Raw genomic sequence first — 54965 nt, forward strand, 5'->3', positions numbered from 1 at the left:
ATAGCGCTGGAAGCTGCGGGTCAGATGCCCTCGGACCTCGGCCGTGTTTTGGCTGGAGCAGGCCTGCAGGACCAGGTTGTAGCGCGAGTGATCGTCGAGCACGGTGAGTGGATGGCAGCGGCGATTGCCGGCCACAAAGTCGCCCTTGAAATCCATCTGCCAGAGGTCGTTGGGGGCGGCATGCTCGAAGCGTTGCCAGGGCATGGCCTCAGCGCTCTGCTCGGCACCGATCAGGCCGTTACGGCGCAGGATGTGGGTGATCGTGCTGGGAGCCGGCACGTCTTCATGCCCCAGCCGCATCAAGCGGTGGGCCAGCTTGCGTCCACCCCAGGCCGGATGCTGCCGGCGCAGGGATAGGACCTGCTCTGNGACAAGCAAAGAAAAAGTAACTCGCCCTTAGGCGAAATAAACCCTCAGGGATCCACGGCACCTGACCGGCGTCGTCGCCGGCATCCCGCTGAGGTTGATACCTGAACGCTTCGCCCCTCACCCTCGCCCTCTACCCTCGCGCGGGGAGAGGGAGAAGAGTGCGGGCGCAAGCTCCCTGCCGACTATCTTAGTTCGCGCAGGCATCAGGACCTAACGGAACTCCGTATTTCCGAAGCGCCCATAAAAAAAGCGCCGGGGGTTCCGGCGCCAAGTACACCCCACTCTTGGACAGTGGATTCTTCAGAAGAGCTCGATGGCGCCCGCCTGCATTGACTGCTGCGCCACCGGCTTGTGCACCGGCTGGCGCCAGTTCTCGCTGGCGGCGGCCGCCGGGGCCGGCTGGCCGGAGCCCTCGGCCTGGATCGACTCGATGCGGCGCAGATGGCGCTCGGCCGAGCCCAGTGCCTGGGTGACGATGTCCTCGAACTGCAGGCAGCGCACGGCCTGGCCCACCGACTGGGCAATGTGCTCGCGGGACGCCGACACCTCGCGGATGCCCGCGGTCAGGCTGCCGTTGACCTCCTCCACCTGGCGCAGCAGGCGTCCCGCCTCGTCGCGTGCCTCGGCACTGGCGCTCATGTCGCGCGAGGCCATCTCGCCGACCGTCTCGCGCACCTTGGCCACCGCATCGCGCGAGCCGGTGACCAGCTTGCGGATCTGTTCGTTGAAGCTGGTGGAACGCTCGGAGAGGTTGCGCACCTCCTCGGCGACCACCGCAAAGCCGCGGCCCGCCTCGCCGGCGCGCGCCGCCTCGATGGCGGCGTTCAGCGCCAGCAGGTTGGTCTGGTCGGCGATGGTCTTGACGTCGCCCAGCAGATCGAAGATCGCGTCGAGCTGCTTGACCATCTCGTCGATCTGGCCGGCGCTGGCGGCGCTCTGCCGGCTGGCCTGCGCCAGCGATTCGACCAGGTTGTTCATCAGGGCACCGGCGGTGCCGGTGAAATGACGCACGCCGCCGCCCTCCTGCTCGCCGTTGCGGCTGAGAATGCGGGCTACGGCGGACTGCTGCACCTGCGCCTGGCGGTTCATGTCCTCGAAGCTGCCGCCGAGCTGGCGGGTGGCCTCGGTCACCAGCTGCCGCACGCGGGCGATCTCCTGCTGCGCGCCCTGCATCTCCGCGCTCATGCCGCGGCGCAGTTCGGACAACAGCTGCCGCTGAGATTCGCCCGACTCGCGCAGGCCCTTCAGCTCGGCTTGCGCCGCCTGGCGCTCGCGCCAGAATTCGCGGCCAGCCCAGGCCCAGCCGGCGGCCATCAGCAGCAGGCTGGCGGCGTCCACCGCGGCCGGCAGCGAGGCCAGCAGCACCGCAAGATGCACGGCGGTCAGCGCCAGCGCGGGGAAGAGCATTTTGTTCAGGTTCATGGGGCGATCCTGTCGGTTCATTGGGTCCAGGCAAGCAATTGCCCGGCTATGCGGTCCAGAGGCAAGACCTGTTCCGGGGCCTGCAGGCGCACGGCGGAGCCGGGCATCCCCCAGACCACGCTGCTGGCCTCGTCCTGCACCAGGGTATGGGCTCCGGCCTTGCGCAGTTCCAGCAGGCCGCGGGCGCCGTCGTCACCCATCCCGGTGAGGATGGCGGCCACGGCGTTGCTGCCGGCATTCTTCGCCACCGAGCGGAACAGCACGTCCACGCTCGGCCGGTGTCGGTTCTCCGGCGCCGCGTCGGTCAGCCGGCAGACATAGCGGGCACCGTCGCGCACCACCGTCAGGTGCAGCCCGCCGGGGGCGATGTAGGCATGGCCCGGCACGATCAGCTGGCCGTCGGCGGCCTCGCAGACCGACATGGCGGAGCTGCGGTTCATGCGCTCCGCGAAGGGGGCGCTGAACGCGGCCGGGATATGCTGCGTGATGACGATGGCCGGGGCGTCCGGCGGCATCTGCTCCAGCACCACCTTGATCGCCTCGGTGCCGCCGGTGGAAGCGCCGATGGCGATCAACCGCTCGGTGGTGCGGAACGGCGTGCTGCGGCGCGCCGGGACGGCGGCGGCGGGGCGCGCGCCGGCCGGTCCTCGCGGACGGGCCCGCGCCACCGCCTTGAGCTTGGCGCGCAGTTCCTCGGCGTATTCGTGCAGGCCGTGGGAGACGTCGATCTTGGGCTTGGTCACGAAATCCACCGCCCCCAGTTCCAGCGCCTGCAGCGTGATCTCGGCGCCGCGCTCGGTCAGCGAGGACACCATCAGCACCGGCAGCGGATGCAGGCGCATCAGGTTTTCCAGGAACGTGAGGCCGTCCATGCGCGGCATTTCCACGTCCAGCGTCAGCACGTCGGGCTTGAGCTGCTTGATCTTGTCGCGCGCCACGTAGGGATCGCAGGCGGTTCCCACCACCTCGATCTCCGGATCGCCGGAGAGGATCTCGCTGAGCAGGCTGCGCACCAGCGCGGAATCGTCCACCACCAGGGTGCGGATGCGGTTCATTCGAATAGCTCCACGGAGCCGCCCTTGGGCTCCTGGCGCAGGCGGCTGAAGTAGCGCGTCTCGTCCGCCGCCACCTGGCCGCGCTCGACGGCCGGCAGCTTGCGCAGCATCACGCGGCCGCTGCGCGGAAAGTAATGGACATGCCGAGGACAGTTGTCCAGCAGGTCCTGCGACAGCACCGGGATGCTTTCGCGTGCCAGGTAATCCAGCACGAAGGCGGCGTTGCGCTCCCCCACCTTGTTGTACTGGAAACTCGGCAGCATCGCGCCGCCGCCGAAGACCTTGGCCTCCAGGCGGCTGCGGGCGGCCCCGTGCTTGAGCAGCTCGTTGATCAGCATTTCCATGGCATAGCCGCCATAGCGCGCCGACTCGCTGGCGGCACCGCCGGATTCGCTGTCGGGCAGCATGAAGTGGTTCATGCCGCCGACGCCGGCCAGCGGGTCGCGGATGCAGGCCGACACGCAGGAGCCCAGCAGGGTCGTCAGGATGCAGTCCTGCGTGGTCACGACGAACTCTCCGGGCAGCACCTTGACCACCTGCGCGCTGTAGCGCGGGTCGTAGTACGGCACGGCGGCCTCGGAGGCGGTGCTGCGGGCCTTGCGCATCGCATACATCAGTTCCCGGCCTTTGCCGCGCGACGGTATACCGTGCGCCCGCAGGGCGACACGACGTCGGCGGCGTGGAAGAAGCTCTCCGAGTGGCCCGCGAACAGCAAGCCGTCCGGCGTGAGCAGGGGCGCCAGCCGGCCCAGCAGGCGGTGCTGGGTGGGCTTGTCGAAGTAGATCATCACGTTGCGGCAGAAGATCGCCTGGAACGGTCCCCGCATCGGCCAGTGGTCCGCCAGCAGGTTCAGGGGACGGAAGCTGACCAGGCGGCGCAGCGGCTCGGCGATGCGGCAGTAGCCTTCCATCGTCCCGGTGCCGCGGCGGAAGAAGCGCTGCCGGCGCGCCTCGGACAGGCGCTCGATGCGCTCCAGCGGGTAGACGCCGCGTTCGGCGGTGGCCAGCACCTGGGTGTCGATGTCGGTGGCGAGGATGCGCACCGGCGGATCGTCGCGGCCGAAGGCCTCGATCGCCGTCATGGCCATCGAATAGGGTTCCTCGCCGGTGGACGAGGCCGAGCACCAGAGCCGCAGCGTCGCCCCGCGCGGCTGCGACCGCAGGTGCTCCGCCAGGATCTCGAAATGATGCGGCTCGCGGAAGAAGGCCGTCAGGTTGGTGGTCAACGCATTGGTGAAGGCCTCCCACTCCGGGTGCGCCGGATCGTCCAGGCGGCCCAGGTACTCGTCGAAGGAATCCAGCCGCAGCGCGCGCAAGCGGCGCACCAGGCGGCTGTAGACCATGTCGCGCTTGGCCGGCGCCAGCGAGATGCCGGCGCGGCCATGGATCAGCGAGCGCACCCGCTCGAAATCGCTGCGCGCGAAGGCGAACTCGCGGCTCTCAGCCAGCGCCATGGGACCCTCGGGCCGCGGACGGCTCCTCGCCGGTGAACTTCGCCAGCAGGGGCCGCAGGGGACATTGGCCGCGGCCCTCCGCCGGCAGCACGCAGCCGGCTTCGCTGAGGCTCAGGCCCCAGTTGGCCAGCAGGCGCAGCCAGGGAGCCGGCTCAGGCATCGCGGATTCGGCGGGGATCGCAAGGGACATGGCGCTTCTCCTGGGGAGCCGGGCTCAGAACTCGGTCCACTGCTCGTCGTGGCGCTCGCCGGAGCCGGTGCCGCGCGCCGGTGCCGTCGCCGGACGCCGGGCCGGGGCCGCCGGGCGGACCGCCGGACGCGCCGCCGGGGCGGGCCTGGCCGCGGCACTGCGTGCCGGCGCCGCGGGAGCGATGGCTGCGAAGCCGGCAGCCTGCTCGTCGAGGCGGAAGCGGCTGACCGAGGACTGCAGTCCGCCGGCCTGTTCTTCCAGCGAGCGGGCGGCGGCGGTGGCCTCCTCCACCAGGGCGGCGTTCTGCTGGGTCACCTCGTCCATCTGCGTGATGGTCTGGTTGACCTGCTCGATGCCCTGGCTCTGTTCCTGCGAGGCGGCGGTGATCTCCGACATGATGTCGGTCACGCGCTTCACGCTGGTGACGATCTCGTCCATGGTCTTGCCGGCCTGCTCGACCAGCTTGGAGCCGTTGCCGACCTTCTCGACGGAGTCGCCGATCAGGCTCTTGATCTCCTTGGCGGCACCGGCGGAGCGCTGCGCCAGGCTGCGGACCTCGGCCGCCACCACCGCGAAGCCGCGGCCCTGCTCGCCGGCGCGGGCGGCTTCCACCGCCGCGTTCAGCGCCAGGATGTTGGTCTGGAAGGCGATGCCGTCGATGACGCTGATGATGTCCACGATCTTCTTCGAGGACTCGTTGATCGCCGCCATGGTGGTCACCACCTCGCTGACCACCTGGCCGCCCTTGACGGCGATGTCGCTGGCACCGATCGCGAGCTGGTTGGCCTGCTTGGCGTTCTCGGCATTCTGCTTCACGGTGGAGGTCAGCTCCTCCATGCTGGAGGCGGTCTCCTCCAGGCTGGCGGCCTGCTGCTCGGTGCGGGCGGACAGGTCGGTATTGCCGGCGGTGATCTCGCGCGAGGCGGTGTTGATGGTGTCGGTCGCGTTCTTGATCTGGCTGACGATCGCGGTCAACTGCTCCACGGTCTTGTTGGCGTCGTCCTTCATCTGGCCGAAGGTGCCCTTGTACTCGGCGGTGATCTTCTCGGTGAGGTCGCCCTTGGCCAGGGCGCCCAGCACGCGCACCACCTCGTTCAGGCCGGCCTCGTTGGTCTGCAGCAGCTGGTTGATGTTCTCGGCCAGCATCTTGAAGAAGCCATCCTTTCCTTCCAGCGCGACGCGGCGGGTGAAGTCGCCGTTGGCGGCGGCGCCGACGATGTCCGAGACCTCGTTCTCCACCGCCACCTCGGCGGTGCGGTTGCGCCACTCCACCACCGTGCCCAGGCGCTCGCCCTTGTCGTTGACGATGGGGCTGGCGATCAGGCCGAAGGTCAGGCCGGAGACCTTGATCTCGGTGCGGTAGGAGCTGCGCAGGTTGGACAGCATGCCCTGCTGGTGCGCCGGATTCTTGTGGAAGACGTCGATGCTGGCACCCATCAGCTTGCGGGCGTCGAAGTGCGGCAGCGCCTTGCGCAACTCGCTTTCGGCCTTGACCAGCATCTCGCCGACCGCGGCGTTCATGTAGACGATCTCGCGGTCGTTGTTGGCGATCATGACGTTGCCGGAGACGTTGTCCAGCGCGTTCTTGATGCGCAGGTTCTCGTTGGCCAGCTTGCGCTCGGCCTCCAGGCGCTCCTGCTCGCGCTTCTGGGCTTCCAGCTCCAGGGTCATGTCCTTCCACTCGACGACGTAGCCCAGGCGCTTGCCCTGCTCGTCGTTGATCGGGTTCAGGATCAGGGAGAAGGTGCGGCCGCCCAGCACCAGGCTGGCCTTGTGGGTATGCGTCATCTTGGCCAGCAGGCCGCGCTGGTAGGCCGGGTTCTTGTGGAACAGGTCGATGTTGGTGCCGACCACGCTGCGGGCATTGAAGGCCGGAACGTCCTTCTTGATGTCGGCCTCCGCCACCTGCAGCATCTCCTTGATCGAGTGGTTGACGTAGACCACGTTGAGATCGGCGTCGGCGATCATGACGTTGGTCACCACCACGTCCAGGCCCTGCTTGACGCGGGAAGTCTCGGCGGCCAGGCGCTGCTCGCGCTCCTGGGCCGCCAGCTCCACGGTCAGGTCCTTCCATTCGACCACGTAGCCCAGGCGCTTGCCCTGCTCGTCGTTGATCGGGTTCAGGATCAGCGAGAAGGTGCGGCCGCCCAGCACCAGGCTGGCCTTGTGGGTCGAGGTCATCCGGGCCAGCAGGCCGCGCTGGTAGGCCGGGTTCTTGTGGAACAGGTCGATGTTGGTGCCGACCACGCTGGCGGCGTTGAAGGCCGGCACGTCCTTCTTGATGTCGGCCTCCGCGGCCTGGAGCATGGTCTTGATCGAATCGTTGACGTAGACCACGTTGAGGTCGGCGTCGGCGATCATCACGTTGGTCACCACCACGTCCAGGCCCTGCTTGACGCGGGTGGTTTCCTGCGCCTTGACCAGCTCGGCGCTGCGGGCGGCGGCGATGCCGTCGAGCATCAGGTTGACGCTCTGGCAGAGCGAGCCGACCTGGCCGGACTTGTCCTCCATCGGCACGCGCTGCGACAGGTCACCCTGCCGGGCGGCGGACAGCACGGACTGGGTCTGCTCGATCGCCGAATGCAGGGACTGCGCGGCATGCACCTGCGCCGTGATGTCGGTGGCGTACTTGACCACCTTGAAGGGCTTGCCCTTGGCATCGAAGATCGGGTTGTAGCTGGCCTGGATCCAGATCTCGCGGCCGCCGTTGCCGATGCGCCGGTACTGGCCGGCGTCGTACTCGCCGCGGCCCAGCTTCTCCCAGAACAGGCGGTACTCCGCGGTCTGGCGATGGGCGGCATCGACGAACATCGAATGGTGCTGGCCGCGGATCTCCTCCAGCGAGTATCCGACCGCCTGCAGGAAGTTGTCGTTGGCATTGAGGATGCGGCCGTCGAGCGAGAACTCGATGACGGCCTGGGCCTTGCTGATGGCGGCGATCTGCCCTCGCAGGTCGGCGATCTCGCGGGCGGCACCGGCGGCGGCCGGCGCGGCCTGCTTCTTCGGGGCGGCGGCACGACGTGACTTGGCCGCGGACGGGGTGGATTTGGCTTTGGGCTTGGCTTTCATGGGGATGTCCTGGGTCCTGGGTTCAGTGCACGGCGGCGCTGTCCATCAGCGCCATGTCTTCGCTGCTCATCAGCCGCTCGATGTCGATCAGGATCAGCATGCGCTGCTCCAGGGCACCGATGCCGGTGATGAACTTGGTGTTGATGCCGCCTCCGAACTCGGGGGCGGGCCTGATCTGCTCGGCGGTGAGCTGCATGACGTCGGAGACGCCGTCGACCACCACGCCGACGATGCGCCGGGCGACGTTCAGGATGATCATCACCGTGAACTCGTTGTACTCGGCGCGCTCGAGATTGAACTTCAGGCGCAGGTCCACCACCGGGACGATGGTGCCGCGCAGGTTGATCACGCCCTTGATGAAGGACGGCGCATTGGGGACCTTGGTGACGGTGTCGTAGCCGCGGATTTCCTGCACCTTGAGGATATCGACGCCGTATTCCTCGGCGCCGAGCGTGAAGGTCAGGAACTCGTTCGGATTCTCGTCGACCGGGCCTGCGGCCGGCCGGGTTTCCGCGATGCTGGGGGTGGGGGCGGTCATGGGGTCTCTTCCCTGTCTGACGGGTGCTTCAGGCCGCAGCGGCGCGGGCATAGCCCCGCACCAGTTCGGCAACGTCGAGGATCAGCGCGACACGGCCATCGCCGAGGATCGTGGCCCCGGAGATGCCGCCGACGCGGCGGTAATTGGCTTCGAGCGACTTGATCACCACCTGCTGCTGGCCGACGAGTTCGTCGACCTGGGCGGCGACCTTGCGGCCCTCGGACTCCAGCAGCACCAGGATGCCGGCCTCGGGCTCCGGTGCATCGGTGCGGATGCGGAACAGTTCGTGCAGCGGCGCCAGCGGCAGGTACTCGTTGCGCACCTTGACCACGCGCGCTCCGGCGGACAGCGTGCGGACCTGTCCCGCCTGCGGCTGCAGCGACTCCACCACGCAGTTCAGCGGTACGATGAAGATGTCGTCGCCGACACGCACCGACATGCCGTCGAGGATCGCCAGCGTCAGCGGCAAGCGGATCGTCACGCAGGTCCCCTGCCCCGGGCGCGTCGAGATCTCGATCTGCCCGCTCAGCGCCTGCACGTTCTTCTTGACCACGTCCATGCCGACGCCGCGGCCGGACACGTCGGTGACCTGCTCGGCGGTGGAGAAGCCGGGGGCGAAGATCAGCTGCCAGACATCGGCATCCACCGGGTTGGCCGGCACCGGGATGCCGCGCTCGGCCGCCTTGGCCAGGATGCGCTCGCGGTCGAGCCCGCGCCCGTCGTCCGCCACCTCGATGACGATGTGGCCGCCCTGGTGCGCCGCGCGCAGCGTGATGGTACCGGTGGGATCCTTGCCGGCGGCGATGCGCTGCCCGGCATTCTCCAGGCCATGGTCCAGGGAATTGCGCACCAGGTGGGTCAGCGGATCGGCGATGCGCTCGATCACGCCCTTGTCCAGCTCGGTGCCCTCGCCCACGGTTTCCAGGCGGATCTGCTTGCCGAGCTTGGTGGACAGGTCGCGCACCATGCGCGGGAAGCGGCTGAACACCGCGTCCACGGGCAGCATGCGCGTGGCCATCACGGCCTCCTGCAGCATGCGGGTATTGCGGTCCAGAAGGGACAGGCCCTGCAGCAGCTTCTCGTTCTGCACCGGGTCCAGGTTGCCGGCGATCTGCTGCAGCATGGCCTGGGTGATGACCAGTTCGCCCACCAGGTTGATCAGCGCGTCGATCTTCTCTGTGCCCACGCGGATGCTGCCGGCATCGCCGGAACGGCGTTCCTGCGTCGGTTCCTTGCCGCCTTCGACAACCTTCAGTTTCGGCTTCTCGGCCCCTCTCCCCTCGGGAGAGGGGTTGGGGTGAGCGACGGCGCCCGCAGCAGGCGGCTGCGCGTCCTTTGCCCCCTCTTCCTCAGCCGAGGGGAGAGGCAGGATTTCAAGCTCGCATTCGTCCTCGACCCAGGCGAACACGTCGCGGACGGCGCCCTCGTCGCAGTCGCCGCGCAATTCCACCGTCCAGGACAGGTAGCAGGTCTCCGGCGCGGCATCGGCCAGGGCCGGCAGGGCCTGGCTGTCGCAGGCGATGCGCGCCTGGCCCAGGCGGTCCAGCTCGCGCAGGATGCGCAGGGGATCGTTGCCGCTGGCGAAGATATCGGACTTGGGCAGGAAGCGGATCTTCCAGCCCGCGGCGGCCGATGCCACCGCTACCGGCGCGACCGCCGCCGGCTTCATTTCCAGGGCCTGCTCCAGCTCGGCGCCGAGGCGGGCCACCGCGTCCACGTCGGCGGCATCGCCGCCGTCGGCGGCGCGCAGCATGGCGCGGGTCACGTCCACCGAGCGCAGCAGCAGGTCCACGTCGGCCTGGCTGACCTGGCGCTGGCCGGAGCGCACGCGTTCCAGCAGGGTCTCCAGCAGGTGCGTGAAGCCGGCGACGGCGGTGAAGCCGAAGGTGCCGGCGCCGCCCTTGATCGAGTGGGCGGAGCGGAAGATCAGGTTGATGGTTTCGGCATCGGCCTGGCCGACGTCCAGCCGCAGCAGCGCAGCCTCCATCGCGTCCAGTCCTTCGAGGCTTTCGTCGAAGAACGCCCGGTGGAACCGGCTCAGGTCGATGTTCGACATCGGCGGGCCTAGCTCAGCACGCGCTGGATCGTGGCGACGAGCTGCTCGGGATTGAAGGGCTTGACCAGCCAGCCGGTGGCGCCGGCCGCCTTGCCTTCCTGCTTCTTCTCCGGAGTGGATTCGGTGGTCAGCATCAGCAGCGGCGTGAACTTGTAGTCCGGCAGGCCGCGCAGCGCGCGCACCAGGGACAGGCCGTCCATGTTCGGCATGTTGACGTCCGCCAGCACCAGGGAGAACTTCTCCTGGCGCGCCAGTTCCAGCGCGGCCAGGCCGTCGGCGGCCTCCGCCACGTCATAGCCGGCGGACTTCAGCGTGAAGCTGACCATCTGCCGCATGGAGGTCGAATCGTCGACCGCGAGAATGCGGCTCATGCTTCCTGCCTCGCGAGCTGCAGCAGCGTGGTGACGCCCAGCAGCGCCGCGGCGCTGCGCAGCGCCTCGGTCGGCTGGCGCCAGTGGGTTTCGCGGCCGGCGGTGCGGCGGTCCTGGCAGAACATGCAGAACAGCTGCAGCGCGGCAGTGTGGATGCGGGCGACGTCCTGGGCTTCGAGCGTGACCACGCCCGGGTTGTCGACCTGCGCCAGCAGATCGCGGTACAGGCTGGCGGCGACGTCGATGCCAAGGTCGGCGGGCAGGGAAACCGAGGCCGCGGCGGGGGAAGCGGACGGGTTTCCGGCGTTGGGTTCGGACATGGATGCACTCCGGTGAGCGGACGAGGGGGTAGGTGCAAGTCCCGTTCCCTCCGGCACTCGCCGGCTTTCCGGCGTTTTGCCCGACGCCGGCCCGGGGACGAACGGAGCCTTCCGGAGCACGAACGGCGCCCCGGAGGGCGCCGTCGGGTATCCGCAACGGGGAGAAGGGGCGCGCCGGCGCAAGGCGCCGCGGGCCTAGGCGAGCAGCGGCAGGTTCGCCAGCAACCTGGCGGGGTCGAGCAGCGTCAACAGTTCGCCGGAGCGGGAGACCATGCCGCGGATGCCGGCCTCGGCCTGGCCGCCGCCGGCCGCGGGCGCCGGCTTGATGGCGGCGTCGGCCAGCTTGCGCACGTCGGCCACGCGGTCCACGCAGAGGCCCAGCGACTCACTGCCGTGGTCCACCACGATGATGCGGGTCTGCGCATCGGCCACCGGCTCGAAGCCGAAATGGCGGCGCAGGTCCACCACGGTGACGACGCTGCCGCGCAGATTGATCACCCCCAGCACCAGCGGCGTGGTGCCCGGCACCGGCTCGATGCTGGTATCGGCCAGCACTTCCTGCACGGCCGAGATCGGCAGCCCGTAGACCTGGTCCGCCATCTCGAAGCAGACCCAGCGGCTCAGCACCTGATCGTCACGCCTGGATCCGCTCATGCCCCCGCCTCCTGCTGCAGTCTTTCCAGCGTGCCCGCGGGCACGACCACGGTGGTCCCGGTCTTGCGCAGGGCCTGCTCGCCCAGCTCCGGCGCCGGCTGGTTCTCGTCGGCCAGCACCACGATGACGACGCGGCGGTTGCGGTTGCGGCCCTCGGCCTGGCGGTTGTCGGCCACCGGGTGGTACTCGCCGAAGCCGGCCACGGTCATGCGGACCGGATCCACGCCCTCGCGCATGAACAGGTGCACCACGCTGGCGGCGCGGGCCGCCGACAGCTCCCAGTTGGACGGGAAGGTCGGCGTGTTGATCGGGATGTTGTCCGTATGCCCTTCGATGCGCAGCTTGTTGCCGAAGGGGCTCAGGATGCCGGCCAGGCGCGAGAGCACCGGCCAGGCGGTCTCCGCGACGGCCGCGGAGCCGCTGGAGAACAGGATGTCGGTGCGGATCTCGATCTCCAGCCAGAAGTCGGTGCGCTTGACCACGACCAGGTCGCGGCTGATCAGGTCGCCCAGCGCCTGCTCCACCGCGGCCGCCATGCGCTGCAGGTGCTCTCGGGCCTGCGCCTCGGCGGCGCCCTCGGCACGCGGGGGCTGCACGAAGCGGTTGCGCAGCGCCGGGTCCTCGCCGCCGACGGCGGCGGCCTTCTCGGCGCCACGCGGCGGCAGCACCTGGATGCGGCTCTGCTCGTCGCCGCGCTGCTGCTTGCCCATCTGGATCGGCTTCATCGAGCGCGGCGGGCCGCCGAAGGCCTCGCTCAGGGCGTCGGCCAGGACGCGGTACTTGCCCTCGTTGACCGAGGACACCGCATACATCACCACGAACAGCGCCAGCAGCAGCGTCACCAGGTCGCCGTAGGGGATGGCCCAGGCTTCGTGGTTCAGATGCTCTTCGTGTTTATGTTTTCTGGCCATCTCTTCTAAGTGCTGGGTGCTGAGGACGAAGCACGCCCCTGTCAGTGCAAATAGCCTTTCAGCTTGGACTCGATGTTCCTGGGGTTCTCGCCCTGCGAGATGGAAATGAGCCCCTCGATGATCATCTCGCGCACGCGCGTCTGGTCGGCGATCACCGACTTGAGCTTGGAAGCCATCGGCAGGAAGAACAGGTTGGCCGAAGCGATGCCGTAGATGGTGGCGATGAAGGCCGCCGCGATGCCATGGCCCAGCTTGCTCGGGTCGGCCAGGTTCTTCATGACCGCCATCAGGCCCATGACCGCGCCGATGATGCCCAGCGTCGGCGCGTAGATGCCCATGCCTTCGAAGACCTTGGCGCCCTGGGTGTCGAAGTGCTCCTTGCTGGACAGCTCCACCTCCAGGATGTTGCGGATGGCATCCGGCTCGGCGCCGTCCACCAGCATCTGCAGGCCTTTCTTGATGAAGCTGTCGCTTTCACCCTCGACCACGCCCTCGAGGGCCAGCAGTCCCTGCTTGCGGGCGATGCCGCTCCATTCGACGATGCGGCCGATCAGGGCCTCCGGATCCTGCTGGGGCGGAACGAAGACCCACTTGACGATCTTCATGGCGTGCTTGAACACCGCGCCGGGCGTCTGCACGAAGATCGAGGCCAGCGTGCCGACGATGACGATGACGAAGGCCGCCGCGCCGAACAGCGAGGAGACGCCGCTGCCCTTGAGGATGCTGCCGCCGATCAAGGCGACGAAGGCGAGTACGATGCCGGTGGCGGAGAGCTTATCCATGCCCGTTTTCCGAGGTTAGCGGCCGCGGGGCGGCCAGCGATTGACGATAGGCCTGCACCAGGCCTCCCAGGTCCAGGATCAGCGCCACCTGCCCGTCGGGCATCACGGTGGCGCCGGCCACGCCGGTGAGTCCGCGCAGCGAGGCGCCGAGCGGCTTGATGACCACTTCCTCGCGGCCGCGCACCTCGCTGACGACGAAGCCGTAGCGCTCCTCGTCCACCGTGGCCACGGCGACATGGCGCTGGGCGCCGCTGGAGGCCGCCTGCAGCCAGGGATCGAGGTAGACCAGGCGCAGCGGCTCGTTGCGGACCATCACCACGTCCCAGCGGTCCAGCTTGCGGACCCGGGTGTCGTCGAGCACGAAGACATCGCGGACCGGGCTCAGCGGCAGCGCGTAGCGGCGCCCGCCGGCGTGCACCATCAGCGCCGACAGGATCGCCAGCGTCAGCGGCACGCGGATGCGGAAGCAGGTGCCCTGCCCCACCTTGGATTCGATGGCGACATGGCCGTTGAGTTCGCGGATGCGCGAGCGCACCACGTCCATGCCGACGCCGCGGCCGGACAGGTCGGAAATCTGCTCCTTGGTGGAGAAGCCCGGCAGGAAGATCAGGTCCAGGCATTCCTCGGGGCTCATCTGCTGCGCTGCGGCGGGATCCACCAGGCCCTTCTGCAGGGCCTTCTGGCGCAGCCGGTCGGGGTCGATGCCGGCGCCGTCGTCGCGCACCGTGATCAGGATATGGTCCCCCTGCTGCTGCGCGGCCAGGGTGAGACGCCCGGCCGCGGGCTTGCCCGCGCGCTGCCGGACCTCCGGCATCTCGATGCCGTGGTCCACGCTGTTGCGCACCATGTGCACCAGGGGATCGGCCAGGGCCTCGACCAGGTTCTTGTCCAGGTCGGTGTCCTCGCCCTGCAATTCCACCTCGATCTGCTTGCCCAGGCCGCGGGCGACGTCGCGCGCCAGCTTGGGAAAGCGCGAGAACACCCGCTTGATCGGCTGCATGCGGATCTGCATGACCGCGCCCTGCAGCGCGCGGGTGATGAAGTCCAGCTCGGCCACCGCCCGCGACACCGGGTCGGAGGCGGAGCGCTGCTGCAGCGACTTCAGGCGGTTGCGTACCAGCACCAGTTCGCCGACCAGGTTCATCATGCGGTCGAGCTTCTGGGTATCGACGCGGACCTGGGCCTCGGCGGGCGCGGCCTTGCCTGCCTCTCCCTCCGGGAGGGGCCGCGCCGCAGGCGCGGGCGGGGGAACAGCGGCGGCAGGAGCGGCGGCCTCGTCCTTCACCGTCCCCTCTTTCCCGGAGGCGGAAGGTCTCTCGACGATGGCGGCCGGCGCCGCGGGCGCCTTGCCCTGCAACTGGTCCAGCAGGGCCTCGAATTCATCCTCGGTGATCGTGTCGCCGGATGCGGCCCTCACTGGCTCGGGAGCCGCCACCGGCTGCGGCGCGGGCGCGGCGGCGCAGGCCGCCAGCGTGCGCAGCGCGTCGACCAGGTCCTCCGGTGCCGCGCGCGGGGGCTCGTCCTTGGCCACGGCATCCAGCATCAGCTGCACCTGGTCCAGCGACTGCAGCAGGCAGTCCATCATGGTGCTGTCGAGCTTCACCTGTCCGCTGCGCAGGCCGTTGCAGACATCCTCGGTGACGTGGCACAGCTCCACCAGGGGATGCAGTTCCAGGAATCCGGCACCGCCCTTCACGGTATGGAAGGCGCGGAACACGGCATTGAGCAGCTCCGGGTCGCCCGGGGCCTTTTCCAGCTCGATCAGCTGCTCGGACAGGCGCTGCACCAGCTCGCCGGCCTCCTGCAGGAAATCGCGCTTGATGTCGTCGTCGACGCCGCTGCTCATGGTCAGAACCCCAGGCTCGCCAGCAGTTCGTCGGCGTCCTGCTGGCTGTGTCCGGTACCGGGCAGCGCCGGACCCTCCAGGCCGCGCGGCGCCACCGGCTTGATGGGGGCCGACACCGGCCGGGAACCGGCGGCGCGCAACAAGTCCAGCAGGGCCTGCTCGACATTGCGCACCAGGCCGATCACGCGCTTGATGGTCTGCCCGGCGATGTCCTGGTATTCCTGGGCCTGGGCCAGTTCGGTGAGCTGGTGGCGCAGCGTCACGGTGTCCTGCAGGATCGCCTGGCGTCCTTCGGATTCGGGCATGGCGGTGGCCCGGGCCAGGATGCCGGCGGCCAGCAGGCGGCTGCTGTCCACCAGGTCGAGGGTGCGGTGGGCGGCCTGCTCGGTGACCTGCACGACATAGTCCAGGCGGCCGCAGGCGTCGGGGATGCCGCTGCCGGCCAGGTCGGAGAGGCGCGAATCCAGGCCCAGTTCGCCGAGGGCGCGGTGCAGCTCGCGCGTCAGCCGCGCCAGGTGCACGAACAGGCCCTCCTCGCGAGCACGCAGCAGTTCGGCCAGGCCGGCCTCCACCGCCGCATCGTCGCCGGACTCGACCGCGGCCAGCAGCTTGCGCAGGCCGGAGGCCAGGCGCAGGCGCTCGTCGGACGCCACCGCGGCGTTCATTACGCCGCCTCCGCCGCGCGCTGGAAGATCTTGTCGATCTTCTCCTTGAGCGTGACCGCGGTGAAGGGCTTGATGATGTAGCCGTTCACGCCGGCCTTGGCGGCCTCGATGATCTGGTCGCGCTGCGCCTCGGCGGTCACCATCAGCACCGGCAGCTTGGCCAGCTTGGCGTCGCCGCGGATGGCCTTGAGCAGGTCGATGCCGGTCATGCCGGGCATGTTCCAGTCGGTGACCACGAAATCGAAGCCGCCGGCCTGCAGCAGCGGCCAGGCGCTCTTGCCGTCGTCGGCCTCGGTTGTATTGGTGTAGCCCAGGTCGTTGAGCAGGTTCTTGACGATGCGGCGCATGGTCGAGAAGTCGTCGACGATCAGTATTTTCATGTTCGGATTCATGGGGTGTGCTCCGGGGTGTGTCTTGCTCTCTCTCAGGCCTTGGCGGTCCACTCCGCCAGGCGCGAGCGCAGGCGCAGCAGCGCCTGGCCGTGGATCTGGCAGACGCGCGATTCGCTCACGTCGAGCACCGCGCCGATTTCCTTGAGGTTCAGTTCGTCGTCGTAGTACAGCGACATGACCAGGCGCTCGCGCTCCGGCATGCCGGCAATGGCGCCGGCCAGGGCGGCGCGGAATTCCTCGCGCTGCAGCAGGTCGGAGGGACCGTCGCCGGGGTCGGCATAGTCCATGGCCTCGCCGTCGTCCTCGTCGCGCTGGGCGTCCAAACTGATGACCTGGCAGCGAGCGGCGTCCTGCACGATGTCGTGGTACTCGCCCAGCGGCAGCCCGAGGCGGTCGGCCACCTCGGAGTCGCGAGCCTCGCGGCCGGTGGCCTGCTCGATCTGGCGGATCGCGTCGCTGACCTCGCGCTGGCGGCGGTGCACCGAGCGCGGAGCCCAGTCGGTGTGGCGCAACTCGTCCAGCATGGCGCCGCGGATGCGGATGCCGGCGTAGGTCTCGAAGGAGGCGCCGCGCTCGCCGCTGTAGTGGCGCGCCGCCTCCAGCAGTCCGATCACGCCGGCCTGGATCAGGTCGTCCAGTTCCACGTGGGAGGGCAGCCGCGCCGCCAGGTGCAGGGCGATGCGCCGCACCAGGCCGGCGTGGCTGCGCATCAGCTCGGCCTCGTCGGCGGGCGGCAGCGGCCGCAGCTGCGCGTTCACGCCAGCGCTCCGGCGGGACGGGCCTGCGAGACCAGGCGCTCGACGAAGAATTCCAGGTTGCCGCGGGCACCCTCGGGGCGCCCCCAGCTCTCGATCTTCTTGGCCAGCGTCTTGAAGGCGTGGCTGGACGGACAGTTCGGGTAGGCATCCACCACCGAGCGCTGGCGCCGCACGGCGCGCCGCAGCCAGTCGTCGGCGGGCACCATGCCCATGAAGTCCAGGGTCACGTCGAGGAAGCGCTCGGCCACCCGGCGCAGGTTGTCGAACAGCTCGCGCGCCTCGTTGCCGCTGGCGACCATGTTGGCCAGCACGTGCACGCGCTTCACGCCATGGTCGCGGTTCAGCACCTTGATCAGGGCGTAGGCATCGGTGAGGGACGAGGGATCGTTGGTCACCACCACCACCACCTCCTGGGAGGCCTGGCTGAAGGTGATGACGCTGTCGGCGATGCCGGCGGCGGTGTCCACGATCAGCACGTCCAGCGGCCGCTTCAGCTCGCTGAAGGCATGTACCAGGCCGGCGTTCTCCACCGGCGTCAGCTCCGCCATGCGGCGCTTGCCCGAAGAGGCCGGGATCACCATGACGCCGGCCGGCCCGCTGAGGATGGTGTCCTCCAGCGAGCACTGGCCCTCGATGACGTGGGACAGGTTGTGGGTCGGCTGCAGGCCCAGCAGCACGTCGACATTGGCCAGGCCCAGGTCGCCGTCGAGCAGCATCACCTGCTTGCCTTCGCTGGCCAGGGCCACCGCGAGGTTGACCGAGACGTTGGTCTTGCCGACGCCGCCCTTGCCGCTGGTGACGGCGATCACCTGCACCGGCCGCGGCTGGCGCAAGCGCTGCAGGCCCGAGGCCTGGTTTTCAGGAACCGGCATGGAGGACTCCGTACTGCAGTGCGAGCGTGCCGTCCTGCGGCAGCGCGGGGTTCTGGCGGGTGAGCTGCATGGCGCGCAGCACCAGCTGGTCGGCGCGCGCCAGGTGAAGGTCCTCGGGCACGCGCTGGCCGTCGGCGAGGTAGCCCAGCGGCAGCCGGTGGCGGATCGCGGCGGAGAGGGCGCCGCCGATGCGGGTGGCCTCGTCGAGCTTGGTCAGGACCAGGCCCTCGGGCCTGGCCGGCTTGAAGCGGCGCACGATCTCTTCCAGGTCGCCGGCCTGCTGCGTGGCGCTGAGCGTCAGCAGCACGCGCATCGGGCTGCGGCTGCCGTGGAGTTCGGCGAACTGCGCCTGCAGCTGCTGGTCGCGCGGCGACAGGCCGGCGGTATCCACCAGCACCAGCTTGCGGTCGGACAGGCGGAACAGGGTGCGGGCCAGCTCCTCGCCGTTGGCGGCGGTATGCACCGGCACGCCGAGCAGGCGGCCGTAGGTGAAGAGTTGCTCCTGGGCTCCGACGCGGTAGTGGTCGGTGGTGACCAGGGCGATGTCGCGAACGCCGTGGCGCTCGGCGTAGCGTGCGGCGAGCTTGGCGATGGTGGTGGTCTTGCCGACGCCGGTCGGGCCGACCAGGGCGAAGATGCCGCCGTCCAGGATGAAGTCCTTCTTCACTACCGGGATGCGGCGCGACAGCAGGCCCAGCGGCAGGAAGCGGGCACGCTCGCCGTCGGCCTGGGCCGGCATCTCGTCGAGGATGGAGCGGACCAGTGCCGGGTCGATGCCGATGTTGGCCAGGGCACGCAGGGCTGCCATGCGTTCCGGCTGCTGCTCGCGCAGGTCCTTCCACATCAGGCTGGCGAACTGCTGCTCCATCATGCGGCGCACGCCGCCGATCTCGCGGCGCAGCTGCTGAAGCTCCGGCGCGGCCGGGGCCGGCAGCGGAGCGGCCGGACGGGCCGCGGCAACCGCGGCCGGAGCCGGCGCGGCGCGGCGCGGCACGGGCGGCGCAGCCGGAGCCGGGGCCACGGCCGGCGGCGGCGGCTCGGCGGCGGCCGTGGCGGCGCGCTGGGCCTGCTGCATCAGCGCGGCATCGTAGTCCACCGCGGCGACCACCTCGACCCCGCCGTCGATGCGGCGGTTCGACAGGATCACCGCGTCGGGGCCCTGCTCCTCGCGCACCAGCCGGATGGCTTCGCGCATGTTCTTTGCCAGGAATCTCTTGATCTTCATGTCATCGCTTCGTTAGAAAGCAACTGCTCCTGCAATCCGGATCTGCTTGCTGTCCGGAACCTCGTCGTAGGCCAGCACGTGCAGTCCCGGAATCGTTTGCCGCGTGAACCTCGCCAGCAGCGGCCGCAGTCCCGGAGGTACCAGCAGTACCGCCGGCTGACCGCTCGCTTCCTGCTTCCGGGCGCTGTCCGCAATGGAGCGGTGCATGCGTTCGGCCAGGCCGGGCTCGATCACCGCTCCGCCGTTGCGCAGGGAGTCCTGCAACACCTGTTCCAGTGGCGGGGCCAGCGTGAGCACCGGCAGCTCGGCGTCCATGCCATTGATTTCCTGAACGATCTGCCGGCCGAGTGCGACGCGCACGGCGGACGCCAGCGCGACGGGTTCCTGACTGCGCGGCGCGGCCTCGGCCAGCGCCTCGGCGATCACGCGCAGGTTGCGCACCGGCACCCTCTCGCCCAGCAGCTGCTGCAGCACCTTGGCGAAGACGCCGAGCGGGATCAGCTTGGGCACCAGGTCCTCGGCCAGCTTCGGCGCGCTGCGCGCGAGCTGCGTCAGCAGCTGCTGTGCCTCGTCGTGGCCGAGCAGTTCGGCCGCGTGGTTCTTGATCAGCGTCGACAGGTGGGTGGCGACGACGGTGGAGGCATCCACCACCGTGTAGCCCAGGGTCTGGGCATGGTCGCGCGCGCCGCGCTCGATCCACAGCGCCTCCATGCCGAAGGCGGGGTCCTTGCCGGGAATGCCCTCGATGCTGCCGAACACGCGGCCCGGATTCAGCGCCATGTCCTTTTCCGGGTAGACCTGGCCGGTGGCCAGCGGCACGCCGTGCAGGGTGATGCGGTAGCCCCCGGGGGGCAGCTCCAGGTTGTCGCGGATGTGCACCGGCGGCACCAGGAAGCCCAGTTCCTGAGTCAGCTTCTTGCGCACGCCCTTGAGCCGCGCCATCAGTTCGCCGCCCTGGCGTGCGTCGACCATCGGGATCAGGCGGAAACCCACCTCCAGGCCCAGCACGTCCTCCGGCGCCACGTCCTCCCAGGACAGCTCGGCCGGCTTGGATGGCGCGGCCTCGGCCGGCGGCGGGGCCTCCTGCGCCTTCTGCCGGCGCTTGGACAGCAGCCAGGCCATGCCGCCGCAGGCGCTGGCCAGGGTCAGGAACACCAGGTTGGGCATGCCGGGGATGATGCCGATCAGGCCCAGCATGGCCGCCGCCAGCCCCAGCACCCTGGGCTCGCCGAAGACCTGCTTGGTGACCATCTGCGTCATGTCGGTGGCGCGCGACATGCGCGTCACCAGCACCGCCACCGCCACCGACAGCAGCAGCGCCGGGATCTGCGCCACCAGGCCGTCGCCGATGGTCAGCAGGGTGTAGGTCTTCAGCGCCTCGCCCACCGGCAGGCCATGCTCGATGGTGCCGATCAGGATGCCGCCGATGATGTTGATGAACAGGATCAGGATGCCGGCGATGGCGTCGCCGCGGACGAACTTGCTGGCGCCGTCCATGGAACCGTAGAAGTCGGCCTCCTCGCGCACCTCGTTGCGGCGCTCCTTGGCCTCCTCGCGGGTCAGCACGCCGGCGTTGAGGTCGGCGTCGATCGCCATCTGCTTGCCCGGCAGGGCGTCCAGCACGAAGCGGGCGGAGACCTCGGAAACGCGCTCGGCGCCCTTGGTGACGACCATGAAATTGATGATGGTCAGGATGGCGAAGACGATGAAGCCGACCATGTAGTGGCCGCCGATCACGAATTCGCCGAAGGCCTCGATCACCTTGCCCGCCGCATGCGGGCCCTCGTGGCCGTGCATCAGCACCACGCGGGTGGAGGCCACGTTCAGCGCCAGGCGCATCAGGGTGACGAACAGCAGCACGGTCGGGAAGGAGCTGAACTCCATCGGCCGCATGACGTAGATCACCGCCAGCAGGATCACGATGGACAGGGTGATGTTGAGCGAGAACATCAGGTCCAGCACCAGCGGCGCCAGCGGCACCACCATCATCCCCAGGATCACCAGCAGCAGGACCGGCGCGGCGATGCCGTTGCGTTCGATGCCGCGCAGGCGGGCGAGGAGGCTCTTCAGGTCCAGGTTCATGACCCCCTGGGTGCAAGAACCGGGCTAGGCGGGATCGACGGGGTTTTGACACCTGCCCTGCAAATCCCCGCGCTGGTTTTGCGGCGGATGAACGGCAGCGCGAAGGCAGACCTACGGTACGGGATCGGGCTCCCCGCCCGGCACGTCCACGATGGCCGGCAGGGCCGGCGCCGGGCCGCTGCGCCACTGGCGCAGGCGGTAGATGTAGGTCAGTACCTGGGCCACCGCCTCGTAGAGCGGCGCCGGGATCTCCTGGTCCAGCTTGGTACTGCGGTACAGCGCACGCGCCAGCGGCGGCGCCGAGACCACCGGGATGCGGTGCTCGGCGGCCAGCTGGCGGATAGTGGCGGCGATCTCGTCGGCGCCCTTGGCGATGACCTTGGGGGCGCGCATCTCGCCGGCGCTGTACTTCAGGGCCACGGCGTAGTGGGTCGGGTTGGTGACGATGACGTCGGCGGTCGGCACCTGCTCCATCATCCGGCGCGAGGCCATCTGGTGCTGCATCTGGCGGATCTTGGCCTTGACCTCGGGCCGGCCCTCGCTTTCCTTCATTTCCTCGCGCACTTCCTGGCGGGTCATGCGCAGCTTCTTCTGGTAGGCCAGCCACTGGTAGGGCGCGTCGATGAAGGCCAGCAGCAGCAGGCCGCCCAGCAGCCAGAAGGCGCAGTGCAGCAGCAGCTTCAGGCCATGGCCGATGGCGGCCCGCGGGTCTTCCAGGCTCAGGCCGCGGAATTCGTCGTGGCTGAGCCACAGGAACATCGACGCCAGCCCGCCCAGCAGGGCGAACTTGAGCAGGGCCTTCACCAGCTCCATCAGGCTGTTCTTGGAGAAGATGCGGCCGAAGCCCGCCACCGGGTTCAGGCGGCCGAAATCCGGCTTCAGCGCCTCCACCGAGAAATTGAGGCCGCCGAGCAGCAGGGGCGCGGCGAACACCGCCCCCATCACCGCCACCATCAGCGGCAGCAGCACCCACAGCGAGGACACCAGGGCCTCGCCGAACAGGGCCGGCAGGCGCTGCGGGCTTTCCAGCACGGCCGGATCGATCTTCAGGCCCTCGCTCATCAGGCTGGCGCAGCGGCGGGCAATGGCGCCGCCGAAGGCCCAGAGGGCCCCCACGCCCACCGCCAGGACCATCGCCGTGCCCAACTCGCGCGAGCGCGGGATGTCGCCGCGCTTGCGGGCGTCGCGCTGGCGTTTGGGTGTGGCGCGTTCCGTGCGCTCCTGGCCGCCTGATTCAGCCATGGTCCGGTCCCGTCAGGGCGCCCATGAAACTCCAGGCATTCTCCAGCAGGCCCTGCAGCACCGGGCCCAGGCCCTCCAGGCTGAAGTGCACCAGCAGCAGGCCGGCGATCAGTGCTGCCGGGAAGCCGACGGACATCAGGTTCAGGGAAGGGGCGGCGCGCGACATGATGCCGAAGGCCAGGTTCACGGTGAGCAGGGCCACCATCACCGGCAGGGCCAGGCGCAGCCCGCCGGAGAAGATCTGCCCGCCCAGCAGCGCCAGTGCGCGGAAGCGCTCGGCGTCCAGGCCCTGCGGACCGGGCGGCATCGTGTGGAAGGAATCGGCCAGCAGCTGCAGCGCGATCAGGTGGCCGTTCAGGGCCAGGAACATCAGCATGGCCAGGGTCAGCAGGAACTGGCCCACCACCGGCGAGGAACTGCCGCGGATCGGGTCGGCCATCTGGGCGAAGGACAGGCCCATGCTGAACGAGATCAGCTCGCCGCCCATCATGATGGTCTCGAACACCAGCTGCAGCACGAAGCCCATGACGATGCCCAGGCCGACCTGCTGCATCACCGCCAGCCACCAGGCGGCGCCGAAGGCCTTCAGCGGCGCCGGCGCCGGCAGCTGCGGCGCGATCAGCAGGCAGATCAGCAGGGCCAGCAGCAGGCGCGTCATCGCCGGCACGCCGCGCGTGCCGAACACCGGCGCCACCATCAGCAGGCCGGCGATGCGCGCGAAGGGCAGGAAGAACTGCAGCAGCCAGGAATCGAGCTGGGCCTGGGTGATTTCCATGACCGGTTTCAGGTCACCAGTCCGGGGATGCCTTCGATCAGGCGCCGGGTGTACTCCACCAGCAGGCGCAGCATCCAGGGGCCGGTGATGACCAGCACCGCGGCCATGGCCAGCACCTTGGGGATGAAGCTCAGCGTCATCTCGTTGATCTGCGTGGCGGCCTGGAACAGGCCGACGATCACGCCCACCGCCAGCGCGGTCAGCAGCAGCGGCGCGGAGATCAGCAGCGCCAGCGTCAGGGCCTCGCGGCCGTAGCTCATCACGTCCTCGGGAGTCATGGCGACGCGACCAGCGTGGAGGGGCCCTGCGCGCAGCGCGGGGATCCTGGCGTCGGGAGCCGGCGCCGACATGAGGCGGCAAACCGCATCTGGGGGATTGGAACCACGCTCTTGAGCCTCATGTCGTGTCCCCCGCTACATCGAGAAGCTGGCAGCCAGAGAACCCATCACCAGCGACCAGCCGTCCACCAGGACGAACAGCATCAGCTTGAAGGGCAGCGAGATCAGCATCGGCGACAGCATCATCATGCCCATGCTCATCAGCACGCTGGACACGATCAGGTCGATGATGACGAAGGGGATGAACAGCAGGAACCCGATCTGGAAGGCGGTGGTCAGCTCGCTGGTGACGAAGGACGCCGCCAGCACGGTGAAGGGAATCTCGTCGGCGCTGGCGAAGGGGCCCTTGCCGGCGATCCTGGCGAAGGTCATCAGGTCGGCCTCGCGGGTCTGCGCCAGCATGAACTGGCGCACCGGCACGGCGGCCTTCTGCAGCGCCGGCTGGAATTCCATCTGGCCATCCAGGTAGGGCTGCGCGGCCTCGTCATAGACGCGCTCGTAGACCGGCGACATCACGAACAGCGTCAGGAACAGCGACAGGCCGATCAGGATCTGGTTGGATGGCGTCTGGCCGGTGCCCAGCGCCTGGCGCAGCAGGCCCAGCACGATGATGATGCGGGTGAACGACGTGGTCATCAGCAGCGCGGCCGGCAGCAGCGTCAGCGCCGTCATCAGGAACAGCACCTGGATGCTCAGCGAATACTGCTGGCCGCCGCCCGGGGCCGGCGCCACGGTCACGGCCGGCAGGCCGGCGGCCTGCGACAGGCCGGGGACCATCAGCAGGCCCGCCAGCAGCAGCACGGTGCCCGGGTTCAGGAATTTCTTCATCACTTGCGCCCCAGCAGCTTGTGGAGCTGCTCGCCGAAGGCCTGCTGGAAGGACGGCAGCGCGGCCGTGTCCGCTTCCGGAGCCTGCGGCTCCGCGGCTGCATCACCCAGGCGGTGCAGCAGGGAAATGCCGCCGGCGGTCACGCCCAGCAGCAGGCGGGCCTCGCCGGCCTGCACGATCACCAGGCGCTCCTTGGCCCCCAGCTGCAGGCCGCCCTCGATGCGCAGCGCATCGCCGCGGGCGGGACGCAGGCCCTGCACGCGGCGCATCAGCCAGGCGAAGGCGAAGATCAGCGCCAGCACCACCACCAGGCTGCCGGCCATCGAGGCCAGGCTTCCGCCGGTGCTGGAGTACGAGGGTGCGGCATGGACCATGGGCTTGCCCGTCAGCGGCGCGGCCGGCGCGGGGACGCCTTCCACGGTGACGGCAGTCTGGGCGGGCGCGGCGGCTTCGGACATGCGGCCTTACTTCAGCTTGCGGATGCGCTCGGCCGGGCTGACCACGTCGGTCAGGCGGATGCCGAACTTCTCGTTGACCACCACCACTTCGCCATGGGCGATCAGGGTGCCGTTGGCGTAGACGTCCAGCGGCTCGCCGGCGGCGCGCTCCAGTTCCACCACCGAGCCCTGGTTGAGCTGCAGCAGGTTGCGGATCGGCACGCGGGCACGGCCGACTTCCATCGACAGCGTCACCGACACGTCGAGGATCACGTCGAGGTTGAATTCCGCCGGGCTGGCCGGATGGGTATCGCCGGCGTCGAGGGTCTTGCCGGCAGCCGTGTTCTGGGAGGTGGTCGTGTTCATGGCGGGATCAGTGGAAGCTGGGGCGGCGGATGGTTTCGGTGATCTGCAGCGCGTGGTGGCCGTTGGCGACGCCGAGGGTGCCGCGGAACAGCGGCAGCTTCTCGACGCAGAGCTCGAGCACCTTGGGCATGTTGATGGGGATGACGTCGCCGGCCTTGAGGCCCATCAGCTGGCGCAGGCTGATCTGGGTGCGCACCAGTTCGGTCTCGCATTCCAGCTCGGCGTCCTTGATCTGCTCGCGCAGCGAGGCGGACCAGCGCTCGTCCTTCTCGACGCGGTCCGACTGCATGCCGGCGTCGAGCTGCTCGCGGATCGGCTCGAGCATGGAGTAAGGGAAGGTGACGTGCAGGTGGCCGCCGCCGCCCTCCAGCTCGATCTTGAACTTGCAGACCACCACGATCTCGCTGGGCGAGACGATGTTGGCGAAATGCGGATTGACCTCGGAATTCATGTACTCGAAGTCCAGGTTCATCACCGGCAACCAGGCTTCCTGCAGGTCGGTGAAGGCCTGGCGCAGCAGCAGCTGGATCACGCGCATCTCGGTGGGCGTGAACTCGCGGCCCTCGATCTTGGTGGCGAGCTTGCCGTCGCCGCCGAAGAAGTTGTCGACCACGGTGAACACCAGGCGCGGCTCGAAGATGAACAGCGCCGTGCCGCGCAGCGGCTTGACGCGGATCAGGTTGAGGCTGGTGGGCACGAACAGCGAGTGGGTGTACTCGCTGAACTTGACCATCTCGATGCCGGCCACCGACAGCTCGGGCGTGCGGCGCAGCATGTTGAACAGGGAAATGCGGAACAGGCGAGCGAAGCGCTCGTTGATCATCTCCAGCGTCGGCATGCGGCCGCGGACGATGCGGTCCTGGGCGGCGAAGTTGAAGGCGCGGGCCTCGCCGGGCGCGGGCGGCGGCGGCTGGGTGTCCACCGCGCCGCTGTCGACGCCATGCAGCAGCGCATCGATTTCGTCTTGGGACAGAAGGTCTCTGGACATGGCCGGCTTACTGCGTCACGAAGCTGGTGAAGTAGACGGCCTCGACGCCGGGCTTGCCGGTTTCGTCCTTGAGGATCTTCTGGATCTCCGCCAGCACGGCGGCCTGCAGCTTCTCCTTGCCGGCGCGGTCGGCGATCTGCGCGGTGCGCTGCTGGCCCAGCAGCAGCAGCAGGGCATTGCGGATGCGCGGCTGGTGCAGCTTGACGGCTTCCAGCACGGCGGCATCGCGCGCCATGACCTGGATTTCCAGCTGCAGGAAGCGGGAGGCGTCCGGGTCCTCGAGATTGACGACGAAGGCCGGATCCAGGGCCAGGTACTGCGCGGGGGCCTTGGGGGGAGCTTCCTTCTTGGCTTCCTCGCCGTGGCCCGCCGCGGGGGCGGCCCCATGGCTGGAGAACCAGAAGGCCGCGCCGCCGCTGGCCGCCGCCGACACCATCACCGCGACGATCATCGCCAGCACCGGGGCCTTGGCCTTGGGGACCGCTGCCGGGGGGATATCGCCTTCGTCTGCTGTCTTGGCTGCTGCCGACATGCCTGCTGCTCCTGTGGACGCAGGCATGGATACAAGCCATGTGCCATGGCCCATGGCAGGGTCAAAAATGTTTAATAACAATTACTTGAGATGTTGCAGACGGCTTTCCGCCACCGCCCTGCGGAAAGCCCCGACGGAAAGCCGGCGGGTGTTTCTGCAGGCTCGCGCGACGGTTCTCCGTCACCCCGCAGGAACGCCCCTGGCCGCGAGAGGACGGTCAGCGCGAACACCGGCATGCCGCGGCCGGGGGGCCCCTCCTACGGGCTTGGTTTCAGCCCGAATTGCAGGCCGAAGCCGCTGCGGCGCCAGGCCAGGCCGGTGAGCGGATAGGCGGCCACCATCAGCAGCGCGTACTGCCATTCCAGGGCATTCATGCGCGCGTCGCGCGCCGGGCCGTCGAACAGGAACTGCAGCGGCAGGCTGGCCAGGCCCAGGCCCAGCAGCAGGGCCAGCAGGACCAGGAAGCCGCGCCGCAGCCGCGGCCCCAGCGCCTCGGCCCGGCCGGCGATGGCGATCAGGAACATCTGCGCCAGCACGGTCAGCGAGAAGTAGAGATTGATGCCGTAGCGCCGCAGCCAGCGGTAGAAGTCGCCGTCCACGCCCAGCGTGGTGGCGTAGAGCGCCAGGAACACCGCACCCACCAGGCCGCAGGACAGCATGGCGCGGCGCGCCTTCATCCGGGCCGGCGCCAGCAGCGCGCACCAGCGCGCGTTGAGCAGCCAGAACAGCGCCAGCAGGGCGACGTAGGGCAGCATCATGGCGCGGAACAGCAGGATGGCATCACCCTGTCGCGCGGCGCGGCTGATCGAGGTGCAGCCCTCGACATAGGGCACGCAGGCCGGCACCAGCCCCGCATGCAGCGAGAGGGCGTAGGCGCCGTGCACGGCCAGCAGCGGCCACAGGCCGGTGGCCCAGGCCCAGGGCTCCAGCCTGCTCCACCGCCCTGCCTCGTCCGGCATGCCGTCCTCCATCCTGCGCTGGACGGAGTATGCCGTCCCCCGCCCTACAGGGGTGGCCGGCGCATGTCCAGCGTCCAGGGGAATTCAGGGTTCGGGACCTCGGCCGGCGGCACGTACCAGCCCGGCAGGTGCCCCTGCGGCTCGAAGCGCGCCAGGCGCCGGGCCTCGGCCTCGTAGCTGTTGACCGGGAAGGTGTCGTAGTTGCGGCCCGCCGGGTGCGCCACGTGATAGGTGCAGCCCGACACCGAGCGCTTGTTCCAGGCGTCGTACAGGTCGAGGATCAGCGGCGTGTGCACGCCGATGGTCGGGTGCAGGCAGGAGGCCGGCTGCCAGGCGCGGTAGCGCAGGCCGGCCACGAACTCGCCCTGTACGCCGGTGGGCTGCAGCGGCAGCTTGCGGCCGTTGCAGGTGACGTAGTGGCGCTCGCCGGTCATGCCGCTGACGCGCACCTGCAGGCGCTCGATGGAGGAGTCGACGTAGCGCGTGGTACCGCCGCCGCCCGGTTCCTCGCCCAGCACCGGCCAGGCTTCCAGCGCCTGGCGCAGCTCCACGGTGATGCCCTCGTGCGTGACCGTGCCGTGGATCGGGAAACGGAACTCGAAGTGCGGCAGGAACCATTCGCGGCGGAAGGGGTAGCCGGCGCGGCGCAGGTCATCCACCACGTCGCAGAGGTCGGCCCAGTTGTGATGCGGCAGCATCCAGCGGTCCTGCAGCTGCGTGCCCCAGCGCACCAGCGGCTGGGTGTAGGGCTCGTCCCAGAAGCGCGCGATCAGCGCCCGCACCAGCAGCTGCTGCACCAGGCTCATGCGTGCATGCGGCGGCATCTCGAAGCCGCGCAGTTCCACCAGGCCGAGGCGGCCGGTGCTCGAATCCGGCGAGTAGAGCTTGTCGATGCAGAACTCGGCGCGGTGGGTGTTGCCGGTGAGGTCCACCAGCAGGTTGCGCAGCACGCGGTCCACCAGCCAGGGCGGCACCTGCGCCGCCTTGGGCGGCAGCTGGGCCAGGGCGATCTCCAGCTCGTAGAGCTGGCCGTCGCGGGCCTCGTCCACGCGCGGATGCTGCGAGGTGGGGCCGATGAACAGGCCCGAGAACATGTAGGACAGCGAGGGATGGTTCTGCCAGTAGCGCAGCAGGCTGGCCAGCACGTCCGGCCGGCGCAGGAAGGGCGAATCGCCCGGCGTGGCGCCGCCCACCACGACATGGTTGCCGCCGCCGGTGCCCACGGCACGGCCATCGATCAGGAACTTCTCCGTGGTCAGGCGCGACAGCCGCGCCTCCTCGTAGATCGCCAGGGTGTTGTCGCGCAGCTGCTGCCAGCTGTGCGAGGGATGGATGTTGACCTCGATCACACCCGGGTCCGGGGTGATCTTGATGATCTCCAGTCGCGGGTCCGGCGGCGGGCCGTAGCCTTCCACGCGCACCGGCAGGCCGGTCTCGGCAGCCACGTCCTCGATCGCGGCGATCAGGTCCAGGAAGTCCTCGCTGCGGCCCACCGGCGGCAGGAACAGGTTGATGTAGCCGTCGCGCGACTCCGCCGACATCGCGGTGCGCACGTTGCCGCCCTGCACGTAGTTGCCGTGGCGGCGCGGCGGCGGCTGGCGCGATTCGGGAGTCAGCTTCTGGCCGCGGCGGCGCGGCTCTTCCGGCACGCCATGGCGCTGCAGGAAGGGCTGGCGGCGCGGGTCGGTGCCGGCCAGCGCCGGCAGCGAGAACGGATCGGCCGGGATGACCTGCGGATAGGCGCCGGCCGGCAGCCAGGGCAGCGACTCCAGCGGCAGGCGCAGGCCCACCGGCGAATCGCCGGGGATCAGCATCAGCCGGCCGGTGCGCACCTGCCAGCGCTCCGACATCCAGCGCCCTTCCGCCTGCCAGCGCTGCACCGGCAGCACGAAGCCGCGCGGGGTGCCCAGGCCGCGGTCGAACACCTGCAGGATGCGCGCGCGCTCCTCGGGGTCCTTCAGCTTCGGGTCGGTCGGGTCGACGTTGACCGGCAGCTTGCGCTCGCGCAGCAGGTAGTGGAGCGTGTCCTCGTAGGCGTCGAGCACGTTGCGCGGGTCCACCTCCAGGCGCTCGGCCAGCAGGCCCAGGAACTGGCGGGTCTCCTCGCCGCTGGGAGGGTTGACCTTGTCGGCCCGCGCCGGCGGCAGGCGCCAGATCGGCTGGCCGTCGCGGCGCCAGTACAGGGTGTAGACCCAGCGCGGCAGCGACTCGCCCGGATACCACTTGCCCTGGCCGTAGGTCAGCAGGCCCTGCGGCGCGAAATGGTTGCGCATGCGCAGCGCCAGCTCGTAGGCCCGGGCCTCCTTGGCCGGGCCGACCGCGGCGGTGTTCCATTCGGCGCCCTGCATGTCGTCGATGGAGACGAAGGTCGGCTCGCCGCCCATGGTCAGGCGCACGTCGCCGGCCTTGAGCCTGGCGTCCACCGCCTCGCCCAGGGCATCCACCTCCTGCCACTGCTCCTCGCTGTAGGGCTTGGTGACGCGCGCCGATTCGAAGAGGCGCGTCACCTTCATCTCGTGGCCGAACTCGACCTCGCATTCGTCGACGGCACCGCTGATCGGCGCCGCGGTCTGCGGCTCGGGCGTGGCGCAGAGCGGGATGTGGCCCTCGCCGGCCAGCAGGCCGGAGGTGGGGTCCAGGCCGATCCAGCCGGCGCCGGGCACGTAGACCTCGCACCAGGCATGCAGGTCGGTGAAGTCATGGTCCGTGCCGCTGGGGCCGTCCAGCGACTTCACGTCCGGCGTCAGCTGGATCAGGTAGCCCGACACGAAGCGGGCGGCCAGGCCCAGGTGGCGCAGCATCTGCACCAGCAGCCAGCTCGAATCGCGGCAGGAGCCGGAGGCCTTCTGCAGGGTTTCCTCCGGCGTCTGCACGCCGGGCTCCATGCGGATCAGGTAGCCGATGCGCTGCTGCAGTTCGCGGTTGAGGTCGACGATGAAGTTGACGGTATTCGGCGCCTCCTTCGGTATCCGGTCCAGCAGGTCCTGCAGCAGGGGCCCGGCCGGCAGCGGCCGCAGGAAGGGCTTGAGGTCTTCCTTCAGCCCTTCGTCGTAGGCGAAGGGAAACTTCTCCGCGGAGGGCTCCACGAAGAAGTCGAAGGGGTTGTAGACGGCCATGTCGGCGACCAGATCCACGGTGACCTTGAACTCGGTCACCTGGTCCGGGAACACCACGCGCGCCTGCCAGTTGCTGAAAGGGTCCTGCTGCCAGTTGATGAAGTTCGGCTGCGGTTCCACCTTCAGGGAATAGCTCAGCACCCGGGTGCGCGAATGCGGCGCCGGGCGCAGGCGGATGATCTGCGGCGACATCCCCACCCGCCGGTCGTACCGGTAGGCCGTGACGTGGTGCAGGGCGGCGTGGATGGTCATTGGTATCGTTATTCCCGGGTCGGCGGCTTTTCGCTGGCAAAAGCGGTGCCAATATAGACTGTCGGCATGACGAACCCGGCACCGCCCTCCCGCTCCGAATTCATCCGCGCCCGCGGCCTGCGCTTCCACATCCGCCGCTGGGGCGCCCCCGGCCTGCCCCTGCTGTTCCTGGGCCATGGCTGGCTGGACGTGTCCGCCACCTTCGACCCGGTGGCCCGCATCCTGGCCCGGCGCTTCCAGGTGCTGGCCCCGGACTGGCGCGGCTTCGGCCACAGCCAGTGGCCGCAGGACGGCTACTGGTTCCCGGACTACGTCGCCGACTTCGAGGCCATCGCGGATCACTATTCACCGGACGAGCCGCTGACCCTGGTCGGCCACAGCATGGGTGCCCAGATCCTGAGCCTGTACGCCGGGCTGCGGCCGGAGCGGGTGAAGCAGCTGGTCTGCCTGGACGGCCTGTTCCTGCCGGACATGGCCGCCGACACCGCTCCCCGGCGCCTGGCGCGCTGGCTGGGCCAGGTCCGCGGGCCGGGGCGGGAGAAGACCTACGAGTCCTTCGAGTTCCTGGCGTCCCGGGTCCAGGCGCAGCACCCCCAGCTTTCTCCCGAACGGGCCCTGTTCATCGCCCGCTGCTGGGGCCAGGAGGACGGCCGTGGCCGCATCCGGCTGCTGGCCGACCCCAAGCACCGCCTGGACAGCCCCCAGAACTACCGCGCGGCCGAGTCCATGGCGGTCTGGAGGCAAATCACCGCCCCCACCCTGTTCCTGGACGCCGGGCGCTCCTACTTCGCCAAGTGGATCGGAACCCCCGAGCGCGCCGAGCGCCTCGCCTGCTTCCGGAACCGGCGGGAGGAGATGCTGGAGGAGGCCGGGCACATGCTGCATTTCGACGCGCCGGAGGAGACGGCCCGCCGGATTGGCGATTTTTTGACCTGATTCAAGGTCATCGATCGCACGGAACCTATTACGATCCGGAAAGTCGGCCGGTATACTAGTAGGGATAGGCAGAGTGCGGCCCCGTGCCGGTTCGACCCAGTCGCTCATGCCTTTTGACATCAGAAATTCATCCTCTCAAGGGGCACTGTTCAATGAGTAATCAAGGCGTGGATCCGGATCGCCGCCGGTTCCTGACGCTCTCCACGACGGTCGTGGGCGGCGTGGGTGTCGCGGCTGCAGCCTGGCCCTTTCTGGCATCGCTCAAGCCCAGCGAGCGCGCCAAGGCCCTTGGCGCCCCGGTCAGCGTGGACATCACCCACCTCGAAGCCGGCCAGAAGCTGACGGTGGCCTGGCGCGGCAAGCCGGTGTGGGTCGTCAAGCGCACCCCGGAAATGATCGCCAGCCTCGACAAGGTGTCCGGCGACCTCCGCGACCCGGGCTCCGACCAGAAGCAGCAGCCGGACTACGCCAAGAACGAGAGCCGCGCGATCAAGCCGGAAATCCTCGTCATGGTCGGCTCCTGCACCCACCTGGGCTGCTCGCCGACCTTCCGCCCGGACCACCCGGCGCCTGAAGTCGACGCCAACTGGCAGGGCGGCTTCTACTGCCCCTGCCACGGTTCCAAGTTCGACCTCGCCGGCCGCGTCTACAAGGGCGTGCCCGCGCCGCTGAACCTGGTCGTTCCGCCGCACCGCTACGTTGACAACAACACCATCCTCGTCGGCGAAGACCAGGGAGCTGCGTAATGGCGATCGTCCCCAATCCGTACAAGACGACCGGCTTCCTCGGCTGGATCGATGACCGCTTCCCGCTGACCAAGCTGTGGAAGGATCACCTGTCCGAGTACTACGCGCCGAAGAACTTCAACTTCTGGTACTACTTCGGCTCGCTGGCCCTGCTGGTGCTGGTCAACCAGCTGCTCACCGGCATCTGGCTGGTGATGCACTACAAGCCCGACGCCGCCGTGGCCTGGGACTCCGTCGAGTACATCATGCGCGACGTGCCTTATGGCAACATCCTGCGCTACCTGCACTCCACCGGCGCCTCGGCGTTCTTCGTGGTGGTGTTCCTGCACATGTACCGCGGCCTGCTCTACGGCTCCTACCGCAAGCCCCGCGAGCTGGTCTGGCTGTTCGGCGCGCTGATCTTCCTGGTGCTGATGGCGGAAGCCTTCTGCGGCTACGTGCTCCCCTGGGGCAACATGTCGTACTGGGGCGCCAACGTGATCATCAACCTGTTCGGCACGATCCCGGTGATCGGTCCGGACCTGGTGGTGTGGATCCAGGGCGACTACTTCCCGTCGGACGCCACGCTGGGCCGCCTGTTCTCGCTGCACGTCATCTTCCTGCCCTTCGTGCTGGTCGCCCTGGTGGTTGCCCACCTGATCGCCCTGCACGAGGTCGGCTCGAACAACCCGGACGGCGTCGAGATCAAGAAGCACAAGGATCCCAAGACCGGCATCCCGCTCGACGGCATCGCCTTCCACCCGTACTACACGGTGAAGGACGTGGTCGGCGTGGGCGTGTTCCTGATCATCTTCCTGGGCATCGTGTTCTTCGCCCCGGATGGCGGCGGCTGGCTGCTGGAGAAGCCGAACTTCACCCCGGCGAACCCGCTGGCCACGCCGGAGCACATCACCCCGGCCTGGTACTTCGGCTCCTTCTACGCGATGCTGCGTGCGACCCCGTCGATCGCCGGCTCCGCCCTGCCGGGCGTGATCGTCATGTTCGGCGGCGTGGCCGTGCTCTTCCTGGTGCCCTGGCTGGATCGTTCGCCGGTCAAGTCGATCCGCTACAAGGGCAAGCTCTCGAAGATCGCGCTGGCCCTGTTCACGATCGCCTTCGTCCTGCTGAGCTACTACGGCATGCAGCCGCCGAGCCCGGCGGGCACGCTGATCTCGCAGATCGGCACGATCGTGTACTTCGCCTTCTTCTTCCTGATGCCGTTCTACACCAAGCTCGAAAAGACCAAGCCCGAACCGGAGCGCGTGACCCATGCAGCGCATTAAGACCTTCCTGATCGCGGTCGCGCTGACGGCGGCCGCTGCCCCGGCCTACGCGGCGGGCGGCCATGCGCTGACCTACAAGTTCGAGCCGGACAGCAACAACATCCAGTCGGCCCAGCGCGGCGCGCGCAACTTCATGAATTACTGCTCCGGCTGTCATTCCATGAAGCACCTGCGCTACGGCCGCCTCGGCCAGGACCTCGGCATTCCCGAGGACCTGCTGAAGGCCAACCTGATGTTCACCAGCGACAAGCCGGGCGACCACATCGTCTCGTCGATGCCCAAGGAAGAGGCGGCCAAGTGGTTCGGCCAGACCCCGCCGGACCTGACGGTGGAAACCCGCATGCGCGGTGCCGACTGGGTCTACAACTTCCTGATGACGTTCTACGTCGACAGCGCCAAGCACTCGGGCGTCAACAACCTGACCCTGCCGGGCGCCTCGATGCCGCACGTGCTGATGGATCTGCAGGGCGTGCAGGTGAAGGTGGAAGAGAAGGCCGAAGGCCATGGCGAGGAAGGCCACGGCGGCGGTCACCATGCCGGCCCGAAGTTCGAGCTGGTGCAGCCCGGCAAGCTCTCGCCGGAGGAGTACAAGAAGTTCGTGACCGATACGGTCAACTTCATGCACTACGCCGCCGAGCCGGGCCGCAACGCCCGCATCGCGCTGGGCTACAAGGTGATCCTGTTCCTGCTGCTCTTCACCATCCTGGCCTACCTGATGAAGAAGGAGTGGTGGAAGGACGTCCACTGACGCCCTGACCCACAGAGTGTTGTCTTTCAGCGCCGGTCATGTTCCGATACATGACCGGCGCTTTTGTTTCCGGCGCTGTCCGGTGACTCCATGACCCTCCGTGCCCGCAGCAAGTACGTGATGGATGCCAAGCCCGCGCCCCGCGCCGGGCTGACGCTGTTCTGCAGCCGCGACAGCCTCGCCTGCCTGTGGACGCGCATCGTGCTGGCGGAGAAGGACGTGGACGGTGCCCGCATCGAGTGGGTCAACCCGGGGAAGCCCAACCACGACCTGCTGGTGCTGAACCCGACGCTGGACCTGCCGACCCTGGCCGACCGCGAGACGGTGATCCATCCGGCGGGGATCATCAATGAATACCTCGACGAGCGCTTCCCTCACCCCAAGCTGAGCCCCCCCGACCCGGCGGCCCGGGCCAAGCTGCGCATGGCCCTGCTGCGCCTGGAACGCGACCTGCTGCCCCTGGCGCAGCGCGCCCTGTCCGAGAAGGGGGCCGAGGGCAAGGCGGCGAAGCAGGCCCTGGGCGAGGCGCTGCTGGCCAGCCAGCGCATGTTCCCCGCCCGCGGCTGGTTCCTGGGGCTGGACTACAACCTGGCGGACTGCGCCTGGGCGGCGCTGTTCTCGCAGCTGCCGCAGCTGGGGCTGAAGATCTCCGGCGACGTGCAGCCGCTGCTGCGCTACGCCGAGCGCCTGCTGCACCGCCCGGCGGTGCGCAAGGCGATCGGGTGAGGCGGATCAGGCGAATGTCCCGTGGACATTCGCCCCGCCGAGCGCCCGGCCATGGATGGCCGGGCGGGGGGCGATCGTACAATCACGGCCTCGCCATGGATGGCGCCACCGTCGTCTCCCCTGGCTGCTACCATAGGCGCCATGAGCACTTCGCGTTCCCGCCGCCCCTACCTGATCCGCGCCATCTACCAGTGGGCCGTGGACAACGGCCATACGCCGCACCTGCTGGTGCAGGCCGACTACCCGGGCGTGGTGGTGCCGCGCGAGCACGTGCAGGACGGCCGCATCACGCTCAACATCAGCCCGATGGCGATCCAGAACCTGGGCCTGGAGCAGGAGCCGATCTGGTTCTCCGCCCGCTTCTCCGGCCGCGCCTTCGACGTGCAGGTCCCCAGCGGCGCGGTGCTGGCGATCTTCGCCCGCGAGAACGGCGAGGGCGTGGTGTTCGGCGAGGTGGAAGCGGCCCCGGCCACGGAAGACGGCGGCACGCCGCCGACGCCGCCCGAGCCGACGCGCCCCAAGCCGGGCCGGCCGCAGCTGCGCGTGGTCAAGTAGGCGGCGCTTCCCCGAGCCCGCAGTTCCCGCGCCAGCCGCTGCAGGTCCTGTTCGGGCATCGCGACCCATCCTCCGCCGGGACAGGCTCCGCTCTACCGCCCCGCGGAGGCGTCCGGCAAGCACTTGCCGGGATTGAGCAGGCCCAGAGGGTCCAGCGTGCGCTTGAGCGCACGCATGGTCTCCAGCGTGTCGGCCGCGATCTCCCAACCGACGTAGTCGCGCTTCTCGATGCCCACGCCATGCTCGCCGGACAGGGTGCCCTCCAGCGACAGCACCAGGCGGAACACGTCGTGCAGGCAGGCGGTGATGGCGCGCATCTGCGCCGGGTCCTCGGGGTCGGCCAGCAGGTTGACGTGGATGTTGCCGTTGCCGGCATGGCCGAAGTTGACGATGCGGATGGCGTGGCGGCGCGACAGTTCCCGCAGGCCGCCGATCAGCTCGGGGATGCGCGTCACCGGCACCGCCACGTCCTCGTTGACCTTCTTCGGCGCGATCTTGCGCAGCGAGGGCGACAGCACCTTGCGGCAGGCCCACAGCGCCTCGGCCTCGGCCGCCGTGGCGGCTGCCTTCAGCTCCACCAGGCCCGGGCCCGCCGCGGCGGCGCTGACCGCCGCCACCGCGGCCTCCAGCGACTCGGGGCTGCCGTCGACCTCGACCAGCAGCAGCGCGCCGGTGCCGGCGGGTACGCCGGTGCGCTGGTATTCCTCGGCCAGGCGCACGGCCTCGCCGTCCATCAGCTCCAGGGCGCAAGGGGTCTCGGGCTGGCCCATGATGCGCGACACCGCGCTGGCGGCGGCGGAAACGTCGGCATAGCAGGCGCGGAGCATGCGCCGCGCCTGCGGCTGCGGCAGGAGCTTGAGCGTGGCCTCGGTGATCACCGCCAGGGTGCCCTCGCTGCCGACCAGCAGGCGCGTCAGGTCATAGCCCACCACGCCCTTGGTGGTGGTGCAGCCGGTCTTCAGCGACACGCCGGCGCCGGTCACCGCGCGCAGGCCCAGCACGTTGTCGCGCGCGGTGCCGTACTTCACCGCGCGCGGGCCGCCCGCACAGCAGGCCAGGTTGCCGCCCACCGTGGAATAGCCGGCGCTGGTGGGGTCCGGCGCCCAGAACAGGCCGTGCTTGGCCGCCTCGGCCTGCACGTCGCCATTGAGCGCGCCGGCCTCGCATTCGATCAGGCGGTCTCCAGGAGAGAGGCGCAGGATGCGGTTCATGCGCTCCAGCGACAGCACGATGCCACCATGGATCGGCACGGTGGCGCCGGTGGTATTGGTGCCGCGGCCGCGCGTGACCAGCACGCTGCGGAACTCGTTGCAGGCCGCGACCAGGGCCTGCACTTCCTCATGGGTCTGCGCGAACACCACCGCCTGGGGCAGGGCCACGCGCTTGGAGTTGTCGTAGCCGTAGGGCAGGCAGTCGGCCGGATCGGTCAGCAGGCGCTCGCCGCCGAAGACCTCGCCCAGTCGGCGCAGCAGGCCCGGCGCCAGGGCGGTCATGCGCAGTTCCCCGGTCTGTGATTATTTATTACAAAATACATATTGAATTGTATAAATAATCCTGTCATGGCAGGACCAGCTTACACGGCGTCGAAGGCCGCGGTGATCCAGTCGGGACGGCCGGCACCGTCGAAGGCGACGACGTCGAAGCGCACCGGGCGATGTCCGTGCTCGGGGTGGGACGCAAGGTACATCTGCGTGGCCAGCACGATGCGCTGCTGCTTGCGCGCATCCACCGATTCGGCGGCGCTGCCGAAGCCCGGGTTGCTGCGGCTGCGGACCTCGATCACCGCGAGGGTGTCTCCGTCACGCATCACCAGGTCCAGTTCGCCGCCGCGGCAGCGGTAGTTGCGCTGCAGCAGCTTGAGTCCGCGCGACTGCAGAAGGCGCAGCGCGCGATCCTCGGCCTCGCCGCCGTTCACGGCACCGCGCCGACAGGCGCCGGCGACGTCTCCAGCAGGCTCAGGCCCTCGGGGCGGATTTCGGCGCACTGCAGGCCACGGCGGACCGCGCCGTTGCCGCCGACGCTGAGCAGGCCGGTCATGCCGGGCATGCGCGACAGCGATGCGCCCGGGTGCAGGGTGGAGGCGATGGCCTGTGCGTCGTAGCCGAAGGCGAACAGGCGCGGCTCGCGGCGCTGTCCGGCGAGGTCGGCCGCCTCGGCACGCTCCGCCGCGTAGTCGCCGGGCGCGAGGATCCAGGGCATGTCGCAGAAGCGCATGCCGGCGGTGTCGTTGTCGGGTCGCCCGCCGTAGGCCGCGGCCGTGGTGTAGACCGGCAGGTTGCCGGCGTAGTAGAAGCGCAGCATCGCGCCGATCAGGCGGGCGTCGATGTTGCGGGCGACCACGAACACCATGTCCACGTCGCTGCGGCGGGTGCCGGCATCCTTCTGCGTGCGCAACAGGTTGCGCACCGTGGCCGAGAAGTCCTTCTGGTTGACCGGGTAGCGCGAGGTCTCCACCACCTGCCCGCCCAGCGCCTGGAAACGCTGGCGGAAGGCGGTGTAGGTGCGCTCGCCCCAGTCGGAGCCCGGCGTCAGCACGATGGCGCGGCGCAGGCCCTGGCCGGCGGCATGCTCGGCGGCGGTGCGCGCCTCGTCCTCGGGCGCGAGACCGAACTGCAGGAAACGCGGCGGCGCCGGCTGCGATTCGTCCAGGTAGTTCAGCGCCAGCACCGGCACGGCCGGGCTGCCCTGCTGCGCCATGGCGGCGACGCTCTCCTTGCGCAGCGGCCCCACCACCACGGCGGCGCCGTCGCGCAGGGCCTGGGCGTAGGCGCCCAGGGTGGCATCGGCGCTGGCCGCGCTGCCGACGTCGTAGATGCGCACGCGGCCGGCGGCGCCGTTGCGGAAGTGCGCCGCCAGGTAGCCGTCGCGCACGGCCTCGGCACTGGCAGCAAAGGCCCCGCTCAGCGGCAGCAGCAGTGCGGTGCCGCCGGCATTCACCGGCTCGGCGGCCGGAACGGCCTGGCCGGGAACCGCGTCCGGGGTGGCGGCCGGCGGGGCCGCCGGCGTCGCGGTGGCCGCGGCGCCCTCATTGCTGCCGAACAGCGCGCGCGCCCGAGCTTCCTCGATGCGCGGCGCCAGCGACGGCAGGCCCGCGCTGGAAGCCGGCAGCGCCTTGGCCGCCTCGAAGGGCTGGTTCTTCAGCAGCAGGCTTTCGGCACGCAGCAGCTGCAGGCGCCCGAACTTCTCGCCGCCGAGGGCATTGGCGGGAATGTGCTGGGCCAGGCCCAGCGCGCGGTCGGCGTCGCGGGCAGCCACCGCCGCCTCCGCCGCCGCCAGCCAGAACTCCGCCGCCAGGGCCGGCGGCTGCGCCAGCGCGGAACGCTCGTAGGCCGCCGAGGCCGCGGCGTAGTCGCCGCGCAGCCAGGCACTGCGCGCCTCTTCCAGCGCCGGCGCGGGGCCGGGCGCGCCGGGCAGCGCGGGGTCTTCCGCCGCCGGCGTGCTGGCGCAGGCCGGCAGCAGCACCGCGGCCAGCGCGAGGAACAGCAGGGCCGGCGAATTGAACTTGGGCATGTCGCCTCGGGGCAAACGATAATGGGCGAAGTATGACATGCAGGCCCCTGTGGAGACGTCCGTGAACACCCCCGCCAACGCCGTCCAGCCCGGCCATCTCTACGTCGTCGCCACGCCGATCGGCAACCTCGGCGACCTGTCGCCCCGTGCCCTGGCGGTGCTCGGCGGCGTGGATGCGATCTGCGCGGAGGACACCCGCAACAGCGCCGCCCTGCTCAGCCATTTCGGCCTGCGCAAGCCGCTGCTGGCGCTGCACGACCACAACGAGGAGCAGGTGGCCGCGGGGCTGGTCGGACGGCTGGCCTCCGGCGAGTCCCTGGCGCTGGTGTCCGACGCCGGCACGCCGCTGGTGTCCGACCCCGGCTTCCGGCTGGTGCGCGCGGCCCGCGAGGCCGGCCTGCCGGTGGTGGCCCTGCCCGGCCCCTGCGCCGCCATCGCCGCGCTGTCGGTGTCCGGCATCGCCAGCGACCGCTTCCTGTTCGTGGGCTTCCTGCCCGCCAAGTCCGGCCAGCGCCGCGCGGCGCTGGAGGACCTGGCCAGCGAACCGGCGACGCTGCTGCTCTACGAGTCCAGCCACCGCATCGCCGAAGCGGCCACGGACCTGGCCGCCGTGCTGGGCACCCGCCGCGTCTGCATCGCGCGCGAACTGACCAAGCTGTTCGAGCAGAGCGAGGTGATGGCGGCCGCCGATCTGCCGGGCTGGATCGCCGCCGACGCCAACCGCGGGAAGGGCGAGTTCGTGCTGGTGGTGGAAGGCGCGGCGCGGCGCGAAGCCGTGGCGGGAGGCGCGGACGTGGCGCGCATCCTGCGCGTGCTGGTGCGCGAACTGGGGGCCTCGCAGGGGGCGAAGCTGGCGGCGGAGATCACCGGGCTGAAGAAGCGGGACCTGTACGAGATGTCGCTGACGCTCGGCGGCAAGGAAGAAGGCTAGTCACGCTTTTTTGCTCGGCGTTTGCACGCGGCCTGCACCCGTCCTGCAAGACCGGCCTCCAGAATCGGTGGACGTCCCCGAGGAGCCACAGACCCATGAAACGCCGGCGCTGGATCATGACCGGGCTAGTATCGACAGCCCTCGCGCTCGCCCTGTGGGCATTCTGGCTGGAGCCTGCGAGCCTGCGGACGCGCGAGTATTCCCTGGCATTGCCGGGCTGGCCACAGGCCTGCGATGGAATGCGTGTGGCCGTGCTCGCCGACCTGCATGTCGGCTCACCCTGGCAGGGGCCGGCGCAGTTGCAGCGGATCGTGCAGGCCGTGAACGCCACAAGGCCCGACCTGGTGCTGCTGGCCGGCGACTACGTCATCGACAGTGTAGTCGGCGGAAGCTTCGTGTCGCCGGAGCAGATGGCTCCGGAGCTGGGAAAGCTCTCTGCGCCGCTGGGCGTTTTCGCGGTACTGGGCAACCATGACTGGATGCTCGATGGCCCTCGGGTGAGCCGTGCGCTGGAAGCTGCCGGCATTCGCGTGCTGGAAGATGCCGCGCGGGCAGGGCTGCGCGGCGACTGCCGATTCTGGCTCGCAGGCGTGGGCGACTTCTGGGAGGCGAAGCACGACTGGCGACAGGCCCTTGCCGCAGTGCCGGAAGCAGCCCCGGTCCTGCTGTTCACGCACAACCCGGACGTCTTCGCGGAACTGCCGCCACGCGTCACGCTGGCCATCGCCGGGCATACCCATGGCGGCCAGGTGCGTATCCCTGGCGTCGGCCGGCCAGTAGTGCCCTCGCGTTACGACGAACGCTACGCGGCAGGCCATGCGGTGGAGGATGGCCGCCATCTCTTCGTGAGCACAGGCCTGGGCACCAGCATCCTGCCGGTGCGCTTCCTGGTACCGCCAGAGATCCCGCTCCTGCGGCTCAGGGCCGCGGTGCGCTAACGCCCCTGCGAACCGAACACCCGCTTGAGGATCTCGGTGGTGCGCGCGGCCGGGTTCTGGCGGATGCGCGCTTCTTCCTGCGCGATGGTGGTGAACAGGCCCGCCAGGGCCTGCTGGGTAACGTAGGCGTCGAGGTCGATGTTCTTCACGCCGGCCATCTTCAGCAGCGGGCCGTAGGACGAGGCCATCTGCTTGTACTGCTGGGTCACGCCGACGCGCTGCGTGGTGACCTGCACCAGCGGGTAGACCTTGGCGTAGATGGCGTCACTGGAGGTGCGGCGGAAGAACTGCGTGGCGGCATCCGGCGAGCCGTTGAGGATGGCGCGCGCGTCCTGGATGCTCATCTGGCGCACGGCGTTGCCGAAGATCTCGGCGACCTGCGGCACCGCCTGCTCGGCGGCGCGGTTCAGGGTGAGGTGGAAATCGTCCACCGTCTTGCCCTGCCCGAAATTGCGCAGGCCCTTCTCCAGCTTGGCCAGTTCCGGCGGGACCGGGATGCGCACGCCGGCATTGCCCCAGTAGCCGTCGTTGCGTCCGAGCTGGTTGATGGCCTTGGTGGTGCCCACCGCCAGGGCCTCGCGCAGGCCACCGACGATCTCGTTCTCGCCCAGGGGCGCCTGGCTGGCGCCAGGCTGGCCCATGGCGCCCAGCACCTGGCCCAGGCCCTGCTCGAAGTCCGCCGTGGCGCAGCCGGCCAGGGAGAGCGACAGGGCGACGACGACGATCCGCTTGTGCATGCCAGGATTCCTTCAAGGATGCATGGAGCCTAGCGCAAGCCGGCCGCCCGCGATGTCAGCAATCTGCCCGGCGGCCTGTCGAGGCCGTATAGTCGGCGGCAGGACCATCCAGGCCGCGGAGGCCGCCCGTGAACAACCTCGAAACCATCGAGCTCAAGGCCTTCCTGCCGGCGAAGGATTTCGCCCTGTGCAAGCAGTTCTACATCGACGCCGGCTTCACCCTGAGCTGGTCCTCGGAGGTGATGGCCCAGCTGCATGCCGGCAGCGCCACCTTCCTGCTGCAGGACTTCTACGTGAAGGAGTTTGCCGAGAACCTGATGATGCACCTGCTGGTGCCGGACGTGGAGGCCTGGTGGCGGCACATCTCGGCGCAGGACCTGCCGGGGCGCTATGGCGTGATGCTGCAGCCGCCGGAGGACCGCGACTGGGGCATCCGGGACTTCGTGATGAACGATCCGTCGGGGGGTGTTGTGGCGGATCGGACAGTCGATCGAGCCGTGAAAGCAAGTGCCAAGTGCTCGGGACCGAATGCTGAGCGGTACGCCGCCTTCGTACTTGGCACTCGGTCCTGAGCACTCAGCACTTTCTTCTAGAATTCCAGGTCCAGCGCTCCACACAGCCAGTCGCACAGTGGCGCGACATCCTTGTAGCGCTTCATCAGCAGCTGCGGCAGGCCCGGCGAGAGGATGTCCTCGTCGGACAGCGGGGTGCTGGCGATGAAGTCCTTGCGCTTGAGGTCGTCGATCAGCTCGTGGGCCGGGTCGTAGCCCTTGGGCGGGCGCGACAGCGAGTCGCCGCCCATCTCCCAGTGCCTGCGGAAGGCCGCCGAGCGGGTGGCCTGCTTCCAGCTGGCCGGGTTGTTCAGCAGGTAGTTGCGGATGCGCTTGAGGCTTTCGGGCTGGGGATGCCAGATGCCGCCGCCGGTGAAGCACTCCCCTGATTCCAGGTGCAGGTAGAGCACCGGCGCGTCGAGGCGGCCCATCGCCGCGTTGCCGGCATCGCCGCGCTGCATCGCCTTGGTGGCGGCGTGGTAGAAGGTGATGCCGACGTGGGTCTTGTAGGGCGTCTTGTCCGCGGCGAAGCGCGTGTCGCGGTGGATGCGGAACAGGGAACCGCCGACCGGCTTGGGGTTGGCGACGATCTGCTCGCTCAGGGAGCGCAGCGGGGCCTCCATGGCGGCGATCAGGCGCAGCGCCGGCCCGCGCACCTGCTCCTCGTAGCGGTCCTTGTTGGCCTGGAACCACTCGCGGCTGTTGTTTCGCTTGAGCGCCTTGAGGAACTTGAAGAGGTCCGGGGTGAAGTACGCCTCTGCCTTGGCCATGGCCTTCCCTGTCAGGAGTGATTTTTCTAACTTGCCAAGCCCGCGCGCCTGGCGCAAGTTTGCGGGACCAATCTACGGGAGCGGGACATGGCACAGGGCGTACGCGAGCAGGTGTCGGCGGAGGAATGGGCGCTGCGGGTCAACCTGGCCGCGGCCTACCGGCTGGTGGCGCTCTACGGCTGGGACGACCTGGTCTTCACCCACATCTCGGCACGCGTGCCGGGCCCGGAGGATCATTTCCTGATCAATCCCTATGGCTTCATGTTCGAGGAGATCACCGCCAGCTCGCTGGTGAAGATCGACCTGCAGGGCCGCAAGGTGATGGACTCGCCGCACCCGGTGAACCCGGCGGGCTTCACGATCCATAGTGCGATCCACGCCGCGCGCCACGACATCCAGTGCGTGATGCACACCCATTCGCTCAACGGCGTGGCGGTGTCGGCGCAGAAGGACGGCGTGCTGCCGATCTCGCAGCAGTCGCTGTTCGTGCTGTCGTCGCTGGCCTACCACGACTACGAGGGCGTGGCGCTGAACGAGGACGAGAAGCCGCGCCTGGTGCGGGACCTGGGCGACAAGGTCTTCTACATGCTGCGCAACCATGGCCTCCTGACGCTGGGCAACACCATCGCCGATGCCTTCCTGCAGATGTACATCTTCGAGGCCGCCTGCATGATCCAGGTACGGGCGCAGGCCGGCGGCGGCGAGCTGATCCCGATCGCCAAGCCGATCCTGGAAGGCATCCAGAAGCAGGTGCAGATGGTGACGCGCGGCCTGGGCGGCGCGCTGGCCTGGCCGGGGCTGCTGCGCAAGCTGGACCGGGTGAACCCCGGATACGCCGACTAGCTACTTCGGCTTGCTGCCGGTTTCGGCCGGCAGGTTGGCGGCCTGGGCCTTGATCTCGCCGATCATGGCCTTGCAGTCGTTGTCCTCGCCCAGGCCCAGCTCCACCGTCGGCAGCAGGACCGCCAGCGGGCCCACCAGCAGGCCCAGGGCGGCGGCGATGCCGCCGCGCGCCGCCAGGCGCTCCCAGTCCGGGCGGACGCTGGGGTCCTTGAAGCTGCCGCCGATGTTGATCGGCGCACGCAGCGAGGCCAGGCCCAGGCGCTTGGGCTTGGTATGGATGCGGTAGTCCAGGATCTCGTCGCGCAGGTTGATGCTGCCGTCGCCGAGGATGTTGGCCTCTCCGGTGTCCACCAGCAGCAGGCGCGTGCCGAGCAGGCCTTCCTTGAGCTCGAAGTCGCCGATGGCGCAGCGCACCTGCGTCTCGGAGGGCAGGCCGATGGCCGACAGCAGGGCCTTGCCGAATTCCAGGCCGGCGAGATTCACCAGCAGCGCGCTGAGGCGGCCCCGGTTCATGTAGAGCTTCAGCTCGCCGTCGCCGCTGCCCAGGATCTGGGCGGTGGAGTTGCCGTAGCTGTCGATGCGCGCGCGGCCGCCGATCAGGCCGGCGCCGTCCAGCGCGGGATTGCCGCGCACCAGGCGCTTGAGGTCGATGCGGCGGAAGTCGACGTCGGCGACCGCGTGCATCACCTCGCTGGCGCCGTCCAGTTCGATGTTTCCGGCGATCTGGCCCTCGCCCACGGTGAAGCGCAGCGGCTTGAGCGCGAGCACGCCCTGCTTCGCCGTCAGGTGCGCTTCCAGCCGGTCCAGCGGCAGGGCGCTCTCGATGCGTCCGGCTCGGTAGCGGATGTCGAGGTCGGCGGCGCGCAGCTTCGGCAGGTTGATCGGCTGGTCGGGCAGCACGCGCTCGCGGGCCTGCGCCTGGGCGCGCTGCTCCCTCTGCGCGTCGCTTTCTCCCTCGGCGCCGGCCTTGCCGGGTGTCGCGCCCACCAGTCCGCCGAGGTCGGCCAGCACCACCTGGTTCGAGCGCAGGTCCGCCGTCACCAGGCGGCGCTTGCCGCCCAGGTTCACCGCCAGTTCGCCGGACAGGTCGCTCTGTCCGACGCTGCCATTGAACTCGTGGAAGCGGATGCGCCCCTGCTGATAGTCCAGGCGCCCCCGCAGCTGGTAGGGCGCGGTCGGCGGCAGCGGCACGCCGGTAAGGCTGTAGAGATCGGCCAGGCTGTCGCCGTTCAGCTGCAGGTCGAGCTGCGCGCCGCCGAACTGCAGCGGCTGCAGCAGCGTGCCCTTGAGGAGGATGCGGGTGGCGCCGTTGACGACACTGAGGCTGAGCGGATAGGGCCGCTGCGGCTGGCGCAGCCCCAGCAGGGAACCGCCGACGAAATGGGCGGTGATCGGCGCCGCATCGTAGGTCCCGCGCGCTTCCGCATGCAGGCGCGGCTCGCCGTCCGCGGCGGCCTCGGTGCCCACCAGGATCTCGAAGTCGGCGTGCAGGCGCGGTTCCTTCACCAGGACGTGGCCGCCGCGGATCTCCAGGCGGTCGATCTCCAGCACCCAGGGACTGCCGCCGCCGGACTCGCGCCGCGGCAACTGCCAGTTCGGCTTGCCGTCCGGCCCCGGGCGCAGGTCCGCATCGGGCTTGTCGAGCTGGATGTCCATCAGGTGGATCTGGCGGCGCCACAGGGCCCAGGGATTGATGCGGATGGCCAGGCGCTCCACCTTCGCCATCCGGCTGTCGGCCGGGAAGCCTTCGGGATTGGAGACGGCGATGCCGTCCAGCACCACCCGCGGATGACGTCCGAGGTCCACGTCGATGTTCTGCACGGTGACGGGGCGTCCGAGGGCCACCGAGGCCCGGCGTTCCAGCAGCGGGCGGAACCAGTTCCAGTCGCCCAGCAGCAGCAGCGTTGCCAGCAGCAGCAGCGCCACATACAGGGTCCAGCGAATCCGGGGGCGTTTCTGCGTCATTGCTGTTTCCGCTTGGGCAGGCCGGGCTCAGGGTTGTGACAGCCGCCCGGGGCCGGTGTTCCCCTATCGGCGGCGCAGGATCCAGGCCTGTGCAGCATGCACCGGCAGCCACAGGACGATCCAGTGCAGGTTCTGCTGGGCTCCCGGCAGCAGCAGCAGGGCCAGCGCCAGGACGGCGCCGGCCGCCGCCGCCAGGGACAGGCCGCGCGCCGTGGGGCCTGCCACCGCGCCGGCACGAAGCTGCCGGAACCAGGCCGGCAGCAGCAGCAGGCACAGCGGGCTGAACAGCAGCAGGTTGCGGTTTTCCCACATGATCCAGTGGTCGGTCAGGAACCAGACCGCCAGCAGCACCAGCCCGCCCAGGCCGGCCGCGAGATTGAGCAGCAGCGCCAGGCCGAACAGGCCCCAGCGCGCGGGCGCGGCCTTGCGCAGATGCGACAGCAGGAGCAGCAGCGCTCCGAGGACCAGGCCCAGGACCGCCATCGCCGGCAACAGCGACGGCGGGCGCTCCGGTTCCGGCAGGCCGCCTTCCAGCACGCGCAGTTCGCCGCGCAGCAGCGGCCGCGAGCCGCCGCCGGCGGAGTCGAGGCGCGCCGTGCGCAGCGACTCCATCAGCACCATGGGCACGAAGCTCTGCTGCCAGCGGTCGATGGGCCGGTCTCCCCTCGCCGCCACCACCGCGTCCATGCCCAGGAACAGCGGCGGCACGGGGGACATCAGGCGCGTGGCCTCGAAACGGTAGCTGACCGGCGTGCGCTGGCCCTCGAGCTGGCGACGCAGCTGGCCGCCGGTGACGCGGTCGATGGCGTCGCGCACGCGCGTCGAGCAGTTGGAGAGGAAGTAGTCGTAGTGGTACTCCGCGTTCTCGGGACGCGCGTTCCAGTCCAGGAAGGCCGCCAGCTCGCGGCTCTGCGCCGCGTCCAGGTCCAGCTCCTGCGCCTGCACCCAGCGGCCTTCGTACTGGTACTGCGCCAGCGTATCCGCCAGCGGTTCCACCGCGAGGCGGTACTGCATGCGCCCGCGGGCGAAGTTCAGGAAGAAGTTCTTCTGGCGGAAGTCGAAGATGCCGTAGTTGTAGACGCGATCCTCGCCGTTGGCGACATCGCGCACCAGCAGGGCGTTGTGGCCGAAGCGCTGCCAGTACACCGGGCCGGGCGCGAAGGTCAGCAGCACGATCTGCGGCGCCGGGCGCTCCTGGGCCAGGGGCGCGGGCTCCTGGGCCCGGGCACCGTTCAGGGTCAGCAGCGCCAGCATCAGCGCGAGGATGAACGGGCGCATGGCGTTCAGGCGAGCGGCGAGACGATGCGGGGCATGCCTGGCGCACGATGCCGGCACGCGTCTTCGGCCCGTTTCAGCGTGCTCATGCCGGCGACAGCGTGACTTGAAACATGTGCACGCGGCGGCTGTCGGCGCGCTGCACGTTGAAATTGAAGCGCTCGATACGCACGCTCTCGCCGCGCTTGGGCATATGGCCGAAGCGATGCAGCACCAGGCCGCCGATGGTGTCGAACTCGTCCGTCGGGAATTCGGTGCCGAAATAGGCGTTGAAGTTCTCGATGGTGGTCAGGGCGTTGACCAGGAAGCGGCGCTCGTCCTGCTTGAGGATCAGCGCGCCCTCGGCCTCGTCGTACTCGTCGTCGATGTCGCCGACGATCTGCTCCAGCACATCCTCGATGGTGACCAGGCCGGCGACGCCGCCGTACTCGTCGGCGACGATGGCCATGTGGTTGCGCGACTTGCGGAAGTCCTTCAGCAGGACGTTGAGTCGCTTGGACTCGGGCACGAACACGGCCGGACGGATCAGGCGCTGCAGGTCGAAGGTGGCGGGATCGAAACCCTCGACGCCGGAGGAGAACTTGAGCAGGTCCTTGGCCAGCAGGATGCCCAGTACCTCGTCGCGCGAGTCGCCGGTGACCGGGAAGCGCGAATGACCGGACTCCACCACCACCGCCAGGATGCGGTCCAGGCGCCAGTCGGACTCCACCGTCACCATCTGTGCGCGCGGCAGCATCACGTCACGCACCTGGGTGTCGGCGCTGTCGAGGATGCCTTCGAACATCTCCTGCGCGTCGGCGTCGAGCAGCTCGCTCTCGCGCGCCTCCTGCAGCACCTCCAGCAGTTCCTCACGGGTCTGCGGGCCGCCGCCGAAGTTGTGGGTCACCCGGCGCCACCAGCGCTGCAGCGCGGTGCCGTCGGGCCTGGGACTATGTTCGTCGTTATCGTTCATAAGGGTCGGAGAAGCCCAGACGCTTCAGGATACGGGTTTCCAGCGCTTCCATGCGCAGGGCCTCGGAGTCTCGCTCGTGGTCGTGCCCCAGCAGGTGCAGGCATCCATGGACCACCATGTGGGCCCAGTGGGCACGGGCCGGCTTGCCCTGCTCGGCGGCCTCGCGCGCCACCACCGGCGCGCAGATCACCAGGTCGCCCAGTACCGGCAGGCTTTCCAGCTCCGGCTCGCCCTGGAAGGACAGCACGTTGGTGGGTTTGTCCTTGCCGCGGTACTGATGGTTCAGCTGGCGCGATTCCTCGTCGCCGACGATGCGGATGTTCAGCTCGCCCTTCTCCCGGCCGAGGGCGGCGAGCGCCCAGCCGCGCAGCGAGGCCGGCGAAGGAATGCCGGCGGCGGGAACCAGGCGCTGGATGCTGACTTGTGCCGGCATGGATCAGCCCTGCCCCTCGGCCTGCAGCTCGTGCTGCTCGTAGGCATGCACGATGGCCTGCACCAGGGGGTGGCGCACCACGTCTTCCTTCTGGAAGCGGGTGAAGGAGATGCCGGGCGTGGTGCCGAGCACGCGCTCGGCGTGGCGCAGGCCGGACATCTGGTGCTTGGGCAGGTCCACCTGGGTCATGTCGCCGGTGACCACGGCGACGCTGCCGAAGCCGATGCGCGTCAGGAACATCTTCATCTGCTCGACCGAAGTGTTCTGGGCCTCGTCGAGGATGATGAAGGATTCGTTGAGCGTGCGGCCGCGCATGAAGGCCAGCGGCGCGATCTCGATGACGCTCTTCTCGATCAGGCGCGCGACCTTCTCGAAGCCCATCATCTCGTAGAGCGCATCGTACAGCGGGCGCAGGTAGGGGTTGATCTTCTCGGCCATGTCGCCGGGCAGGAAGCCCAGCTTCTCGCCGGCCTCCACCGCCGGACGCACCAGCACGATGCGGCGCACGCGGTCGCGCTCCAGGGCCTGCACGGCGCTGGCCACCGCCAGGTAGGTCTTGCCGGTGCCGGCCGGACCGATGCCGAAGTTGAGGTCGTTGCTGGCGATCGCCTTCAGGTAGTTCTTCTGCTGCTGGCTGCGGCCGCGCACGACGCCGCGCTTGGTGCGGACCACCACCTCGCCGGTCGCCGCACGTTCTTCCTCGGCCGCCGCCGCGTCCAGTTCCGGGTCGGGGCCGTGCTCGGCCAGGGCCAGGTGGACGTGCTCGGTGGTGACGATGTCGTCCTCGGTCTGCGCGAACAGGTCGCGCAGCACCGACTCGCCGCGGGCGATGTCCGGACGGGCGCCGACCAGCTGGAAGCGGTTGCCGCGGCTGCGGATCTCGATGCCCAGGCGCAGTTCGATCTGCCGCAGGTGGGCATCGAAGGGGCCGTTGAGGTTGGCGATGCGCTGGGCCTCGTCCGGCAGCAGCTCCATGTCGAGCCGCGCCTGCGCCGGTGCCTTCTTCATGCCGCCACCGCTTCGGCCACCAGGCGGCCACGGAAGGAGTTGGGCTGCATTTCGGTCAGCTCGACGTCGACGAAGCGGCCGATCAGCGACTCGGGGCCGTCGAAGTTGACCATGCGGTTGTGCGAGATGCGGCCGGCGATCTGGCCGCGGCCGCGCTTGGAGACCTTCTCGACCAGCACGCGCTGGGTGCTGCCGACCAGTGCCTGCTTGAAGGCGTCGTCGAGCTGCTGGATACGCTGCTGCAGGATATGCAGCCGGCGCGACTTTTCCTCGAGGGGAACGGTGTCGCGCAGGTTGGCCGCCGGGGTGCCGGGACGCGGGCTGTAGTTGAACGAGAAGGCACAGTCGAAGCCGCATTCCGCGATCAGGTCCATGGTGCGCATGAAGTCGTCCTCGGACTCGGTGGGAAAGCCCACGATGAAGTCGGAGGACAGCGACAGGCCCGGCCGCGCCTGGCGGATGCGGCGGATCTTGTCGATGTACTGCGCACGGGTATAGCCGCGTTTCATCATGCCGAGGATGCGGTCGGAGCCGGATTGCACCGGAAGGTGCAAATAGCTCGCCAGCTTGGGCTCCTCGGCATAGGCCTCGATCAGGGAATCGGTGAACTCGGCCGGGTGCGAGGTGGTGTAGCGGATGCGCTCGATGCCCGGAATCTGCGCCACGTAGCGGATCAGCAGGGCCAGGTCGCAGAGGTCGGCGGTGTCGCCCATGCGGCCGCGGTAGGCGTTGACGTTCTGCCCCAGCAGGGTCAGCTCGCGCACCCCCTGCCCGGCCAACTGCGCGCACTCCAGCAGCACGTCGTCCAGCGGGCGGGACACTTCCTCGCCGCGGGTATAGGGCACCACGCAGAACGTACAGTACTTGGAGCAGCCCTCCATGATCGACACGAAGGCGGTAACCCCCTCGGCACGCGGCTCCGGCAGGCGGTCGAACTTCTCGATCTCGGGGAAGCTGACGTCCACCGCCGGCTTGCGCAGGGCGCGGGTGGTCTCCAGCAGCTCCGGCAGGCGGTGCAGGGTCTGGGGACCGAAGACGATGTCCACCAGGGGCTGGCGGGCCGCGATGGCCTGCCCTTCCTGGCTGGCGACGCAGCCGCCCACGCCGATCAGGCGGGCCGGATCGGCCTTCTTCCAGTCCTTCCAGCGGCCCAGTTCGGAGAACACCTTCTCCTGCGCCTTCTCGCGCACGGAGCAGGTGTTCAGCAGCAGCAAGTCGGCCTCGTCCGGATTCTGGGTGCGCTCGTAACCATGTGATTTTGCGAGCACATCCGCCATCTTGGACGAGTCGTACTCGTTCATCTGGCAGCCGTAGGTGATCAGGTACAGCTTCTTGGACATCGCGGGAGGCACAGCCGGGTGGGGCGCCGATTATACCGGAACCCCCTTTTTCAACGGGTTACAGCGCTTTTCAGCCGCTTTTCAGGAAGTTATCCAGATTGCGGCGGGCGGTGGCCCGGACCTTGCCCCGCAGCAGCGGGGTCCAGCCGAGCAGCAGGCCGGGCGTCCCCAGGGCCTGGCGCGACCAGCTCCAGAACCCGAAGCGGTCGTGGTGGACCGCGATCAGGCCGTCGCGGAAAGTGAATTCCGCGTCGATGCGGTTCAGCACCAGGCGGCCGGTGGCGGAGAAGCGGTAGTGCGCATCCCAATGCGCCCGGCCGGAGCGGTCGTCGGCCTGGATGCCGCTGTAGTCCAGCCTCCAGACGTCCGCGCCCCTGGACCGGGTGGCCTGGCAGAGCATGGCCCACATGCCGGCGGTCTCGCGCTTGCCGTGCAGGGTGAAGACCGGGTCCTGGAACTCCACGTCCGGCGCGTAGCAGGAGGCCATGGTGCCGGCGTCCAGCGCGGCGAAGGCGCGGTAGAACTTCTCGATGGTCTCGGCGTTGCGGTGCATGGTCTTTCCCGGAGGCTCAGGGCCGTTCGTGTTGCGCCCGCCGAAACATGAACCGCCCCTGCCCTGCGGTCAACAGGTTCCCGCCCGCACTTCGACAAGCTCCGTGCGAGCGGGAATTCCCCCACCGTTGGGGGCAGGCAGGAATCTCTAGTTGAACGTCTTCCCCTCTGCCGCCAGCTTCGCCAGCAGCGGCGCCGGCTCCCAGAAGCCGGGCGCGGACAGCGGGTTCTTGGCGAACTCGCGGCAGCGCGCGGCGACCTTGTCCAGGCCCTGCATGTCGGCGTAGAGCATCGGGCCGCCCAGGTGCAGCGGGAAGCCATAGCCGTTCAGGTACATCATGTCGATGTCGGAGGCGCGCAGGGCGATGCCCTCCTCGACGATGCGCGCACCCTCGTTGACCAGGGCGTAGACCAGGCGCTCGACGATCTCGCTGTCGGGGATGGCGCGGCGGGTGACGCCGGCCTCCTTCGACACGTCCAGGATGATCTTCTCCACTTCCGGGTCCGGATGCGCGGTGCGGTCGCCCGGCTGGTAGCTGTACCAGCCCTTGCCGGTCTTCTGGCCGTTGCGGCCCAGCTCGCAGATGCGGTCGGCAATCAGCGCACGGCGCATTCCGGGATGCTCGGCGTAGTGGCGCTTGCGGATGTACCAGCTGACGTCGTTGCCGGCGAGGTCGCTCATGCGGAACGGACCCATGGCGAAGCCCAGCTTCTCGATGGCGGCGTCCACCTGCTGCGGCAGCGCACCCTCCTCCAGCAGCACCAGGGCCTCGGCGCTGTACTTGCCGATCATGCGGTTGCCGACGAAGCCGTCGCAGACGCCGGCGACCACCGGCAGCTTCCTGATGCGGCGGCCGAGCTGCATCACGGTGGCCATCACGTCCTTGGCGGTCTGCTTGCCGCGCACCACTTCGAGCAGGCGCATGACGTTGGCCGGCGAGAAGAAGTGCAGGCCCACCACGTCCTGCGGGCGCTTCGTGAACAGGGCGATGCGGTCCAGGTCCAGCGTGGAGGTGTTGCTGGCCAGGATCGCGCCCCGCTTCATCACGGCGTCGAGCTGTTCGAACACCGCCTTCTTGACGTCCATGTCCTCGAACACGGCCTCGATGACGATGTCGGCCTGGCCGAGATCGGCGTAGGACAGCGTGGGCTGGATCAGCGCCATGCGCTGGTCCAGCTTCTCCTGCGTGAGCTTGCCCTTCTTGACCTGGTTCTCGTAGTTCTTGCGGATCACGGCCAGGCCGCGGTCCAGCGCCTCCTGCTTCACCTCGAGCAGGCGCACCGGAATGCCGACGTTGGCGAAGTTCATGGCGATGCCGCCGCCCATGGTGCCGGCGCCGATCACCGCGGCCGAATGGATCGGGCGCAGCGGCGTGTCGTCGGGGATATCCGGAATCTTGGCGGCGGCGCGCTCACCGAAGAAGGCGTGGCGCAGGGCGCGCGACTCGGGGCCGTTGACCAGGAACTCGAAGCCCTTGCGCTCCACCTCCATGCCCTCGTCGAAGGGCCGGGTGGCCGCAGCCTCGATGCATTCCAGGCACTTGAGCGGCGCCGGGAAGGGACCGGCCTTCTTCGCGACCTGGGCACGGGCCGCGGCGAAGAAGGCAGCGGCGTCCGGCTGGGCCAGCGCGCGGTCGCGCACGCGCGGCAGCGGGCGGGTGCCGGCGACCTTGCGGGCGAAGGCCAGCGCGCCGGCCAGCAGGTCGCCGGCGATCATCTCGTCGAACAAAGCGGTGCCGGCGAGCTTGGCCGCCGGCACCATCTCGCCGGTCACCACCATCTCCAGGGCGGTCTGCACGCCCACGAGGCGCGGCAGGCGCTGCGTGCCGCCGCCGCCGGGCAGCAGGCCCAGCTTCACTTCCGGCAGCGCGATCTGCGCGTCGCCCAGGGCCACGCGGTAGTGGCAGCCCAGGGCCAGTTCCAGGCCGCCGCCAAGGCACACGCCGGAGATCGCGGCCACCACGGGCTTCTGCAGGGCCTCCAGGGTCGCGATGATGTCGTGCAGGTTGGGCGTGGCCAGCATCAGCGGGCTGTTGAACTCGCGGATGTCGGCACCGCCGGAGAAGGCCTTGGGCGTTCCGGTCAGCACCACGGCCGTGATCGCCGGATCCCGGGCGGCCTGGGCCAGGCCCTCGGCAATGCCCTGGCGCAACGGCAGGCCCAGGCCGTTGACCGGCGGGCTGTTCATGCTGATGACGGCGATATCGCCCTCGCTGCGATAGGCGCAGACGGACATGGGGGTCTCCTCGTTCTGGAAATGGGTCGCTGTGAATCCTGAAGGCTAGCCCCGCCTCCCTTCATCATTCAAATGAATGATTTTGATCCCTTTCGATAAGGGCGGCTCATTGCTTGCCCCCGTGTCTCATGAGACACGGGGAGTTGCCATCGGCCCGATTGATGAAAGGGGATTCATGGAATTCATTGGCCTGATGGGCAGGGCCGGCCTATGCTCCCGCCCGCCATCCTTTGGAGGAGACCATGGACCTGAACTTCACGGCCGCGGACGAGGCCTTCCGCGCCGAAGTCCGCTCGTTCATCGAGCGGAAGCTGCCCGCCGACATCCGCCGCAAGGTGCTGGAGAGCCAGCGCCTGGTGAAGGACGACTACTACCGCTGGCATGTGCTGCTGCACGAGCAGGGCTGGGTCGCGGCCAACTGGCCGAAGGAATTCGGCGGCCCGGGCTGGAACGCCGCCCAGCAGCACATCTTCGAGGAGGAATGCGCCGATGCCGGCGCACCGATCCTCTCGCCCTTCGGCCTGCGCATGGTGGCACCGGTGATCATGGCCTTCGCCAGCCCCGCCCAGCAGCAGTACTACCTGCCGCGCATCCGCAGCGGCGAGCACTGGTGGTGCCAGGGCTACTCCGAGCCGGGCTCGGGCTCGGACCTGGCCTCGCTGCGCACCCGCGCCGAGCGCGTCGGCGACAAGTACATCGTCAACGGCCAGAAGACCTGGACCACGTTGGGCCACCATGCCAACTGGATCTTCTGCCTGGTACGCACCAATGCCGAGGCGCGCAAGCAGGAGGGCATCTCGTTCCTGCTGATCGACATGAACACGCCGGGCATCACCGTGCGTCCGATCATCATGATCGACGGCGAGCACGAGGTGAACGAGGTCTGGTTCGAGAACGTCGAGGTGCCGGTGGGCAACCTGATCGGCGAGGAGAACAAGGGCTGGACCTATGCCAAGTACCTGCTCGGCCACGAGCGCACCAATATCGCCGAGGTGGGCCGCTCCAAGCGCCGCCTCAAGCGCCTGAAGGAGATCGCCGCGCAGCAGCCCGGCTCCGACGGCAAGCCGCTGCTGCAGGACGTCCGCTTC

The 54965-nt window shown here is 69.2% G+C and carries 54 protein-coding genes and 1 pseudogene (1 of these 55 running past the window's edge); 11 read left to right on the forward strand and 44 right to left on the reverse strand.

Annotation, left to right across the window (positions count from 1 at the left end; translation table 11 throughout):
* The 31 genes and pseudogenes from C3942_RS08450 to C3942_RS08600 form a co-directional block, all read right to left on the reverse strand.
* Nucleotides 1-372: pseudogene (locus C3942_RS08450) on the reverse strand (transposase family protein); the annotation flags it as partial.
* A 297-nt stretch (nt 373-669) separates the two neighbouring features.
* Entirely contained in the window at nt 670-1791 is a 1122-nt protein-coding gene (locus C3942_RS08455; protein ID WP_207766025.1) for a methyl-accepting chemotaxis protein, read from the reverse strand.
* A 17-nt stretch (nt 1792-1808) separates the two neighbouring features.
* A complete protein-coding gene (locus C3942_RS08460) occupies nt 1809-2846 on the reverse strand; it encodes a protein-glutamate methylesterase/protein-glutamine glutaminase (protein ID WP_104229953.1) in 1038 nt (345 codons plus the stop codon).
* The gene (cheD, locus tag C3942_RS08465) at nt 2843-3460 is read right to left on the reverse strand and encodes a chemoreceptor glutamine deamidase CheD (protein WP_104229954.1); all 618 of its coding nucleotides are present in this window, start codon (nt 3458-3460) and stop codon (nt 2843-2845) included. The genes C3942_RS08460 and cheD overlap by 4 nt, the downstream gene beginning before the upstream one ends.
* Nucleotides 3460-4299, reverse strand: coding sequence for a CheR family methyltransferase (locus tag C3942_RS08470; protein WP_104229955.1), 840 nt, complete (start codon nt 4297-4299; stop codon nt 3460-3462). Before C3942_RS08470 ends, cheD begins: the two co-directional genes overlap by 1 nt.
* Nucleotides 4286-4489, reverse strand: a complete 204-nt coding sequence (locus tag C3942_RS08475) for a hypothetical protein (RefSeq protein WP_104229956.1) — start codon at nt 4487-4489, stop codon at nt 4286-4288. The genes C3942_RS08470 and C3942_RS08475 overlap by 14 nt, the downstream gene beginning before the upstream one ends.
* Nucleotides 4490-4513: 24 nt before the next feature.
* Nucleotides 4514-7558: a methyl-accepting chemotaxis protein gene (locus C3942_RS22845; RefSeq protein ID WP_104229957.1), complete on the reverse strand. Its 3045-nt coding sequence runs from the start codon at nt 7556-7558 to the stop codon at nt 4514-4516.
* 22 nt (nt 7559-7580) lie between these two features.
* Nucleotides 7581-8096: a chemotaxis protein CheW gene (locus tag C3942_RS08485; protein WP_104229958.1), complete on the reverse strand. Its 516-nt coding sequence runs from the start codon at nt 8094-8096 to the stop codon at nt 7581-7583.
* 28 nt (nt 8097-8124) lie between these two features.
* Nucleotides 8125-10152: a chemotaxis protein CheA gene (locus C3942_RS08490; protein ID WP_104229959.1), complete on the reverse strand. Its 2028-nt coding sequence runs from the start codon at nt 10150-10152 to the stop codon at nt 8125-8127.
* 8 nt (nt 10153-10160) lie between these two features.
* On the reverse strand, nt 10161-10523 hold the full coding sequence (locus tag C3942_RS08495; protein WP_104229960.1) for a response regulator: 363 nt from the start codon (nt 10521-10523) through the stop codon (nt 10161-10163).
* The gene (locus C3942_RS08500; protein ID WP_104229961.1) at nt 10520-10843 is read right to left on the reverse strand and encodes an STAS domain-containing protein; all 324 of its coding nucleotides are present in this window, start codon (nt 10841-10843) and stop codon (nt 10520-10522) included. The genes C3942_RS08495 and C3942_RS08500 overlap by 4 nt, the downstream gene beginning before the upstream one ends.
* Before the next feature lie 195 nt (nt 10844-11038).
* Nucleotides 11039-11497, reverse strand: coding sequence for a chemotaxis protein CheW (locus tag C3942_RS08505; RefSeq protein ID WP_104229962.1), 459 nt, complete (start codon nt 11495-11497; stop codon nt 11039-11041).
* Nucleotides 11494-12408, reverse strand: coding sequence for a flagellar motor protein MotD (motD, locus tag C3942_RS08510; protein WP_104229963.1), 915 nt, complete (start codon nt 12406-12408; stop codon nt 11494-11496). The genes C3942_RS08505 and motD overlap by 4 nt, the downstream gene beginning before the upstream one ends.
* Before the next feature lie 41 nt (nt 12409-12449).
* On the reverse strand, nt 12450-13190 hold the full coding sequence (locus tag C3942_RS08515) for a flagellar motor protein (protein ID WP_104229964.1): 741 nt from the start codon (nt 13188-13190) through the stop codon (nt 12450-12452).
* Complete coding sequence (locus C3942_RS08520) at nt 13183-15036, reverse strand: chemotaxis protein CheA (protein ID WP_104229965.1); 1854 nt, start codon at nt 15034-15036, stop codon at nt 13183-13185. The genes C3942_RS08515 and C3942_RS08520 overlap by 8 nt, the downstream gene beginning before the upstream one ends.
* 2 nt (nt 15037-15038) lie before the next feature.
* Nucleotides 15039-15701, reverse strand: coding sequence for a protein phosphatase CheZ (locus C3942_RS08525; RefSeq protein ID WP_104229966.1), 663 nt, complete (start codon nt 15699-15701; stop codon nt 15039-15041).
* Nucleotides 15701-16093: a chemotaxis response regulator CheY gene (locus tag C3942_RS08530; protein ID WP_104229967.1), complete on the reverse strand. Its 393-nt coding sequence runs from the start codon at nt 16091-16093 to the stop codon at nt 15701-15703. Before C3942_RS08530 ends, C3942_RS08525 begins: the two co-directional genes overlap by 1 nt.
* A gap of 32 nt (nt 16094-16125) precedes the next feature.
* Nucleotides 16126-16803: an RNA polymerase sigma factor FliA gene (locus C3942_RS08535; RefSeq protein ID WP_104230257.1), complete on the reverse strand. Its 678-nt coding sequence runs from the start codon at nt 16801-16803 to the stop codon at nt 16126-16128.
* Nucleotides 16804-16847: 44 nt separating this feature from the next.
* The gene (locus tag C3942_RS08540; RefSeq protein WP_104229968.1) at nt 16848-17723 is read right to left on the reverse strand and encodes a MinD/ParA family protein; all 876 of its coding nucleotides are present in this window, start codon (nt 17721-17723) and stop codon (nt 16848-16850) included.
* Nucleotides 17710-18948 (reverse strand): flagellar biosynthesis GTPase FlhF, encoded by a 1239-nt coding sequence (gene flhF, locus C3942_RS08545; RefSeq protein ID WP_104229969.1) that lies wholly within the window; start codon nt 18946-18948, stop codon nt 17710-17712. The genes C3942_RS08540 and flhF overlap by 14 nt, the downstream gene beginning before the upstream one ends.
* Nucleotides 18949-18960: 12 nt before the next feature.
* Nucleotides 18961-21030, reverse strand: coding sequence for a flagellar biosynthesis protein FlhA (gene flhA, locus C3942_RS08550; protein WP_104229970.1), 2070 nt, complete (start codon nt 21028-21030; stop codon nt 18961-18963).
* A gap of 111 nt (nt 21031-21141) precedes the next feature.
* Nucleotides 21142-22272 carry a flagellar biosynthesis protein FlhB gene (flhB, locus tag C3942_RS08555; protein WP_104229971.1) on the reverse strand — a complete coding sequence of 377 codons (1131 nt, stop codon included), beginning with the start codon at nt 22270-22272 and terminating at the stop codon, nt 21142-21144.
* Nucleotides 22265-23047, reverse strand: coding sequence for a flagellar biosynthetic protein FliR (gene fliR, locus C3942_RS08560; protein ID WP_104229972.1), 783 nt, complete (start codon nt 23045-23047; stop codon nt 22265-22267). The genes flhB and fliR overlap by 8 nt, the downstream gene beginning before the upstream one ends.
* A gap of 8 nt (nt 23048-23055) precedes the next feature.
* Nucleotides 23056-23325, reverse strand: a complete 270-nt coding sequence (gene fliQ / locus C3942_RS08565) for a flagellar biosynthesis protein FliQ (protein ID WP_104229973.1) — start codon at nt 23323-23325, stop codon at nt 23056-23058.
* A 135-nt stretch (nt 23326-23460) separates the two neighbouring features.
* Nucleotides 23461-24213, reverse strand: a complete 753-nt coding sequence (gene fliP, locus C3942_RS08570) for a flagellar type III secretion system pore protein FliP (protein WP_104229974.1) — start codon at nt 24211-24213, stop codon at nt 23461-23463.
* Entirely contained in the window at nt 24213-24671 is a 459-nt protein-coding gene (gene fliO / locus C3942_RS08575) for a flagellar biosynthetic protein FliO (RefSeq protein ID WP_104229975.1), read from the reverse strand. Before fliO ends, fliP begins: the two co-directional genes overlap by 1 nt.
* A gap of 6 nt (nt 24672-24677) precedes the next feature.
* Nucleotides 24678-25016, reverse strand: coding sequence for a flagellar motor switch protein FliN (fliN, locus tag C3942_RS08580; protein ID WP_243393553.1), 339 nt, complete (start codon nt 25014-25016; stop codon nt 24678-24680).
* 7 nt (nt 25017-25023) lie between these two features.
* On the reverse strand, nt 25024-26004 hold the full coding sequence (gene fliM, locus C3942_RS08585) for a flagellar motor switch protein FliM (protein WP_104229976.1): 981 nt from the start codon (nt 26002-26004) through the stop codon (nt 25024-25026).
* A gap of 7 nt (nt 26005-26011) precedes the next feature.
* Nucleotides 26012-26536, reverse strand: a complete 525-nt coding sequence (locus tag C3942_RS08590; protein ID WP_104229977.1) for a flagellar basal body-associated FliL family protein — start codon at nt 26534-26536, stop codon at nt 26012-26014.
* A 257-nt stretch (nt 26537-26793) separates the two neighbouring features.
* Entirely contained in the window at nt 26794-27495 is a 702-nt protein-coding gene (locus C3942_RS08595) for a hypothetical protein (RefSeq protein ID WP_133164274.1), read from the reverse strand.
* Between the two features lie 44 nt (nt 27496-27539).
* Nucleotides 27540-30863: a transglutaminase family protein gene (locus C3942_RS08600; RefSeq protein WP_104229979.1), complete on the reverse strand. Its 3324-nt coding sequence runs from the start codon at nt 30861-30863 to the stop codon at nt 27540-27542.
* Between the two features lie 66 nt (nt 30864-30929).
* Here C3942_RS08600 and C3942_RS08605 point away from each other — a divergent pair, with 66 nt between their 5' ends.
* The 6 genes from C3942_RS08605 to C3942_RS08630 all read left to right on the forward strand — a co-directional run bounded on the left by C3942_RS08605 (nt 30930) and on the right by C3942_RS08630 (nt 35836).
* A complete protein-coding gene (locus tag C3942_RS08605; protein ID WP_104229980.1) occupies nt 30930-31799 on the forward strand; it encodes an alpha/beta fold hydrolase in 870 nt (289 codons plus the stop codon).
* Nucleotides 31800-31951: 152 nt separating this feature from the next.
* Nucleotides 31952-32545, forward strand: coding sequence for a ubiquinol-cytochrome c reductase iron-sulfur subunit (gene petA, locus C3942_RS08610; protein ID WP_104229981.1), 594 nt, complete (start codon nt 31952-31954; stop codon nt 32543-32545).
* The gene (locus C3942_RS08615; RefSeq protein WP_104229982.1) at nt 32545-33807 is read left to right on the forward strand and encodes a cytochrome b; all 1263 of its coding nucleotides are present in this window, start codon (nt 32545-32547) and stop codon (nt 33805-33807) included. The genes petA and C3942_RS08615 overlap by 1 nt, the downstream gene beginning before the upstream one ends.
* Nucleotides 33794-34555, forward strand: coding sequence for a cytochrome c1 (locus C3942_RS08620; RefSeq protein ID WP_104229983.1), 762 nt, complete (start codon nt 33794-33796; stop codon nt 34553-34555). Before C3942_RS08615 ends, C3942_RS08620 begins: the two co-directional genes overlap by 14 nt.
* A gap of 90 nt (nt 34556-34645) precedes the next feature.
* Nucleotides 34646-35281: a glutathione S-transferase N-terminal domain-containing protein gene (locus C3942_RS08625; protein ID WP_133164275.1), complete on the forward strand. Its 636-nt coding sequence runs from the start codon at nt 34646-34648 to the stop codon at nt 35279-35281.
* Nucleotides 35282-35422: 141 nt separating this feature from the next.
* Nucleotides 35423-35836: a ClpXP protease specificity-enhancing factor gene (locus tag C3942_RS08630; protein ID WP_104229985.1), complete on the forward strand. Its 414-nt coding sequence runs from the start codon at nt 35423-35425 to the stop codon at nt 35834-35836.
* Between the two features lie 92 nt (nt 35837-35928).
* On the opposite strand, the gene C3942_RS08635 is transcribed toward C3942_RS08630, so the two are convergent.
* The 3 genes from C3942_RS08635 to C3942_RS08645 form a co-directional block, all read right to left on the reverse strand.
* Nucleotides 35929-37329 carry an FAD-binding oxidoreductase gene (locus C3942_RS08635; protein ID WP_104229986.1) on the reverse strand — a complete coding sequence of 467 codons (1401 nt, stop codon included), beginning with the start codon at nt 37327-37329 and terminating at the stop codon, nt 35929-35931.
* Nucleotides 37330-37409: 80 nt separating this feature from the next.
* Nucleotides 37410-37751, reverse strand: coding sequence for a YraN family protein (locus tag C3942_RS08640; RefSeq protein ID WP_104229987.1), 342 nt, complete (start codon nt 37749-37751; stop codon nt 37410-37412).
* Complete coding sequence (locus tag C3942_RS08645) at nt 37748-39346, reverse strand: penicillin-binding protein activator (protein WP_165797386.1); 1599 nt, start codon at nt 39344-39346, stop codon at nt 37748-37750. Before C3942_RS08645 ends, C3942_RS08640 begins: the two co-directional genes overlap by 4 nt.
* Nucleotides 39347-39383: 37 nt before the next feature.
* Between C3942_RS08645 and rsmI the strand changes: the two genes are divergently transcribed.
* Together rsmI and C3942_RS08655 are read left to right on the forward strand one after the other, a co-directional pair.
* Nucleotides 39384-40277 carry a 16S rRNA (cytidine(1402)-2'-O)-methyltransferase gene (gene rsmI, locus C3942_RS08650; RefSeq protein WP_104229989.1) on the forward strand — a complete coding sequence of 298 codons (894 nt, stop codon included), beginning with the start codon at nt 39384-39386 and terminating at the stop codon, nt 40275-40277.
* Between the two features lie 95 nt (nt 40278-40372).
* Entirely contained in the window at nt 40373-41215 is an 843-nt protein-coding gene (locus C3942_RS08655; protein WP_104229990.1) for a metallophosphoesterase, read from the forward strand.
* Here C3942_RS08655 and C3942_RS08660 read toward each other — a convergent pair.
* A complete protein-coding gene (locus C3942_RS08660; RefSeq protein ID WP_104229991.1) occupies nt 41212-41952 on the reverse strand; it encodes a DUF4197 domain-containing protein in 741 nt (246 codons plus the stop codon). The genes C3942_RS08655 and C3942_RS08660 overlap by 4 nt on opposite strands.
* A gap of 128 nt (nt 41953-42080) precedes the next feature.
* Here C3942_RS08660 and C3942_RS08665 point away from each other — a divergent pair, with 128 nt between their 5' ends.
* Nucleotides 42081-42524 carry a VOC family protein gene (locus tag C3942_RS08665; protein ID WP_207766026.1) on the forward strand — a complete coding sequence of 148 codons (444 nt, stop codon included), beginning with the start codon at nt 42081-42083 and terminating at the stop codon, nt 42522-42524.
* A 17-nt stretch (nt 42525-42541) separates the two neighbouring features.
* On the opposite strand, the gene C3942_RS08670 is transcribed toward C3942_RS08665, so the two are convergent.
* Nucleotides 42542-43273 carry a DUF2461 domain-containing protein gene (locus tag C3942_RS08670; RefSeq protein WP_104229992.1) on the reverse strand — a complete coding sequence of 244 codons (732 nt, stop codon included), beginning with the start codon at nt 43271-43273 and terminating at the stop codon, nt 42542-42544.
* A gap of 87 nt (nt 43274-43360) precedes the next feature.
* Here C3942_RS08670 and C3942_RS08675 point away from each other — a divergent pair, with 87 nt between their 5' ends.
* On the forward strand, nt 43361-44116 hold the full coding sequence (locus C3942_RS08675) for a class II aldolase/adducin family protein (protein WP_104229993.1): 756 nt from the start codon (nt 43361-43363) through the stop codon (nt 44114-44116).
* Here the strand turns inward: C3942_RS08675 and C3942_RS08680 are convergent, their stop codons facing one another.
* The 8 genes from C3942_RS08680 to C3942_RS08715 form a co-directional block, all read right to left on the reverse strand.
* Nucleotides 44117-46081, reverse strand: a complete 1965-nt coding sequence (locus tag C3942_RS08680; protein WP_104229994.1) for an AsmA family protein — start codon at nt 46079-46081, stop codon at nt 44117-44119. It abuts the gene before it with no gap.
* Nucleotides 46082-46144: 63 nt separating this feature from the next.
* A complete protein-coding gene (locus C3942_RS08685) occupies nt 46145-47359 on the reverse strand; it encodes an Lnb N-terminal periplasmic domain-containing protein (protein ID WP_104229995.1) in 1215 nt (404 codons plus the stop codon).
* Nucleotides 47360-47441: 82 nt separating this feature from the next.
* On the reverse strand, nt 47442-48308 hold the full coding sequence (locus tag C3942_RS08690; protein ID WP_104229996.1) for a CorC family transporter: 867 nt from the start codon (nt 48306-48308) through the stop codon (nt 47442-47444).
* Entirely contained in the window at nt 48298-48741 is a 444-nt protein-coding gene (gene ybeY / locus C3942_RS08695) for an rRNA maturation RNase YbeY (protein ID WP_104229997.1), read from the reverse strand. Before ybeY ends, C3942_RS08690 begins: the two co-directional genes overlap by 11 nt.
* Before the next feature lie 3 nt (nt 48742-48744).
* Nucleotides 48745-49749 (reverse strand): PhoH family protein, encoded by a 1005-nt coding sequence (locus tag C3942_RS08700; protein WP_104229998.1) that lies wholly within the window; start codon nt 49747-49749, stop codon nt 48745-48747.
* A complete protein-coding gene (gene miaB / locus C3942_RS08705) occupies nt 49746-51089 on the reverse strand; it encodes a tRNA (N6-isopentenyl adenosine(37)-C2)-methylthiotransferase MiaB (protein ID WP_104229999.1) in 1344 nt (447 codons plus the stop codon). The genes C3942_RS08700 and miaB overlap by 4 nt, the downstream gene beginning before the upstream one ends.
* 70 nt (nt 51090-51159) lie before the next feature.
* A complete protein-coding gene (locus tag C3942_RS08710) occupies nt 51160-51642 on the reverse strand; it encodes a nuclear transport factor 2 family protein (protein ID WP_104230000.1) in 483 nt (160 codons plus the stop codon).
* Nucleotides 51643-51789: 147 nt separating this feature from the next.
* Entirely contained in the window at nt 51790-53877 is a 2088-nt protein-coding gene (locus C3942_RS08715) for a 3-hydroxyacyl-CoA dehydrogenase NAD-binding domain-containing protein (RefSeq protein ID WP_104230001.1), read from the reverse strand.
* Nucleotides 53878-54119: 242 nt separating this feature from the next.
* On the opposite strand from C3942_RS08715, the gene C3942_RS08720 reads away from it, so the two are divergent.
* Nucleotides 54120-54965 carry the 5' portion of an acyl-CoA dehydrogenase family protein gene (locus tag C3942_RS08720; protein WP_104230002.1) on the forward strand. It continues 354 nt past the right edge of the window, so only the first 846 of its 1200 coding nucleotides appear in the window; it begins with the start codon at nt 54120-54122; its stop codon lies beyond the right edge, outside the window.

The organism is Solimonas fluminis, from assembly GCF_002930645.1.
GTDB lineage: Bacteria > Pseudomonadota > Gammaproteobacteria > Nevskiales > Nevskiaceae > Solimonas_A > Solimonas_A fluminis.

Bases quoted from the DNA above. Each gene is read 5' to 3' on its own strand.
- petA (WP_104229981.1), top strand. From the start codon at position 31,952: ATGAGTAATCAAGGCGTGGATCCGGATCGCCGCCGGTTCCTGACGCTC.
- C3942_RS08700 (WP_104229998.1), bottom strand. From the start codon at position 49,749: ATGAAGAAGGCACCGGCGCAGGCGCGGCTCGACATGGAGCTGCTGCCG.
- C3942_RS08505 (WP_104229962.1), bottom strand. From the start codon at position 11,497: ATGAGCGGATCCAGGCGTGACGATCAGGTGCTGAGCCGCTGGGTCTGC.
- C3942_RS08645 (WP_165797386.1), bottom strand. From the start codon at position 39,346: ATGCCCAAGTTCAATTCGCCGGCCCTGCTGTTCCTCGCGCTGGCCGCG.
- C3942_RS08525 (WP_104229966.1), bottom strand. From the start codon at position 15,701: ATGAACGCCGCGGTGGCGTCCGACGAGCGCCTGCGCCTGGCCTCCGGC.
- miaB (WP_104229999.1), bottom strand. From the start codon at position 51,089: ATGTCCAAGAAGCTGTACCTGATCACCTACGGCTGCCAGATGAACGAG.
- fliR (WP_104229972.1), bottom strand. From the start codon at position 23,047: ATGGAAATCACCCAGGCCCAGCTCGATTCCTGGCTGCTGCAGTTCTTC.
- C3942_RS08715 (WP_104230001.1), bottom strand. From the start codon at position 53,877: ATGTCCGTCTGCGCCTATCGCAGCGAGGGCGATATCGCCGTCATCAGC.
- flhF (WP_104229969.1), bottom strand. From the start codon at position 18,948: ATGAAGATCAAGAGATTCCTGGCAAAGAACATGCGCGAAGCCATCCGG.
- C3942_RS08655 (WP_104229990.1), top strand. From the start codon at position 40,373: ATGAAACGCCGGCGCTGGATCATGACCGGGCTAGTATCGACAGCCCTC.
- C3942_RS08710 (WP_104230000.1), bottom strand. From the start codon at position 51,642: ATGCACCGCAACGCCGAGACCATCGAGAAGTTCTACCGCGCCTTCGCC.
- C3942_RS08455 (WP_207766025.1), bottom strand. From the start codon at position 1,791: ATGAACCTGAACAAAATGCTCTTCCCCGCGCTGGCGCTGACCGCCGTG.
- rsmI (WP_104229989.1), top strand. From the start codon at position 39,384: ATGCAGGCCCCTGTGGAGACGTCCGTGAACACCCCCGCCAACGCCGTC.
- C3942_RS08630 (WP_104229985.1), top strand. From the start codon at position 35,423: ATGAGCACTTCGCGTTCCCGCCGCCCCTACCTGATCCGCGCCATCTAC.
- fliO (WP_104229975.1), bottom strand. From the start codon at position 24,671: ATGTCCGAAGCCGCCGCGCCCGCCCAGACTGCCGTCACCGTGGAAGGC.
- C3942_RS08670 (WP_104229992.1), bottom strand. From the start codon at position 43,273: ATGGCCAAGGCAGAGGCGTACTTCACCCCGGACCTCTTCAAGTTCCTC.
- C3942_RS08520 (WP_104229965.1), bottom strand. From the start codon at position 15,036: ATGAGCAGCGGCGTCGACGACGACATCAAGCGCGATTTCCTGCAGGAG.
- C3942_RS08680 (WP_104229994.1), bottom strand. From the start codon at position 46,081: ATGACGCAGAAACGCCCCCGGATTCGCTGGACCCTGTATGTGGCGCTG.
- C3942_RS08675 (WP_104229993.1), top strand. From the start codon at position 43,361: ATGGCACAGGGCGTACGCGAGCAGGTGTCGGCGGAGGAATGGGCGCTG.
- C3942_RS08485 (WP_104229958.1), bottom strand. From the start codon at position 8,096: ATGACCGCCCCCACCCCCAGCATCGCGGAAACCCGGCCGGCCGCAGGC.
- C3942_RS08595 (WP_133164274.1), bottom strand. From the start codon at position 27,495: ATGCCGGACGAGGCAGGGCGGTGGAGCAGGCTGGAGCCCTGGGCCTGG.
- ybeY (WP_104229997.1), bottom strand. From the start codon at position 48,741: ATGCCGGCACAAGTCAGCATCCAGCGCCTGGTTCCCGCCGCCGGCATT.
- C3942_RS08470 (WP_104229955.1), bottom strand. From the start codon at position 4,299: ATGGCGCTGGCTGAGAGCCGCGAGTTCGCCTTCGCGCGCAGCGATTTC.
- C3942_RS08660 (WP_104229991.1), bottom strand. From the start codon at position 41,952: ATGCACAAGCGGATCGTCGTCGTCGCCCTGTCGCTCTCCCTGGCCGGC.
- C3942_RS08690 (WP_104229996.1), bottom strand. From the start codon at position 48,308: ATGAACGATAACGACGAACATAGTCCCAGGCCCGACGGCACCGCGCTG.
- C3942_RS08535 (WP_104230257.1), bottom strand. From the start codon at position 16,803: ATGCGCAGCCACGCCGGCCTGGTGCGGCGCATCGCCCTGCACCTGGCG.
- fliN (WP_243393553.1), bottom strand. From the start codon at position 25,016: ATGAACACGACCACCTCCCAGAACACGGCTGCCGGCAAGACCCTCGAC.
- C3942_RS08490 (WP_104229959.1), bottom strand. From the start codon at position 10,152: ATGTCGAACATCGACCTGAGCCGGTTCCACCGGGCGTTCTTCGACGAA.
- C3942_RS08685 (WP_104229995.1), bottom strand. From the start codon at position 47,359: ATGCGCCCGTTCATCCTCGCGCTGATGCTGGCGCTGCTGACCCTGAAC.
- C3942_RS08605 (WP_104229980.1), top strand. From the start codon at position 30,930: ATGACGAACCCGGCACCGCCCTCCCGCTCCGAATTCATCCGCGCCCGC.
- C3942_RS08515 (WP_104229964.1), bottom strand. From the start codon at position 13,190: ATGGATAAGCTCTCCGCCACCGGCATCGTACTCGCCTTCGTCGCCTTG.
- C3942_RS08540 (WP_104229968.1), bottom strand. From the start codon at position 17,723: ATGCCGGTTCCTGAAAACCAGGCCTCGGGCCTGCAGCGCTTGCGCCAG.
- fliP (WP_104229974.1), bottom strand. From the start codon at position 24,213: ATGAAGAAATTCCTGAACCCGGGCACCGTGCTGCTGCTGGCGGGCCTG.
- flhB (WP_104229971.1), bottom strand. From the start codon at position 22,272: ATGGCTGAATCAGGCGGCCAGGAGCGCACGGAACGCGCCACACCCAAA.
- C3942_RS08475 (WP_104229956.1), bottom strand. From the start codon at position 4,489: ATGTCCCTTGCGATCCCCGCCGAATCCGCGATGCCTGAGCCGGCTCCC.
- C3942_RS08625 (WP_133164275.1), top strand. From the start codon at position 34,646: ATGACCCTCCGTGCCCGCAGCAAGTACGTGATGGATGCCAAGCCCGCG.
- C3942_RS08495 (WP_104229960.1), bottom strand. From the start codon at position 10,523: ATGAGCCGCATTCTCGCGGTCGACGATTCGACCTCCATGCGGCAGATG.
- cheD (WP_104229954.1), bottom strand. From the start codon at position 3,460: ATGTATGCGATGCGCAAGGCCCGCAGCACCGCCTCCGAGGCCGCCGTG.
- C3942_RS08460 (WP_104229953.1), bottom strand. From the start codon at position 2,846: ATGAACCGCATCCGCACCCTGGTGGTGGACGATTCCGCGCTGGTGCGC.
- motD (WP_104229963.1), bottom strand. From the start codon at position 12,408: ATGGCCAGAAAACATAAACACGAAGAGCATCTGAACCACGAAGCCTGG.
- C3942_RS08615 (WP_104229982.1), top strand. From the start codon at position 32,545: ATGGCGATCGTCCCCAATCCGTACAAGACGACCGGCTTCCTCGGCTGG.
- C3942_RS08620 (WP_104229983.1), top strand. From the start codon at position 33,794: ATGCAGCGCATTAAGACCTTCCTGATCGCGGTCGCGCTGACGGCGGCC.
- C3942_RS22845 (WP_104229957.1), bottom strand. From the start codon at position 7,558: ATGAAAGCCAAGCCCAAAGCCAAATCCACCCCGTCCGCGGCCAAGTCA.
- C3942_RS08530 (WP_104229967.1), bottom strand. From the start codon at position 16,093: ATGAATCCGAACATGAAAATACTGATCGTCGACGACTTCTCGACCATG.
- fliQ (WP_104229973.1), bottom strand. From the start codon at position 23,325: ATGACTCCCGAGGACGTGATGAGCTACGGCCGCGAGGCCCTGACGCTG.
- C3942_RS08500 (WP_104229961.1), bottom strand. From the start codon at position 10,843: ATGTCCGAACCCAACGCCGGAAACCCGTCCGCTTCCCCCGCCGCGGCC.
- flhA (WP_104229970.1), bottom strand. From the start codon at position 21,030: ATGAACCTGGACCTGAAGAGCCTCCTCGCCCGCCTGCGCGGCATCGAA.
- fliM (WP_104229976.1), bottom strand. From the start codon at position 26,004: ATGTCCAGAGACCTTCTGTCCCAAGACGAAATCGATGCGCTGCTGCAT.
- C3942_RS08635 (WP_104229986.1), bottom strand. From the start codon at position 37,329: ATGACCGCCCTGGCGCCGGGCCTGCTGCGCCGACTGGGCGAGGTCTTC.
- C3942_RS08600 (WP_104229979.1), bottom strand. From the start codon at position 30,863: ATGACCATCCACGCCGCCCTGCACCACGTCACGGCCTACCGGTACGAC.
- C3942_RS08590 (WP_104229977.1), bottom strand. From the start codon at position 26,536: ATGTCGGCAGCAGCCAAGACAGCAGACGAAGGCGATATCCCCCCGGCA.